The 47,497-nt window shown below is 47.7% G+C and carries 34 protein-coding genes and 3 pseudogenes (1 of these 37 running past the window's edge); 19 read left to right on the top strand and 18 right to left on the bottom strand.

Translation table 11 applies throughout. The annotated features are described in order from the left end of the window. On the bottom strand, positions 1-236 hold a 236-nt coding region (locus CMR00_04555; protein ID PIO48568.1), incomplete at its 3' end, for a hypothetical protein. 53 nt (positions 237-289) lie between these two features. Between CMR00_04555 and CMR00_04550 the strand changes: the two genes are divergently transcribed. The 3 genes from CMR00_04550 to sprA all read left to right on the top strand — a co-directional run bounded on the left by CMR00_04550 (position 290) and on the right by sprA (position 8,871). Beyond that, positions 290-592 carry a hypothetical protein gene (locus CMR00_04550; GenBank protein PIO48567.1) on the top strand — a complete coding sequence of 101 codons (303 nt, stop codon included), beginning with the start codon at positions 290-292 and terminating at the stop codon, positions 590-592. Next, the gene (locus CMR00_04545; protein ID PIO48566.1) at positions 568-1,308 is read left to right on the top strand and encodes a hypothetical protein; all 741 of its coding nucleotides are present in this window, start codon (positions 568-570) and stop codon (positions 1,306-1,308) included. Before CMR00_04550 ends, CMR00_04545 begins: the two co-directional genes overlap by 25 nt. Before the next feature lie 246 nt (positions 1,309-1,554). Beyond that, a complete protein-coding gene (gene sprA, locus CMR00_04540; protein PIO48565.1) occupies positions 1,555-8,871 on the top strand; it encodes a cell surface protein SprA in 7,317 nt (2,438 codons plus the stop codon). Positions 8,872-8,893: 22 nt separating this feature from the next. Here sprA and CMR00_04535 read toward each other — a convergent pair whose 3' ends face one another. From CMR00_04535 to CMR00_04515, 5 genes and pseudogenes are all read right to left on the bottom strand, one after another. Then, positions 8,894-9,922 carry an ABC transporter permease gene (locus tag CMR00_04535; protein PIO48564.1) on the bottom strand — a complete coding sequence of 343 codons (1,029 nt, stop codon included), beginning with the start codon at positions 9,920-9,922 and terminating at the stop codon, positions 8,894-8,896. 17 nt (positions 9,923-9,939) lie between these two features. Then, positions 9,940-11,773 (bottom strand): annotated as a pseudogene (gene glmS / locus CMR00_04530) (glutamine--fructose-6-phosphate transaminase (isomerizing)). 137 nt (positions 11,774-11,910) lie between these two features. Then, positions 11,911-12,906 carry a site-specific DNA-methyltransferase gene (locus CMR00_04525; protein ID PIO48563.1) on the bottom strand — a complete coding sequence of 332 codons (996 nt, stop codon included), beginning with the start codon at positions 12,904-12,906 and terminating at the stop codon, positions 11,911-11,913. Between the two features lie 7 nt (positions 12,907-12,913). Further along, the gene (locus CMR00_04520) at positions 12,914-13,996 is read right to left on the bottom strand and encodes a type 2 isopentenyl-diphosphate Delta-isomerase (protein PIO48562.1); all 1,083 of its coding nucleotides are present in this window, start codon (positions 13,994-13,996) and stop codon (positions 12,914-12,916) included. A gap of 69 nt (positions 13,997-14,065) precedes the next feature. Then, positions 14,066-15,122 (bottom strand): annotated as a pseudogene (locus CMR00_04515) (NADH-quinone oxidoreductase subunit NuoH). A 241-nt stretch (positions 15,123-15,363) separates the two neighbouring features. On the opposite strand from CMR00_04515, the gene CMR00_04510 reads away from it, so the two are divergent. Genes CMR00_04510 through CMR00_04490 form a run of 5 tightly spaced genes read left to right on the top strand, consistent with a single transcriptional unit; the run spans position 15,364 to position 18,857 of the window. Further along, complete coding sequence (locus tag CMR00_04510; protein PIO48561.1) at positions 15,364-15,969, top strand: hypothetical protein; 606 nt, start codon at positions 15,364-15,366, stop codon at positions 15,967-15,969. A 43-nt stretch (positions 15,970-16,012) separates the two neighbouring features. Beyond that, entirely contained in the window at positions 16,013-16,732 is a 720-nt protein-coding gene (locus CMR00_04505; protein PIO48573.1) for a pyridoxine 5'-phosphate synthase, read from the top strand. 49 nt (positions 16,733-16,781) lie between these two features. Next, positions 16,782-17,249 carry a tRNA-specific adenosine deaminase gene (locus CMR00_04500; protein ID PIO48560.1) on the top strand — a complete coding sequence of 156 codons (468 nt, stop codon included), beginning with the start codon at positions 16,782-16,784 and terminating at the stop codon, positions 17,247-17,249. Then, on the top strand, positions 17,230-17,916 hold the full coding sequence (gene rdgB, locus CMR00_04495) for a non-canonical purine NTP pyrophosphatase, RdgB/HAM1 family (GenBank protein PIO48559.1): 687 nt from the start codon (positions 17,230-17,232) through the stop codon (positions 17,914-17,916). The genes CMR00_04500 and rdgB overlap by 20 nt, the downstream gene beginning before the upstream one ends. A 41-nt stretch (positions 17,917-17,957) precedes the next feature. Further along, entirely contained in the window at positions 17,958-18,857 is a 900-nt protein-coding gene (locus CMR00_04490) for a hypothetical protein (protein PIO48558.1), read from the top strand. A gap of 2 nt (positions 18,858-18,859) precedes the next feature. Here CMR00_04490 and CMR00_04485 read toward each other — a convergent pair. From CMR00_04485 to CMR00_04465, 5 genes and pseudogenes are all read right to left on the bottom strand, one after another. After that, positions 18,860-19,923 (bottom strand): annotated as a pseudogene (locus CMR00_04485) (glucose-1-phosphate thymidylyltransferase). A 51-nt stretch (positions 19,924-19,974) separates the two neighbouring features. Continuing rightward, positions 19,975-20,355: a YraN family protein gene (locus CMR00_04480; GenBank protein ID PIO48557.1), complete on the bottom strand. Its 381-nt coding sequence runs from the start codon at positions 20,353-20,355 to the stop codon at positions 19,975-19,977. Beyond that, entirely contained in the window at positions 20,337-21,434 is a 1,098-nt protein-coding gene (locus tag CMR00_04475; protein ID PIO48556.1) for an LPS export ABC transporter permease LptG, read from the bottom strand. The genes CMR00_04480 and CMR00_04475 overlap by 19 nt, the downstream gene beginning before the upstream one ends. A 153-nt stretch (positions 21,435-21,587) precedes the next feature. Beyond that, positions 21,588-22,496 (bottom strand): band 7 protein, encoded by a 909-nt coding sequence (locus tag CMR00_04470; GenBank protein ID PIO48555.1) that lies wholly within the window; start codon positions 22,494-22,496, stop codon positions 21,588-21,590. A gap of 49 nt (positions 22,497-22,545) precedes the next feature. Further along, positions 22,546-23,085 carry a hypothetical protein gene (locus CMR00_04465; protein ID PIO48554.1) on the bottom strand — a complete coding sequence of 180 codons (540 nt, stop codon included), beginning with the start codon at positions 23,083-23,085 and terminating at the stop codon, positions 22,546-22,548. A gap of 136 nt (positions 23,086-23,221) precedes the next feature. On the opposite strand from CMR00_04465, the gene CMR00_04460 reads away from it, so the two are divergent. Next, on the top strand, positions 23,222-23,665 hold the full coding sequence (locus CMR00_04460; protein PIO48553.1) for a hypothetical protein: 444 nt from the start codon (positions 23,222-23,224) through the stop codon (positions 23,663-23,665). A 56-nt stretch (positions 23,666-23,721) separates the two neighbouring features. Here the strand turns inward: CMR00_04460 and CMR00_04455 are convergent, their stop codons facing one another. From CMR00_04455 to CMR00_04435, 5 genes are all read right to left on the bottom strand, one after another. Then, positions 23,722-24,594 (bottom strand): hypothetical protein, encoded by an 873-nt coding sequence (locus tag CMR00_04455; protein PIO48552.1) that lies wholly within the window; start codon positions 24,592-24,594, stop codon positions 23,722-23,724. A gap of 172 nt (positions 24,595-24,766) precedes the next feature. After that, entirely contained in the window at positions 24,767-26,158 is a 1,392-nt protein-coding gene (locus CMR00_04450) for a hypothetical protein (protein PIO48551.1), read from the bottom strand. 287 nt (positions 26,159-26,445) lie between these two features. Beyond that, the gene (locus CMR00_04445; GenBank protein ID PIO48550.1) at positions 26,446-26,817 is read right to left on the bottom strand and encodes a hypothetical protein; all 372 of its coding nucleotides are present in this window, start codon (positions 26,815-26,817) and stop codon (positions 26,446-26,448) included. A gap of 169 nt (positions 26,818-26,986) precedes the next feature. Then, positions 26,987-28,138: a hypothetical protein gene (locus CMR00_04440; GenBank protein ID PIO48549.1), complete on the bottom strand. Its 1,152-nt coding sequence runs from the start codon at positions 28,136-28,138 to the stop codon at positions 26,987-26,989. Next, positions 28,135-29,154 (bottom strand): lipid A biosynthesis acyltransferase, encoded by a 1,020-nt coding sequence (locus CMR00_04435; protein PIO48548.1) that lies wholly within the window; start codon positions 29,152-29,154, stop codon positions 28,135-28,137. The genes CMR00_04440 and CMR00_04435 overlap by 4 nt, the downstream gene beginning before the upstream one ends. A 131-nt stretch (positions 29,155-29,285) precedes the next feature. On the opposite strand from CMR00_04435, the gene rfaE2 reads away from it, so the two are divergent. From rfaE2 to CMR00_04410, 5 genes are all read left to right on the top strand, one after another. Continuing rightward, a complete protein-coding gene (gene rfaE2 / locus CMR00_04430) occupies positions 29,286-29,783 on the top strand; it encodes a D-glycero-beta-D-manno-heptose 1-phosphate adenylyltransferase (protein PIO48547.1) in 498 nt (165 codons plus the stop codon). 29 nt (positions 29,784-29,812) lie between these two features. After that, positions 29,813-34,819 (top strand): hypothetical protein, encoded by a 5,007-nt coding sequence (locus CMR00_04425; GenBank protein ID PIO48546.1) that lies wholly within the window; start codon positions 29,813-29,815, stop codon positions 34,817-34,819. Between the two features lie 119 nt (positions 34,820-34,938). Then, positions 34,939-36,369: a radical SAM protein gene (locus CMR00_04420; GenBank protein ID PIO48545.1), complete on the top strand. Its 1,431-nt coding sequence runs from the start codon at positions 34,939-34,941 to the stop codon at positions 36,367-36,369. After that, entirely contained in the window at positions 36,366-36,695 is a 330-nt protein-coding gene (locus CMR00_04415) for a hypothetical protein (GenBank protein PIO48544.1), read from the top strand. The genes CMR00_04420 and CMR00_04415 overlap by 4 nt, the downstream gene beginning before the upstream one ends. Positions 36,696-36,795: 100 nt before the next feature. Further along, on the top strand, positions 36,796-37,740 hold the full coding sequence (locus CMR00_04410; GenBank protein ID PIO48543.1) for a 4-hydroxy-3-methylbut-2-enyl diphosphate reductase: 945 nt from the start codon (positions 36,796-36,798) through the stop codon (positions 37,738-37,740). 123 nt (positions 37,741-37,863) lie between these two features. Here the strand turns inward: CMR00_04410 and CMR00_04405 are convergent, their stop codons facing one another. Both CMR00_04405 and CMR00_04400 read right to left on the bottom strand, forming a co-directional pair. Next, positions 37,864-38,805 carry a hypothetical protein gene (locus tag CMR00_04405; protein ID PIO48542.1) on the bottom strand — a complete coding sequence of 314 codons (942 nt, stop codon included), beginning with the start codon at positions 38,803-38,805 and terminating at the stop codon, positions 37,864-37,866. Further along, a complete protein-coding gene (locus tag CMR00_04400; GenBank protein ID PIO48572.1) occupies positions 38,768-40,000 on the bottom strand; it encodes a rod shape-determining protein RodA in 1,233 nt (410 codons plus the stop codon). The genes CMR00_04405 and CMR00_04400 overlap by 38 nt, the downstream gene beginning before the upstream one ends. Before the next feature lie 118 nt (positions 40,001-40,118). Here CMR00_04400 and CMR00_04395 point away from each other — a divergent pair, with 118 nt between their 5' ends. From CMR00_04395 to CMR00_04375, 5 genes are all read left to right on the top strand, one after another. Beyond that, the gene (locus CMR00_04395) at positions 40,119-41,060 is read left to right on the top strand and encodes a GTPase Era (GenBank protein ID PIO48541.1); all 942 of its coding nucleotides are present in this window, start codon (positions 40,119-40,121) and stop codon (positions 41,058-41,060) included. Between the two features lie 174 nt (positions 41,061-41,234). Further along, positions 41,235-43,046: a hypothetical protein gene (locus tag CMR00_04390; protein ID PIO48540.1), complete on the top strand. Its 1,812-nt coding sequence runs from the start codon at positions 41,235-41,237 to the stop codon at positions 43,044-43,046. After that, the gene (locus CMR00_04385; GenBank protein ID PIO48539.1) at positions 43,043-43,816 is read left to right on the top strand and encodes a hypothetical protein; all 774 of its coding nucleotides are present in this window, start codon (positions 43,043-43,045) and stop codon (positions 43,814-43,816) included. The genes CMR00_04390 and CMR00_04385 overlap by 4 nt, the downstream gene beginning before the upstream one ends. Before the next feature lie 384 nt (positions 43,817-44,200). Further along, positions 44,201-47,380, top strand: coding sequence for a hypothetical protein (locus CMR00_04380; GenBank protein PIO48538.1), 3,180 nt, complete (start codon positions 44,201-44,203; stop codon positions 47,378-47,380). Between the two features lie 94 nt (positions 47,381-47,474). Then, on the top strand, positions 47,475-47,497 hold the start of the coding sequence (locus CMR00_04375) for a hypothetical protein (GenBank protein ID PIO48537.1). It continues 1,513 nt past the right edge of the window; the window shows 23 of its 1,536 coding nt (coding positions 1-23); the start codon lies at positions 47,475-47,477; the stop codon falls past the right edge of the window.

The raw sequence follows: 47,497 nt of genomic DNA, 5'->3' as shown, positions 1-47,497 counted from the left end.
CCTTTCAAGCCCGACTTTTTGACTTCATTGACAATATCGTCGGGCTTCATAGCAAAGGCTTTTTTGAGCATTTGATAGCCGCCTTGTGCTTCGTAGTCGGTGATGTCGCGCAGGTGCCCCTTGGGCGAAAGATAGCCCTTCAAAATCATGGGTTTGTAGTCGGTCATACTGCTTACTCCAAATGCAATGCGTTGATAAATCAGTACAGAAACGAAAGAACGAGAGGCTTGGTACATCCTCCGAACAAGCGAAACGCGCTGAAAAATTCAGCTCATAACAAGCACGGCGCTTGTTCAATGGAGATGTTTCTGCATCAGGAAACTTGTCGTGCAATTATACAATATCGCACTTTTTTTGCATTTTCAGTGATGTGCAGGTCGAACAAAATTTACGCTTGATAGCAAAGAATTTTTTTGGGGACAAGGCTCAACCTATCTATTTTTCGGGTTTTCAGGAATCGCTGCCAAACTTACTACTGCTTATCTTCGCCGTTTTAGTGACCATGCAAAGTCATCCGTTAGTTGTGCATGCCAAGATGCATAAAACTCAACAGCAACCCAACATATTATGCGCCTTTGTGCATTTCTTTTAATCACGCATTTTTCAGCCCTGCAATCTATTTCAGTGGGCGATGAAGCCTTTGCCAAGATTGACTATCCGAGCACTATCACGATTTATGAAGCTGCATTAGAAAAATCACCAAACGATGCAGAGTTGCTCTGGCGACTGGCGCGCGTCTATGTCTGTCAAGGTGATGTGGTCGCCTTCTCCGAAAAAGAAAGTTTTTACCGCAAAGCCGAGCATTATGCACGCCGTGCAATCAAAGCTGATCCGAATAAAGGTGAAGCCTATACATGGCTTGCGGCAGCGCTCGGTAATCTTGCTCTGTATTACGGCGGCAGTGCAAAAGTGCAACTTGTCGTAGAAATCCAGCGTGCCTTGAACAAGGCAATTGCGCTAAATGAAAAAGATGATGTGGCGTATTCAATTCTCGGTTCGTTTTATCGCTCACTGGCAAATGTCGGCTGGTTTGAGCGTCAAGTTGCAAATGTCTTTTTAGGCGGCTTGCCTGAAGGAGGCTTTGCCGAAGCCGAGAAAGCACTCAAAAAAGCCATTGAACTTTCACCCAACACGATGCGTCATCATTACGAACTGGGTTTACTTTACATGGATACCAGACAACTTAAGGAAGCGCGTAAGGCCTTCGAAAACGCACAGCGATGCCCCGTGCTAATTGCAAGTGATAGACAGCGCCTGACACAAATCAAAAAAATACTGGCATACATTGATGAACAACTCCACGAATAAGTTCGATTGCATATCTTTCCAAAAAAACAAATCCAACTGGCTGCATGCAACACTGACACAAAATGTTTAGCATCAACTTACACTTGTGAGTCAAGGCAGTAGCCAATACAGACGCTTAGGGACAAATTTGTCTGTTGAGGTCAAATGCCGAGGGTGCTATTTTCAAACACCTCATTTGACATAAGGTGCCCAACAGCAAGGCAAGGCACAGCAATTCAATGATGACAGCCAAGATCCAAATTTCTGATGAAGCATTGTCTTCATGTGTGCAAAGCCATGGCTCGTAGACTCATGCTGTCGCCTAGTGCAAGCATGGTGGCCTTAGCAAGTGTGTTGACAGTTGTACTCAGCTTTGCCGCCACACCTTTTCTGAGTGATTTGTCGATAGCGCAGACAATCGCTGAGCGTTTCACAGTCTGGTTGCCAAGTTTGCTGCATCAGGCAAAAACTAAGCCAGCAACGATGCGCAAGACAACACGACTTGCCACACGCGCTATGCTCACACAGCCTTGGCAAAACGACAATTGGCATGCTATGGGCTCCGATACAACGCAGCCTGAAACTAGATCGGTACCGCCCACAGATTCTACATTGCAGTCGGCGCATAGCCTGGATTTGCTGCAACGTAATCGTATGGCGTTGCCAACGACTTCCGTACAAGCAGACAGCGGCTTTGCAAGTGTAACTGACTCCCTTCTAGCGACACCGTTTGATTCAACGGCGCGCGTGGAGCAATTTCTTTACCGCCGAAAAAGTAAGCCGACCATAGAAATCAATGAACCCTTTCTTTCACCGCTCTTTTTACCTCAAAGCGCACTCAAGCGTGAAGTCTTGCTCGATTCGCTCGGTCAATTCATCACGATTTCAGAGAAAATCGAAGGCTATGCCGTCAGACCGACGCTGCGTGTGCCGTTGGAGATGTACAAAAAACTGCGCTTTGAGGCATCACTACGCCAAAACTTCCGAGAGATTGCAGGGCAGCAGTTTAAGCTGCAATCGCAAGATGCGTTCTCTGATGTGTTGGGGCGCATTACGCGACTGCAAATTCTCGTACCTGGTGGCGAGAGTTCATTCTTTGCCACGCTGTTCGGTCCACCAACCGTAAGTTTGCAAGTGGCAGGCAATATCGATATTCGTGCTGGTGTAGAGCTCGAGGATAGCAAAGACCCACAACGCATCGCGATTGGTGCAGGACGCCGCGCTGACCCACGCTTCGACCAACAAGTTCAATTCAATCTCTCCGGTCTTATTGGCGATAAGCTGAACCTGACAGCAGATTGGAACACGCAGCGACCCTTTGAATTCGAGAACCAACTTAAACTTGCTTATCGTGGCTATGAAGATGACATCGTCCAGTCGATTGAAGCCGGCAATGTGACACTGACCTTGCCGACATCGCTCATTGGCAGTAGCCAAGCGCTCTTTGGCATTAAAGCCAAAGCGCAACTGGCAGGACTTGGGCTTACGGCTGTAGCGTCACAGCAGCGTGGGCGCTCCGATGCGCTGAGCATTTCAGGTGGGTCGCAAGAGACAATCGTCAATTTGCAAGCGTGGGAATACGATATTTTGCGACATTTTTTCATCAGCAACTTCTATGCGACAAACTGGGATAAAGCGTTTTCCACACAATTGCCACAAGTGATTGTGCCACAAGATCAAGAAGGGCGACAACTAGGCAGAGTAGAGGTGTGGCGGTTGCCGGAACAAGGCGCTCAGCAATTCCCAGAACGTCGTGCCGCTGTAGCACTCTTTAACTATGGCGATGAACCCTATGATGCACGCAAGTTGGAAGATGGTGTCGGCTTTGCCTTTCCACGCCCACGCTACTATGATGTGCCCGAAGCGCAAAGCGAAGCAATACTCAATCGATTTCGCAATGCCGATACCTTAGAGACTTTGCCGGTCGGACAAGGCATTGTGGGTGAATTTATTTTGCTCAGAGAAGGGGAAGATTACACCATTGACCGACGCTTAGGCTACATTTCATTTCGAAGCCCTGTCAATGACGGCGATGCCATTGCGGTCTCTTACCAATTTACTCGCCAAGGTCTGCCGCCTGTGCAAATTGGTGATTTTTCAAACGACCCGCCCCGACGCAGACTGGTGCTCAAACTTATCAAACCCCCGCAATTGACCAGTAGCAATCAAGGCGCATGGCTTTTGATGCTCAAAAACATTTATAGCTTACGCGCACAGAACATCTCGCCAGAGAATTTTAGTCTCAAAGTGCTGTACTCTGTGCCGGGCAATGTGCCGCCCGAGCAAGAAAACTTACCGATTCCGGGCAGCGGATTTCTCATCTCGCTCTTGGGCTTAGACCGCTTTAATCCGAACAATGTGCCGCCGCCCGATCAACGCTTTGACTTTATTCCAGGCTTGACCATAGACCCACAGCGCGGTCTCATCATCTTTCCCTATTTGCGCCCGTTCGATAAACAAATTCGTGACGAACTGCGCCGGTTAGGTCGACTGGACGCTGCAGGCAATTTCACGAATCCAGCCGATAGCAATTTTGTCTATCAAGAAATTTATTTCAATCAGCAGCGACCAACAGCCAGCGATGCCGGTACAAAGAATCGCTACATTATCCGTGCAAAGTTTAGTGGTGGCATTCAGAATCCATTGCAAATTGGCTTCAATTTGGCACAAGGCAGCGTGCGCGTCCTAAGCAACGGTCAGCCTCTCACTGAAGGAGTTGATTTCACAGTCGATTATCAACTCGGGCAGGTTCAGATTTTGCGTCCAGAACTGCTGTCGCCGGGCGCAAACTTACGTGTAGAGTATGAACGCAACGACATTGTCTTGCTTGCGGCGCGTACTATTCTGGGCACGCGTGCCGAATATGTCTTCAACGAAAATTTCAAACTTGGCGGCACCTTCTTGCAATATGCTGAACGCCCGCTTGCCGACAAAGTACGCGTGGGCGATGAGCCGATTTTCAACCGCATCTATGGCTTCGATATGCAGTTCAAATCTGACTTGCCCTGGCTAACACGTCTCATTGATGAACTGCCATTGCTAAGCACACGAGAACCGTCGGAACTGACACTGAGCGCAGAGTTTGCGCAAGTCTTGCCCGGCACACCCAGCGAGTTGCAAACACCAATAGACCCCGATGGTGTAAGTTTCATTGACGACTTCGAAGGCTCACGACAAAACCTCACACTCGGCTTAGAGAGCAACCTCTGGACGCTGGCTTCGCCGCCAGCAAACATACCTAGCCCAACACTGTTTCAAGACTCTGTGCGTCAAACCCAGCGCGCTTATCTTTCGTGGTATCGACTGCCGCAAGGCGACCCACGCAACGTGCCTACAAATGTGATTTTTCCAAACCGCCGTGCCGCACGCGAAGAACTGCAACAGCGACCTTTTTTCCTGGAATATTTCCCACGTCGGCGCGGACAGTACAATTTCTCGCTGAACTTTCTACGGCAAGCACAAACGACACGCCCCGATAGTGCATGGGCAGGTGTGATGCGCTGCTTTCCACAGTTTGTGCGCAATATTCAAGACGCGAACGTAGAGTTTATTGAATTTTGGTTCAAGTATGAAGCGCTGGAGTCGGGTGCAGGTAATGACACCGGCAATCTGTATCTAGATTTGGGCATTATCAGCGAGGATGTTATTCCCAACGGGCGCTTGAATACCGAAGACGGGATGCCTATTTCCTCCGACCCTAATGGACAAAACGACAATCCAAACGATATCGGTCGAGATGGATATGGACGATTCCTCATCAACACCAGTCCGGCACGTGTCAATGGGGTAATCAATACAGGTGATGTTGGCACGGAAGATGTAGGACTGGACGGAATCTCGGATGCTTTGGAACGGCAAATCCATAGTGCATTTATCAACGGTGCGCGTGAAATTTTAGGTGCGAATAATCCTGAGTTTCTACGTCTGCAAGAAGACCCTGCGGCAGATAACTTTTCTGGCACAGACATTCGTGTGCTAGATCGTGTAGCGAATCCTGAAGGCAACAGCAGCGCACAAGGCGCACTGGTGGGCACAAAAATTTTGCCTGATACAGAGGACCTCAACGGTAATCAAACTACAGATAGGCAGAATAGTTTTTATCGCTATACGATTCCTATCAATCCGAATGAATTGCGTCAAGGTCGCGGGAAATTCATTGTTGGCGGCGGTGAGCGCAATGGCGGTTGGGTGCAGTTTCGCATTCCACTGCAAGCTTTCACGAATCGTGTGGGTGAGATTGGTGATTTTCGCAACATCGCGTATGCACGGCTGTGGCTGGATGGCTTTCGCCAAGCAGCACGCATCGGCTTTGCAACCTTCGACTTTGTCGGCTCACAATGGCGACGCACCGATTCACTATCTGCAATTGCTTCAATCAATGTCGAAGAAAATAGCGCTGTCTATGCTATTCCGCCCGGGGCACAGCGCGCACGCAATTTGCAGCGCCCCGACCAGAATATTCTTGCCAATGAGCAGTCACTCGTCATTATTGGACGCAATATCACGCCGGGCAGCGTGCGCAGCGGGTTTCGCAACTTCGCGCTGGGCGGACAAGGAACAGGCTTTAACCTTAACCCCTATCGGCGATTGCGTGCCTTTTTGCATGCAGACGCACGTGGCATCATCTATAACCCAAATAATCCACTCGACCCCAATAACACACAAGCCATCATTCGCTTTGGCGACGATATTGAACAAAACTACTATGAGTATCGCATTCCTGTGAAACCATCGCCAAGCGTGGTGGTGCCCGAACTCAATTCCCCAGACTATGAAGCTGTGGCGCGTCTGGTGTGGCCTCGCGAAAATGAAGTGGATATTGATTTGCAAGCCTTATCGGCACTCAAACTGCGCGCACGCGATACACTGCGACAAATCAGAGAGCGGTTGCCAAATGGACATGAAATTATTATTCAGGGCAATCCGACGCTCGGCAATGTTCGATTTTTCTTAGTTGGAATTCGCAATCCTGCGCCTGTAACGATTGACACTGCTGTAATTTGGATTAATGAACTGCGTGTCTCTGGCTACAATCAGGAGGCAGGCTGGGCAGTGCGTACAAATGCGACACTCAAATTAGCAGACTTCGCCTCGCTAAGCGCTACATTTTCAAGACGCACAGCTGACTTTCACGCTATTGATGTGCGACTCAATCAACTTGCTGCTCAAAATAATTCGTTAGACTGGGCACTTAGCGGCAACGTCAATTTGCATAAGTTTCTACCAGCTGAAGCAGGTTGGTCTATTCCGATGACTTTTGCACGCGCAGAGCAATTTGCTGAGCCAAAGTTTCAGCCAGGACAGTTCGATATTCAACTACAGGCAGCCATTGACCGCATCGTTGCCGATACACTCGAGCGCGGTGCAACACAAGAACAAGCACGAGCCTTCGGTGAAGAAATCCGCAGACAAGCACAGACCTTTTCAACAACGATGCAGTTTGGTATTCCGCGTGTGCAGAAAAATCAACCCTCAGATTTTTGGCTTGCGCGTCTGACCATCGATCGCATCGCTCTGGGCTACAATTTCACACAAACCAATTCGCGCTCTGCCGTACAAGCGTTTAACGACTCGTGGTCATGGTCGGCAAGCGCAGAATACAGTTTGCCAATCGCTTCAGAAGGCAGTTTCTTCATCGAGCCCCTACGCTTTTTGGAAAAAGTCCCAATTCTCAATGTCTATAAAGACTGGAAGTTTTACTACCTGCCACAGAGCGTAGGCACATCGCTGGCACTGCAACGCTCACGCGCACAGTTTCAAAATCGTGGTCAGCCGCCATCAACGCCAAATGCACTCTTCAACGCAACGCGCACACTGAACATTGACTACGGCAAAATCACCGAGACATTCGGCATGCGATATTCCTCAGTGATTGGGTCAAACCTTTTTTCAGCGGTATTTAATGTTGCTGATACAACAGAACGTAGCGAATCAGAGGTGTGGAGCAGCGTGCTGCAAGATCTTTCGCGCTTTACACTCGGACGCGATCAGACCTACAATCAAAATATCACCTTTGACTGGCGACCTAAACTCATTGAAATTTTAGATTGGCTAAATTTGAATTTCAACTACGCAGCGCAATATACATGGCAAAATCCGCAGCCAGATGCTATCCAACCACTAGGTAATGTGACATCAAGCACAGGAAATTTCAACGTCAATATATCACTCAACATACGCAGCTTGATTAACAAATTCAGTGGGACGCGCTCTGGGGGCGGCTACTACCAAAATCCGTTTGGGCAACCTGCCTTGGGTGCGGTCGCCGTCGATTCCTTGCAGCAAGATTCTGCTGCGGTCTCGCTGGGCACCTTGCTCTCAGGGCTTGGCAGCATTCTCAAAGTCTTTACCAACTTCGATCAAATTAGCCTTCGCTATTCGCAAACGAATACGTATCGCAATGTGGGTGTGGCAGGCGGAGCTGGATTTTTTAACTTCTTTCCGTTTAATCTTGGGCAGCGCGCCGATCTGCCAGCGCCACCTTCGCTTGCCTATCAACTCGGACTAAGCAACGACCCCGGCGAACGCTTGCGCTTAGAGCCTATCGGGAATACCGTGCTAACCTTCCCTGATGCGTTCACAAAATCAACAAACATCGCAGCGCAGACAACATGGAACATTGCCGAGAATTTTCGGGTCGATATCAACTTTCAATCAAACTGGACAGATAATCAAAACCGCATTATCAACAGCGCCACAGGCATAATCACACAAGATGATTTTTCTGGTTCACAAACCCTGTCGTTTGTGGCACTCTTCAAAGGCATTGAAAGTTTTGCTGAGCAAATTCCGCGTGATTCCGTCGGTGGATTTTTAAGCGATAATGCGCGACTGGCGAAAGCCTTTCAGCGCGGGTTTGAAATGTTCTCGTTAGGTCAAACTCTGGGCAGACTCTTCGGGATGGATGACTTGTCTATCTCACGCTTTCCCTTACCTAATTGGAGAATTAGTTGGACTGGTCTTGAAAACTTCTTTTTCTTTCGAGATCTCTTTGCTTCGGCAACACTCGAGCATGCCTACAGCGCAACCTTTACGACAAACTACACGGAGCCAACAGGCAATGAGCGACAGGTCTTAAACTCGACCGTTACAGAGCAACTCTCGCCACTGGTCGGGCTAAGTGTGCAGTGGAAATTTGGTATGACAACGGCAATTTCTTACGGCACGTCACGCTCCTTGAGTTTGCTTTTAGCTAATAACACACTCGATCAGACCACGAGCGCATCGCTTTCAATTACGATGAGTTTCCAGAAGCAGGGGTTGAAAATTCCGTTGGAGTTTTGGCCCTTTAACGGCGCCGTGTTGGAGAATACCTTAGACTTGAGTTTCAATCTTACGCTAGCAGATGAAGAGCGCCAGCAAATTACGTTTCCTGCAGGTGCACGTGAGCCACGTCTGAATCAAGGCATAGGCACCGTACGCTTTAATTTTGAGCCACGCATCGGTTATGCCCTTAGCTCACGCGTCAATGCAAGTTTCTTTTGGCGATACTCGCGTATCACACCAAAAGCCAGTGGGGGACAAATCTTTGAGTCGGTGCGCCAAGACATCGGCTTTAACTTCCGTATCGGTATCGGCAATTAGAACACGATGCACGCTAACAGCCCTACGACTTCGTTGAAGATGGCTGCACGGCAATCACAAAAAGAATAACGATAGCTTGCACAATGAGGAAAATTTCTTTTGGTACATCCGCATTGATGGTGAGCCCGCCGTAGTCGAGCAGTCCAAAGAGCAAGGCTGAGAGCAAAATGCCCAGAGGGTCGGCGTTGGCAAGCATGGCAACAGCGATACCAAGAAACCCAATGCCGCTGACGCCATTGGCTTCGTAGTAGTACCGGTAGCCCAGCACATAGTTTGCAGCAACAAGTCCTGCACAGGCGCCTCCAATGCACATGGAAGCAAAGAGATGAAAGCCGGTGTTGATGCCAGCATACCTTGCTGCTTCAGCGTTGAGTCCAACTGCACGCAATTCATATCCGAAACGCGTACGAGAGAGCCATAAGCTACTGAGTACAGCAAGCAGGAGCGAGAGGAAAATGGCGGCATTCAGGGGCGACTTTGCGGTAAATTCAAGGAATTCCAAGCGAGGTAAGCATGCATTAGGAATAATTTTAGCGGTGCGCACTGTGCCGCTGACGGCCACTTGTGCAAGCCAATAACTCACAATGGCAAGTGCAATGAAGTTGAGCATAATGGTTGAAATCACTTCGTTGATGCCAAAGCGAACGCGCAGCAAACCTGCAGCGCCAGCCCAAAGCGCGCCCACGCCTGCAGCGACAATCAAGCAGGTTGGAATGGCAAGCCAAGCAGGAAGTGAGGCGGGAAGCGCTGTGCCGACCAGCGCACAAAAAAACGTGCCCATCAGAGCCTGCCCTTCACCGCCGATATTGAAAAGTCCAGCTTTGTATGGAAGCGCAACGGCAAGTCCTGTCAGGATAAGCGGTGTAGCGCGAAAGAGCACTTGCCCCAAGCCATAGCCTGTGCCAAATGTGCGCGTGAGCATCTTCTCATAAATCTCAAGCGGATTTTGTCCAATCAGTGCAATAAAAATCGCTCCAATCGCAAAGGCTGCAGCCACGGCACCAAGTGGTCGCGCAAATTGCAAGAGCCGAAACTGAAGTGTGTCTGTCATCGCCTTCCAGCAAAGTGTTATTCGACAGTGACAGACTTTGCCAAATTGCGAGGCTGATCGACATTGCAGCCGCGCATCACAGCAATGTGATAGGCTAAGAGTTGCAGCGGCACAACGGTGAGAATAGGCAGAAGTGCATCGAGTGTTTCAGGCACACGAATAACAAACTCAGCTAAATCATTGATGGCATCATCGCCTTCGGTGGCAATTGCAATGACGCGACCTTTCCGGCTACGCACTTCTTCAACGTTGCTGATAACTTTGTGGTAGATGGCATCTTTGGTTGCAATAAAGACCACAGGCATGTTTTCATCAATGAGCGCAATTGGACCGTGCTTCATTTCAGCGGCAGGGTAGCCTTCGGCGTGAATGTAGGAGATTTCTTTAAGTTTGAGTGCACCTTCAAGTGCAACAGGGAAATTGTAGCCGCGCCCCAAGTAAAGAAAATTGCGTGCGTCTTTGAAGGTCTCAGCAATGCGCACAATAGTCTCATTTTGCAGAAGCACCTGTCGAACTTTCTCGGGCAGAAGATAAAGTTCGTTGATAAAGTTCTTTACTTCAGCGTCGGACAGTGTTCGGCGGTAGCCCAGCGAAAGGGCAATGAGCGCCAGCACTGTAACTTGTGCCGTGAAAGCTTTCGTGGAGGCAACACCAATTTCAGGTCCAGCATGTGTGTAGACACCGCAGTGTGTTTCGCGCGCAATGGTTGAGCCGACAACATTGCAGATGCCCATGACCAGTGCACCGCGTGATTTGGCTTCGCGCAGCGCCGCCAGCGTATCAGCCGTTTCCCCTGATTGTGAAATCACAATGACCACATCACCTTCGCCAACGATGGGATTACGGTAGCGAAATTCTGAGGCATACTCAACCTCGACAGGAATGCGTGCAAGATCTTCAATCAAGCGCTCGCCAACAAGTCCTGCATGCCAACTTGTACCACAGGCGCAAATGATCACGCGCTTTGCTCGACGCAGGGTCTCAAGGTGCTCACGAATGCCACCTAGCCGCACCATATTTTCTTTGCGCAGGGCACGACCTCGTAAGCAGTTCAAAATCGAATCCGGCTGCTCATAAATTTCTTTGAGCATAAAATGCTCATAGCCGCCCTTTTCAATTTCCGAAATGCTAAAGGTGAGTTCTTCGATGGACTTAGGCATCTCGATGTTTTCAATGGTCTTAACGCTGTAGCCATTGCGCGTCAGCGTTGCAATTTCACCATCGGAGAGATAGACAACTTTGCGTGTGTGTCCGACAATCGGTGAGGCATCGGAGCCGACAAAATACTCGCCTTCACCTATGCCAATAAGCAGCGGGCTACCATTGCGCGCAACGATAATCTTATCTGGCTCACGCGATGAAATCACACACAAGCCGTACGTCCCGACCACTTCTTTGAGCGCAAGGCGCACGGCACTTTCTAAATCGCACTCAACTTCAGAGGTAACTTCTTCAATGAGATGCGCAAGCACTTCTGTATCAGTTTCACCCTTGAAATGATGCCCTTTACGGAGTAATTGTGTGCGAATGGCGGCGTAGTTCTCAATAATGCCGTTGTGAATGATAGCAATAGTGCCATCGCCACTAATGTGCGGATGCGCATTGACATCATTCGGCACACCATGTGTTGCCCAGCGTGTATGACCAATGCCAATTGTGGCATGAAGCAAGTCTTCAGGCAGACTTTGCTCAAGGTCAGCGACTTTGCCTTTGCGTTTGTGCACTTCAAGATGACCGTTCAGCAGTGCAATGCCCGCTGAATCGTAACCACGATATTCCAAGCGTTTTTAAGCCTTCAATCAAAATTGGAGCAGCATTTTTATTGCCGATGTATCCGACAATTCCGCACATAGCATTCTAAGTTTAAGTTGTATGGTTGCAAGCGTTGAAACAACTGCTGCTTTGGTTTGGGCAACAAAGAGAAACGCAAAGATAGAAAATTCTCTCTGCTAAACATCGTAGTGCAGCAAAGCACAGTGCAGAATTTTCTATCTTTGCAGAAAATCTATCGGACATGTGTGTGCTAAGGATTTGAAGGATCGACGCTTAGCTATCGCATGTAGTGAATTTCTTTCCCAGAATACCCCGTCGTGATAGCCTTGAATGGTTTTATCTTGCTCTGCCAAGTCAAGTCGCTTTGCTGCTAAACAAGCGTAGTATTCTTCTTTCTCAATACCTACAAATCGACGGTTCAATTTTTTAGCTACAACTGCCGTTGTGCCCGACCCTAAGAATGGATCAAAAATAAGGTCGCCTTCGTTAGAGCTTGCAAGAATAAGCTTGGCAATAAGTTTTTCAGGCTTTTGCGTAGGATGTTCAGTGTTTTCAGGCATAGACCAGAACGGCACGGTGATGTCAGTCCAAAGGTTGGAAGGTGCGGTCAGGCGGAAGTTGCCCTCTGCGGTTTCCTCCCAATCTTTTGGCAGACCGTTTTCACGATAGGGCGCAAGCACTTTGCGCTTGAGTTTGACTGCCTCAGCGTTGAAGACATAATCATCCGAGAGCGTGCAAAACCAGATGTCTTCAGAGCAATTTTTCCAATTGCGTCTGGCTGCCCGACCCTTTTCACGCTCCCAAGTGATACGGTTTCGAACAATAAGATACTTCTCCAAGACAAGTTGCAACGCTGCTGACATGCGCCATTCGCCACATAGATAAAGGCTTGCCGTCGGTTTCAAGGTCTTCAGCAGCTTGGGTAGCCACGACTCAAGATAGGCAATGTATTCGGCAGTCGTTCGTGCTTTGAAGGTCTTGCCGTTAAAGGATTTGGTAAGGTTGTAAGGCGGATCTAAAATGAGCAGATCGACACAGACTTCAGGCAGAAAGTCAAGGACTTCAAAGAGGTCGTTGTGCAAAATGCTGTTTTCAATATCGTGCTGTGAGGCTTTAGCTTGAAGCTGTTTGAGGCGTTTGGAGTAAGCGACAAGTTCGCTCTGTGTGAGCGTGAGGGTGCGGTTTCGTTCGGCACGCTGGTTTTGAGGCATGTGCGATTTACGCTTTCTTTTCCAAAGGGATTTGTTTGAGCAATTTGATGCTTTTTGTACCCAAAAGAAACATTGTTGCGCGCAGGTCGTGCATCAGGCGCAGGGCAAATTTTTTTACGGCTTCTACACCGGCAGGCTCAAAGGCAGCTTTGAGAAAAGGCTTGGCTAATGCGGCAAGGTCGGCACCGAGTGCAAGGGCTTTTGCGATTTCTACGCCGTTTGAAATGCCACCTGACGCAATCACCTGTGCGTGTCGATAGTCTTTTCTGCGTCGTAAGGCACGCAACTCTTCCAAACACTCTGCTGTGGGAATGCCCCAGTTCATCAGTTCTGCAAATCCACTCTCTGTAAAACGCTCATCATGAGTGAATTTCTCAGCGTAGCGCAAGGCTTCAACCTTTTGCCAATTCGTACCCCCAGCTCCTGCGACATCAATAGCTTGGACGCCTGCCTCAATCAACCGAGCAGCGACTTCACCAGAGATACCATTCCCGACTTCCTTTGCAATGATGGGCACAGGCAGATGCTTACAGAGTTTGCACAGTTGCGACAGAAATCCTTTGAAGTTCGTATTGCCTTCAGGCTGAAAGAGTTCTTGTGCCGCATTCAGATGCACGATAAGTCCATCAGCGCGCACAAGCTCAAGTAGTAACTTTAGCTCGCCTTTGGTGAGCCCTTTGGCAACTTCAGGAGCGCCGATATTGGCAAAAATTGGAATGCTCGGCGCAACCCTGCGCACCACAGCAAAACTTTCACGATGTGCCTCAGACTCCAAGGCTTGGCGCATGCTGCCCACACCGAGTGGGATATTCAAGTGCTCACAGGCTTGAGCAAGCACGGCATTAACTTGCGTAGCGCCATTGTATCCGCCTGTCATAGAGGAAATCATCAGCGGATAGCTGACTTTCCTACCAAGAAAGGTGGTGCTAAGGTCAATCTCTGCAAGGTTCAGCTCAGGCGTAGCATTGTGGCGAAAGTCGTAGCGCTCAAAGCCATTGCGTTTGACAAAATCCACATTTTCGTTCAGGCAAAGTTCAACATGGCGCTGCTTGCGACGCATGGTGAGCGTAGCGTCTGATGAAGTTGCCATAGTTACAACAGGTCTTGATTTAGCAAAGTCTGTTCAAGGCGAAAACAAAGTCGCAAGCAATTTGCAATTTTATTTACTGCCAAACATCAAAGCGCCAGCGGCGATAAGAAGTAGATTAAAGAGCGAGAGCGGTAAAAGCTTACGCCAGCCCAAATCCATAAGTTGGTTGTATTTGAAGCGCGGCACAGTCCAGCGTACCCAAATAAAGACAAAAATCATAAAAACAGTTTTAACTACAAACGCCCCAACTTGCAGCGTTACAAATAGCCAAATCGGTAGCCCTGTGGTCTCATCAATGAAAGGCACTTGATAGCCACCAAGAAAAAGTGTCGCAATGACCGCAGAAGCGACAATCATATTGGCATATTCGGCAAGAAAGAAGGTGGCAAATTTCATTGAGCCAAACTCGGTATTGTAGCCACCGACGAGTTCTTGTTCAGCTTCGGGTAAATCGAACGGCGAGCGGTTGCACTCCGCAAATGCGGCGATAGTGAAACAAATAAACCCGATGAAATTTCGAAAGCAGTTCCAATATAGCGGATTAGAAGTTTGCGATTCGACAATATCAGTCATGCGCAGTGAATTAGCCAGCACAACCACGCTCACAACAGAAAGCCCCATGGCAATTTCATAACTAATCATCTGCGCCGAGGAACGCAAGCCACCCAAGAGCGAATACTTATTGTTTGATGCCCAGCCTGCAATCGTCAAACCATAGACACCGATGGAGGTAATTGCAAGAATGTAAAGAATGCCAACACTCACATCTGCAATTGCAACACCTTTAGCAAAAGGCACAACTGCAATCGTGGTCAGTGCGGCAAAGAGCGAAATCATGGGCGCAAGCAGATGATAGAAACGATTTGCAGCAGCAGGCGTGACATCTTCTTTGAAGAGCAGTTTCATCACATCGGCAAAAGGTTGCAAAAGTCCAAAAAGGACCAACACGGTTAGGTCCAATGCGATGCTGAATCGCTGCGGCAATGCGACGCTCCGACCAGACCGTAAGCACCACGCTCAAAATAATTGTAGCAATCAGTGTGATGCCAAGTAAGATGCGTTGAGTAAGATCGAGCGTAACCGTAGCGAAAGGTAAAAGTGCAAGAAATTGAGTTGGATACAGCATAGCGTGAGATTGCATTGCAGGTTTCAAAATCGTAGAGACAAATAACGCATAATTTCAGCGAAAGCACAAAGACTGATAAAGGCACAAAGACATTGAGCCGATGATAAAGGTGCCTTGCACATGTGACGAATCGCATCAGCGACAACCATGATTCGAAATTAGCACTGTCGTTTGTCTGGTTTCTTGCAAAGTATGCGTAAATTACGTATCTAATTTTTTTGACGATAATAGCAAATAGCAAATGTACAGCGAACAAAAGTGGGAAGCCTCTGAAGCGAAAACGCGCTTTGCAAAATCTTTTCCCGGCTTAGAGACCGATGCAGACCTTGCAAGAAGCAAAACACCACAAGCCACTTTCACGCTGCCCTCTAACGGCGTTAAACTGATACTCTACACCGACAACACGTTCTGCTTCGAGCCGCTCAATCTTAATGACGTGCCGCTGCTGCTGACGGCACTGCGTGAATCGCGTCCTTATCTTTCTGCACTCTACTCTGATGCCTTTCAAAGACTCGATGAACTGACCGCACACGACGCAGAACTGTCGAGACTCTCAAAAATGGAAAAATTGCTCGGCGCTATCGTCAACAATAGCCTCGAGATTCCAGCGCTCTACCATCTTGTGCAAAAACAGTTAGAAGATGTCTCAACTTTGCCGCAACACACACTTACGGGTGAAGACAAAATCAAGGCTGAGCGCGTGCTCAACGCCATCCGCTCGCTCATTGCAACAACCCCCGAACTCTATGAGGAAATACCCAAAGTACTCAGCGGCACAAGCACATTGATTCAATGCGATATGATGAAATCTCTGCAACGCAATCTTGCCGATACTTCGCAAAGATGAGAGCCGAAATGCCTCTTTTTATCCCAACTTAATGTCTCTTCCTATGCGTTTGGCTGTCAATGTCGATCATATTGCGACGCTGCGTAATGCGCGCCGTGAAAGTGAGCCTGATCCAGTGCACGCTGCCGTATTGGCAGAACTTGCAGGCGCATCAGGTATTGTCTGTCACTTGCGTGAAGATCGCCGACACATTCAAGACCACGATCTGCGGCGACTGCGTGAAACCATCAAAACAAAGCTCGACCTTGAGATGGCAGCAACAGAAGAAATGAAACGCATTGCCATTGAGATAAAGCCTGAGCTGGTAACGCTGGTCCCTGAAAAGCGCGAAGAGCTAACCACAGAAGGAGGCTTGGATGTCAAACGCCATTTTTCAGCCTTAGCGCCATTCATTGAAGAACTGGCGTCGCATCAAATTCCAACTTCACTGTTCATTGAACCAGAAGATGTTGAACTCTCGGCGAAACTGGGTGCAACGTTTGTTGAACTTCACACAGGAAAATTTTCATGCTTGAAAGATGAGCGCGAAATCTGCCAAGAACTCTCACGCTTGCGAAAGGCAGCAGAACAAGCTCGAAGTCTCGGCTTACGTGTGGTCGCTGGACACGGATTGAATTACCGAAACATTACAGCCTTTGCTTCACTTGCCGATGTGATTGAAGAAGTGAGTATTGGACATGCTATCATTGCACGTGCAGCACTGGTGGGCATGACAGAAGCTGTGCGAGAGATGTTGAACTTGATTCGAAGTGCAACGTCGTAAGAGATGGGCTGGAGAGCTGGCGTGAAACCCAAAATTAAATGCAGCAGAAATGAACCTTGAGTTTATGCAAGAAGCCATTGCCCTCTCACTCGAAAATGTACATGCAGGCAGAGGTGGACCGTTTGCCGCTGTGATTGTCAAAGATGGAAAAATAATTGGGCGTGGCACAAATCTCGTTACTTCGTCCAACGACCCAACTGCGCATGCAGAAATTGTCGCAATTCGTCAAGCCTGCCAGCACATTCGACACTTTCACCTAACAGATTGCGAGATTTACACAACATGCGAGCCTTGTCCAATGTGCCTTGCTGCCATTTACTGGGCACGCTTGCGCAAAATTTACTACGCCAATACGCGTGATGATGCCGCCGCTATCGGCTTCGATGATGCCTTTCTTTACCGTGAAATCACCTTGCCACACGCGCAGCGTGCTGTGCACATTGAACAAATATTGCGCAGCGAAGCCCTCGAGGCATTCAAACTCTGGAAAGAAAAAGATGATAAAATCCAATACTGACTCTGTAATACTTGCACTTGCCACGCGCAATATGGATAAAGCCCGTGAAATCAAACTTAAACTTCATGACCTTACGACTGTGCTGCGCATCAAAAGTGTAGATGAACTTGAAGCCATGGGGTTGCGTCTGCCTGAAGTGGAAGAAACACAATCCACATTGGAAGGCAATGCACTCAAAAAAGCTAGAGAAATTTATGCGGCATTAACGGCGCAGGGACTGTCTAATGTGCTTGCGCTGTCCGATGACACAGGATTAGAAGTGATGGCGTTAGGCGGTGCGCCGGGTGTTCATTCAGCACGCTACGCTGAAAGGGAACTGGGGCGTAAGCCAAGCTACTCGGAAAACGTGGCGAAACTCTTGCGCGAGCTCAAAGGCGTAACACACCGTGAGGCAAAGTTTCGCACGGTGATAGCGCTGGTGGGCGCATTTCATCTTGCAAATCATACTGACTCGCCCTATTTTGAATCTACCTTTGAAGGCGAAGTGCAAGGTATCATTGCTACGGCACCACGCGGTGAAGCAGGATTTGGCTACGACCCCATCTTTGAAGTGCAAACTCTGTCAAAGACCTTTGCAGAGCTAAGCATGGATGAAAAAAACAAAGTAAGCCATCGTGCACTCGCGCTGGAGCGCCTGCAACGCTATCTTCAACGGCTATTTTCATAAGTGTATTCGTTCAAAACCGTTCATTCGATTGCGACCTTTATATGAGCCAATTCACGACTGCTCAACTCGATGCCCTCAATGCCGTCAAGCAAAAATTGCTTGCAGCTGTCGCTGATGAACAAGTCTATAATGCGATTCTACAAAAACTCAGCGCAAAAGAACTCAAACATTTGCAAGAATTTTTTTGGGATTTTCTTATCACGGAATCGCAACAGGCACCTACAAAACGTAGCCGCGCTGATATTCTTGCGGTGCTAGAGCCTACAAGCAAGTATCAACAACGAGCACGCTGCCAAGAGCCGCTGGGCTATTGTACCATTTCGATGTGCGTACGCATCAATCCTGCATGTGCCGTCAATCGCATTTCAGGCATTCTGACAGCGATTCGTCCAATGTTGCAGACTTTGGTTACAGAACGCCCAGAACTGCTCACAAAGTCTGCAGAGACGCCAGTCAGTGCTGCTGAACTGCAAGTCATTGAGCGAAAAAAAGCAGTGAAGGAGGGATTGCCTAAGCGTGTCGCTGAGCCTGAAACACTGCCAGAGGACTTTCGCAGCAAATTTACACGCTACAAAGAAACACTGTGGTCTATGATTGAATCCGATGGCTTGGATCATGCACTCATTATGACCGAACAAGGCACAATTCTACAAGTAGCAACCACGAAAAAATGTGATTTGAACCGCATAACCGACATCATCGCCGATGAAATTTTCTGGGTTAAGGAGCAAGGCTATGCAGCGCAGTTCAACGCATTGCTGACCGTAACCAAAGAGTTCGAAAACGGCGTGCTTGCAATTCGCTCACTGGGCAATAAACTCTATCTTGTGGGAGCCTCGCAAACGGTCTTGCCCGGCAAAATCCATAGCCTGATTTGGCGACTTGGCAACGAACTACAACGCGACATTCAAGACGATATGGCGGCAACAGCGCCAAAATAGTACTAAACAACCTCTACACGCGATTGATCGCCGAGCATAAACCGATTTGTCTTAGGTTTCTTGGTTGCACTGACAATTTGCACATCATTGCCTAAGAGACTTTCTTCGATGCGAATGCCAACATCTTCAATGCGGCAGTTGCGCAGCACGATGCTGAACTCAATCTCAGACTTCTTGATGATGCAGTCGTCATAAATAGAAGTAAAAGGTCCAATATAACTGTCCTTGATGAGGCAGTTCTTACCGATGATGCACGGTCCGCGCAGCACACTGTTCTGGACTTTTGTTCCCTTGCCAATCACGACTTTCCCTGTAACGCTGGAGTCATCATCAACATCGCCTTCAATCGCGGACTCCTGATTTTCTAACACCAGACGGTTTGCTTCAAGCAAATCAAACGGCTTGCCTGTATCTTTCCACCAGCCTGTAATTTCCGAGTAAGTGACACGATACTGCTTTTCAATCAGATATTGATGCGCATCAGAAATTTCAAGCTCACCACGTGCACTGGGTTGAATTGCATTAACCGCTTCAAAAATGCAGGAATCATAAAGATAAATGCCTGCCACGGCATAGTTCGACTTCGGCTTCTGCGGCTTTTCTTCAATGGAGACAATGCGATTATCTTTTAGTTCAGGCACCCCAAAACGCTCAGGGTCCTTAACTTTCGCAAGGGTCAAATGACAATTCGAGCGCTGCGATTGAAACTCCTCAATGAAGCGCTGAACGCCGCCGACTAGCATATTATCACCCAAATAAAAATAAATGGCTCATCTTTGATAAAATCCTGTGAGATTTTAACCACATGTGCAAGCCCTAACGGCGCTTCTTGCGGAATGTAGGTAATCTTTACCCCGAAGCTTTTGCCAGAGCCAATCGCTTGCTCGACATCTTTATTTTTAGCATTGGTGACAATTCCCACTTCCTTAATGCCCGCTGCAGCAACGGCTTCAATAGCATAGTACAGCATCGGCTTGTTAGCAATAGGAATAAGATGTTTGTTTTGTGTGTGTGTGATAGGACGCAAGCGCGTGCCGTGTCCACCTGATGTAATAAGTGCTTTCATGGAATTAAAGTGAGCAAATTGGAAAAATAAATGGCTCTAAAATCTATGGTGCTAAAAGATTCTGAAGGCATCTTCAATAAATTCAATCATGGGGATACCGTTAGCAAAAGAAATAGCAACAACATCAAAACGATACAAGGCATCAGGATGATGCGCGGCGTGGATATAACACTCTGCCGCTTTAGCGATTTCACGCTGCTTAGACGTTGTGATGGCTGCAGTGGGATGACCAAACGCAGCAGTGCGTCGAGTCTTGACTTCAACAAATGAGATGATATTCCCACGCTTGGCAATCAAATCAATTTCATTTCTGCCACAGCGATAGTTTCGCGCAAGAATCTCAAAGCCACGCTCCGCAAGAAATTCAACTGCGTAATCCTCGCCGGCGCGACCTAGAACTTGATTGTAACGATTTACTTTTGTGCGCGCCATAGCATCACCAGTCCAACAGCAAAAAAGAGAAGGTTGGGAAACCACGCTGCTAACCAAGGCGGAATTTCACCTTTATAGCCCAAGGTAGCAAACGTTTGTTGCAAGCCAAGATAGATAAAGCCCACGAGAATGCTAATGCCTGCTTCAAGTGCAAGACCGCTGCGCTTTTTGGCTGCAGAGAGAGGCACACCAATCAGTACGACAATCATGCACGCTACTGGAAAGGCAATTTTGCTGTGATATTTCACCAGTGCCTCGTCAAGTGCTTCAAAACCACCTCTTTTACGCTTCTCAATAAAGGCACGGTGGTCTGGAAGTGTCAGCAGATCAAGTGCGGAAGTGTTTTCTTGCAAATCACGTAACGTAAATGAAAAACTGAATGAGTCGACAGCAGCCACAAAACTGTATTCTTCAGGCGAAAGCGTGAAACGACGACAAATGGCTTCTTGCAAAACCCAGCGGTTGCGCGTGGTGTCAAATATCATCTGCTTAGCATCAATGCGCCACTGCATTGATGAACCCTCAAATTCCTGCACACTGACATTGTAGCAGATATTCTGTACATCATCAAAATACCCAATGGTAACCAAGCGATGGGGTTGGTCAAGAACATTGAAGTTGCTGCGACTGCCGCCCGTCCAAAAAGTTTTGCCAAGTTGCACCGATTCAAACTTTTGCTTTTCGCGCGTTGTACTGGGCACAAGCCAGCCCGAAAAAAAGAAGTCTACGAGCGTAATGACCGCAGCAACTGCAAAGAAAGGCATCAGAATGCGGTAAAGACTAATCCCGCCGGCTTTCATGGCAGTTAGTTCCGTTTGTTTGGAGAGATTGCCTGTAACAAAAAGCGCAGCAAGCAGTGCACTAATAGGCGCAGTCAGTTTGATGTTTTCAGGCAGAAGGTAAAGATAGTATCCAGCAACGGCAAGAAAAGTGGCTTTGCGATCAATGTAGTAGTCAATTTTCTCAATAACATCAATTAAGATAAACAGCGCAATGAAAGCAAGCGTACCAAAAAGAAAGGCTTGCGCATACTGCACAAGAATGTATCGATCAAGGATTTTCACAGTGTCGGAAAAGATGCGTGATGAAGTAGGAGTGAGCGTAGAGGAGGAGACTTAGCAAGCCTAGCGCCTAAACTGTAAGCTATGTTAATCCACACCTCGAAGACATGCGTAGCGCAGCCTAAGTGCAGTTTCATAGTGCGTATTTTTTCAGAGAATCTCAGAAAGATTTTATTTATCACCAATCAAGACAGAAGCGCCTGCGCCTTTGCCCATAAAAATCACCTTGGAGTTGGGTGATTTGACCAGCTCTTGCATGGCTTTGATTTGCTCGTATTGCAATTGCTTATCGGTCAGCGTGCTGTTGATGATTTTCTGATAGTCTGAAATACCCTGTGCCTCGACACGCTTGCGTTCGGCTTCTTGCTGCTCTTTGAGCAAAATGAACTGCATCTTTTGCGCTTCTTGCTCAGCATTGATTTTTGCTTCAATAGCCGCTTTCACAGAAGGCGGCAAGGCAATGTTGCGCACCAAAACTTGCTCCAAAAAAAGCCCGCGCGATTCAAAATCTTTGCGAATTTTCTCTACAATGCGAATTTGAAATTCATCCCGCTTTGAGGAGTAAAGGTCGACCGCATTGTAGTAGACCGCGTTATCGCGCATGGCTGTACGAATAATCGGGCGCACAATTTTTTCTCGATAATCCACGCCAACTTCGCGCAGCAAACGCGGGGCTTCGCTGGCAACCACGCGATACAGCACCGTAACATCGAGCACAACTTCCAACCCATCAGCACTCAGCACGCGCATTGCATCGTCAGTTGTCCGCCCAGCCTCATCGTTAGCACCCGACATCGTGTAGTTTTGTGTTTTGATGTCGAAGCGCACGACCTCTACCAGCGGATTGATAAAACGTAGCCCTTCGGTGAGTACATCGGGTTGAATCTCACCGAAAAGACGTTTTACACCAACTGTACCACCCTCAATCTGCACAATACACTTTGACAAAATCCCGATAGCGATAACACCTATACCGCCAAGCCGAAATAAGGTAGAGAAACGTTGAAAATTTGGATTTGTGCCTGCCGCAACAAATCCCACAATGAGTAAAATAATCCCAAGAACAATAAGTGATGACATTTAGAACAACTTGTTAAGGTTTGGTGCGCAAAGATACAATGATGGCAAGTTACGGTACAACTTCGCCAGCTGGAAACTTGCCTGCAAGTTTAAGTCCTAAAAAGACCAACCCTGTAAGCAGCGAGCCCAAGAGACCTGCAAGCATGTTAACAAGCGAGCCGATAAGTATGGCGCCAAGCGACATCTCAAACGCAATGCCAAAGGTAAAATGTGCAGCCCAGAAGGCTAATGCGGTCATTAAGCAGAATCCAAAACTTGTCGCAAGGCTACCCAGAAATGATACAAAGACTTTCTCTTTGACCCCTGCTGTAACACTGCTGATACGCTCTTGACGCTTCGCCCCCGTAGGATCATAAAGCCGATTGACCCCATAGCCCCCCAGTGCAACAGCAATAATCAATGGAGCATAAAAAAGGTAAGACTTGAGACTATCCAAAAACTCAGGATGAAAATTACCACCAAGTTGCTCACTGGTTAGGCGCAACACAAAAATAGAGGAAATGTAAAAAGTAGTACCCCAGAGAAAACTCACACTGATCCACAGTCCCACACGATTTTCTCGTGCACTTGTCGTGAAATTGTTCGTCATAATTTGCCTTGCTGATTAAAAGTTGATGTTCTGATGCCGTCTGATAAACTGCCCAAACATCTCATTACAAAGATAGGGAACGCCGCGCGTTCTACATAGAGTTTCAAAACCTAAAATGTAATGCCTTTTAATCCAAATGTCTCTGCCAACAAGTGCATTATTGCTCAATTTCATGGCGACGCTGTTCATGACTGGCGTCATCTGGTACGTACAAATCGTGCATTATCCGCTCTTCAGTCGTGTTGGCAGCGTGTCATTCCGCGACTATGAACTCTTACATTCCAATCTTACCACAGCAGTCGTAATCCTTCCAATGCTGGTAGAACTGGTAACGGCGCTTTATCTCTGTTGGGAACGACCAAATGAAGTTTCAGCAAGCGAGGCGGTTTTGGGAGCAGCATTGCTCGGTATAATCTGGTTTTCGACAATGTTTATCCAAGTCCCAAAACATGCACAGCTAAGTGCAGGATTCGATGAAAGAATCCATCAGGCACTGGTAGCCACAAATTGGATTCGCACGGTGCTCTGGAGTGCACGCAGCATATTGATGAGCTGGCTTATCTTGAAAATGTTGAAGTAGTCAGCAAGACAGGGCACAGATGTAAAGCTAAGGCAAGCCCCAAGCGACATGATGCATCAGTTCTGGTCAGCAATATCTTTAAGCGAGAACCGCAGATTAGAAACAACACCTGCTCGCTTGGGCAGTTCAACGGACTTACCGTTGAGCCACACTTCTGCAACTTCAGCCTTACCGAGTGTAAGTTTGACAAGGCTATCGGCATCAAAGTGAGAACTTTCATTAGCACGCAGATAAGCTTCCTGAACTTTGCTCTCATCTGTGACAACACCGACCCAGCAATCTGACTTGGCGCGCACGACCAAAGAGAGCTTTTTCTTTGAAGTGTGCTCAGTGGCAAAAGTAGGAATCGGACTCGATGCTGCAGCAGGTGTGGCAGAAACAGCGTCAAGTGTCGGTGGCGGAAGGAGAGTTTTCGATGTTGGTTCAGTCGAAGAAGATGAAACTTGCCGATCAGAAGAGCTCGCCATAACCGATGGCGTAGCCGATGAACCGATTTTGCGAATGACTTCAGGCTCAGACGAGCGTGAAGAAAAGTAAAATGCGCCTGCAGCAAGAGCCAAGATAGACAGACCAAAGATAGCCAGCCGCATGGGGGAGAAAAGCAAAGCCAGACGCTCCAACCACTCGTCTGAGGATGGCGACGAAGGCGGCGACACTTGCTGTGCCTGAAGTGCATTGGACTGAGCTGAAAAATGCTCATCGAGCGCTGCAAGATAAGCGCGAAGCGTCTCAGCAGGAAGGTTAAGTGCTTCTGCGTATTTGCGCACAATTTGGCGTATGTAGAAAGGTGGAAGAAAGTCGTAGCAACCGCTCTCAAGCCGCTGCAACGATTCAAGTTGGATGTTGGTTCGATGACTGATTTCGAGGAGTGTGATGCCCAGTGCTTGACGCGCAGCCGCTAGTTCTGACGCAAGATCATAGTGTTGCATTGGTGATGTCTCTCCCTTCCGCAGCGAACGCTGTATTTGGTTTTGTTCGTTTTGAATATGAGCGGTAATAGAAAACAAAACTTAGAACGGCGTAACGAAATATAAAAGCTAGAGCAGCGCTTGTCAAGTGTTTAACAAAAATTTAACATTAGAAAATACATAGGTAGGAAATTCAGAACTGCAAGCGCAAGGAGACGCGTGGCTCAAGGCGCAGCAGTGGTTCATAGCGTAAAATGGTGTTGTTTTCCCCGCGCACAGGCAAGAATGTCCATTGATAGACAACAGAAAGTGAAAGATAGGGATAAGGCAGGTAGCCAAACTCCACTTGCGCAAACGTCTGCTCATCAAGAGTGAAAAGCTTCTCAAGGCTAAAATCGCGCTTAAAATAATCGGCGCGAAAGACAAGCGCAGGAATAAGCTCCTCGAAACGTGCAGAGATCTGCAAAAGTGCGCCGCGTGTGCTGCGGTAAAGCCGCTGATAAGAGCCAAATAAGTGAAATTTGCCCAAGATGGAACCCCCCAATTCTCCATAAATGCCCAGATCACCTCGAGCGCTATGACGAAGATCATCTGACCGTGCGGCAATAGCGGTATCAGACTGACGGTAACGCCCTTGCTCATAGAGCGCATCAAAGTAGGCAAATTGGAAACGATCGGTAAGCAATCGCTGCTCGAGTTTGGCTGAGACAACCGCAATGCCAAAGAGATTTTTCAGCGAGCCTGATATGCCCGCTGCAATGCCGGCACCATAACCTACAATGCCAGCCACATCAAAGTGAAGGTCGGCATCAAACATAGGCAGGCGCACAATCGGTACGCCCGCATCAACGCCAAGCGCAATAAGCGCACGCTCTCGTCCGATTATCCCAGATTGAGCAAGCCTATTCGTTGTATCAGCGCCATGACTCAGTTGTATGTTGGCATTCTCGTTGAAGTCAGACACAACCGTCGCCCCAAACTCTAACCCTGAACCGAAAGCGTGCAAAGGACGCCAAAATGGACGAACCCCAACGACATAAAACGTGCTCACATCACTGACAACGGACTCGAAACCGAAATGCCCAAAGTCGGCATCAAACTCAATGCCAAGACGGCGCGCATCGTAGCTGGCATTATTGCGGTATAAAAACATAATAGAGCCATGCCCGAGCCGCGCAGCATCGAGCTGACCAAGGCGAAAGTAGAGGCTATCGCGCTTGAAGCCGTATCGCACATAGCGAAGGAGACGCAGGTAACTGGAAATGCCATCGCGCCAATCTTCCTGACGCAGCTGCCCTTGCTGACTAATGCGCAAGTTGATGTCTAACCCAACACCCCACCGCTCTAATTCTAACTCTGGCGAGAGACCAACCACATAAAACGTTTGGTTATCGAAGATGCTGATGCCTAAACTTCCGCCGAAAGCATTGCCTAATTCACGGCTAAAAAAGATCGAGTAGGCATCAAAACGGGGCAAGGCACGAACAGCCTGACCCGAAGACGGTGAAGCGGCAGGCTGCTGTCCAAAAGCAAATGATGCAAAACTTGAAAAGAGAACAAGAGCAAAGTAGCACTTCAAAGACATTTGTATGTTTAACCTAAATTTTAATCACAAAGATAGGGGCTACTGAAGTGATATAAACATCCAACTGCAAGCTGGCTGCAGATCATGGGAAAGTAGGTGCAGTGTTGCAAAAGAAGAAAAAACGAAGGGACCCGCAATTCTGCGCATGTGCGACTGACTCGCATAGTGGATTGCTCTACGCTTAAATAGCAAGTCCACAAAGATTTGTGCACAATTGCAAGATGCAAAAGTCTAATCTAGACTACCTCAAGGGCATATGCTAACAACACTTCACGCGGTGATGACCATCATTTGACATAGCGCTGAAAATAGCGCATTTGCTGCTCGACAAGCATGGCTTCAAGTTCAGCACGGCGCTCTGGTGTTTGCTGTGCCAGAAAGATTTGCCACTGTTCCTCAAGGTGAATGGGACAGTCGTCAACGAAATCGCAGATGCGGCAGTAACGACGTTGATACATCTGCTCCATCCAACAGCCCGTCTCACTTTTCTTGACTTCATCAACATAATTCGGATTTTCTTCAATCAGACGGTCGCCAGTCTCAATAAGGTCTTTAAGGTAGCCATGCTGTTTTTCTTCCTCAATCATTTTGATCATTTCATTGTGCTCTTCGGAATAGCGATTGAGGATGTTCTGAATAAGGTCGCGCAAGATTGACATGGTTATTCTCCTTTCCCGATATGCCCCACACAAGGGCGCGTTAATGTACTACCTGAAATTACACAATCTCTGGGGTAAAGTCTAAGACTTTTAGGATGCAGCGAATGCTGCAAGAAGACAATGCGAGGAATGCTGTTACACAATCAGAAAAGCCTGCATAATGTGAGTGTTAGACAATCGTGCCGTTGCCTTTCTTCGATTCTGAAAAAAGCATCTGCAAAAATTCATCGCTGGCAGCAAGCACGTCTTGCAAGGGAATTGAAGCGACTCGACCATCGCGTCCGTGCAAAACCCTGAACACTGTGAAAGAGGGATACCATGCGGTTTCGCCTTCGGGCAAATGTGTGAGAATGAGTGAAGGGACACGAAAGATATCGGCAAAATGCACAGCAGCAGAGTCAGGGGTAATCAAAGCATCGAGCATGGAGATTAGTGCAGCAAAATCGGAAAGCGTTGGTGTGGCTTCAGAGAGTACCGCTCCGCTTTGCTGTGCAATCTCTTTTGCAAAACTGGCATAATCTTTTGCGTAAAGAATCAGCAGAATAGCATCAGGCAGTCGAGCTTTGATGTGTTTAGCAAGTGCAACAAAATTCTCGGTGCCCCAGAATTTGAAGGTCAGTGAACTTGCCGAAATGTTAAGCCCAATCACGAGGCGCTCTGCTTTATCGCGCCATGTCGAGATTACGTTTTCAGCAAAGGTGCGTGAGGCGTCTGAAATGAAAAAATATGGTTCAAGCGGTTCTGTGTCGGGGTCAATGTTGAAAAGGCATAGGATTTCAGCCAGTTGGCGCATCATACGTTTGCCTGCTGGCAATTTTACTTTGGCGTCGTAGACGAAATCGTTTTGTCGCTCAAAGCCGCATATTACGCTTGCGCCTGAAAAGAGGCAAATGAGCGTGGAGGTTGTAGAAGCAGAGTGAATCAAATCAACGACGATATCATATTGTGCTTTACGAATGGCGCGGAGCACATCAAGAAGGTCAAATTTTGTTTGCTTAATTACATAGTGCGTGTGTAGATGCGGATTGCCAGCAAGTGCGGTAGCGTTGCGTCTATCGAGCAGCACATCAAGCTGGATAGTGGGATAGTGGCGTTTTAGCGCAGTGAAAATCGGTGTTGAAATCAGTGCATCACCAATTTGGTTTTGTCGCAAAAAAAGTACTTTTGCCTTGTGAAATTCAATCTGGCTGAGCAAGCCACGGCGGCGTGGCAAGAGCAGACGCAGGAGATAAATCAGCCCGCGCTGCATGCCGTATTCTGTCCATTTAATGGCTTCATGCAGAAGATATTTCGGGGTGTACTTGAACGGCAAGCGGCTCATAGCGTCTCATTCTGCATTTGATGGCTTGAAACTTCAGCCGTCTCAAGCGAGGGTTGATGTTTCCAGCGATTGTGCAGCCAAAACCACTGCTCGGGGTAGCGGCGAATGTAGGCTTCAATAGCTTGGGTATATCGCGTGGCAAGTCTATGCACGTTCTCTTGGCTATAGGTGAGGTCGTCGGTTGGAATGTGTGTAATCTCCAAGCGATACTTGCCAGATGCAGTGCGAATTGGCATGGCAAGCAACATCGGCAGATTTGTGCGAAGGGCGAAGACCGCAGCGCCAAGAAAAACCGAGGCGGGGCGTCCTAAAAATGGCATAAAATAGCCATCGCTGTGTCCTGATTGGTCACTAAGAAGCGCAAGCAGTTTCCCCTCGCGCAATCGGCGCAAGCCCAAACGCGGTGCGTCGCTCATGGTGATAAGTTCGTTCCCGCACTGTGTGCGCCACTGATTGAGCAAGGTGTTAAGGTATGGATTGGAGAGCGGTTTGTAGACAATTGCAATCGGTTGCGTAGCAAGTGCCCAACAGACTGCCATCAATTCCCAATTGCCAAAATGCGCAGAGACAATAACACCGCCACGTCCTTTTGAAAAACAATGCAAGTCTATGACACTAGGGTCAATCTCAAAGAGGGCTTGGGCATCATGCTTGGTGCGCACAAGGGGCAGTCGCAGCACTTCCAGCAGGTTGAGGGCTTGACCGTGATACATTTTTCGGGCAATAGTGGCGCGCTCTTCTGTGCTCTTTTCAGGAAAAGCCACAAGTAGATTTTGTTCGACTAACTTACGGCGCAGTTTCAAGCCATCGTAGAGCCAATTGCCAAGTCGCTCTGCAAGGGTGCGTAAGCGCTCTTTAGAGAGGCGCTGCACAATGGCAGCACATGCTCGAATGAGTTGATAGAGCAGCCAATCTCTCACTTGCTTTATGGGTTGTTTCATCACTTTTGCTTTGAAGCTCTCAACTGCGTTTGCAATCGTGAGACATTTGTACGAGCCAGTCAAAGGTTTTGCCAAGCTATGTCAGAATTGTGAAGATTCCCCTGTATCAGAAAGAACCACAAGGGTTTGTATTTTCAAGCAAAGGCGGCATTTGTGCCACTTGCCCTGAGCCCATGTAATTTCGTTAAATCTTTTCGCAAAATCATATGCAACAGATGCAAGAGTTAGAGCGCGCAAATGTCCCGCTCGACGAAGCACAAAGGAGAGTTCGGTATGCGCAGCAACTTGGCAAAACCGTTGTGTTTACCAATGGCTGTTTTGATATTCTGCATGCAGGGCACGTGCAGTATCTCGAGAAAGCAAAAGCGCTGGGTGATATGCTGGTCGTGGCAATCAACAGCGATGCCTCTGTGCGCCGACTCAAAGGGGAAAGACGACCCATAAACTCTGAGCAAGACCGTGCGTATATCTTGAGTCGTCTGAAGCCAGTTGATCTGGTCGTACTGTTTGATGACGATACACCCCTACGCGTCATTGAGGCACTGCTGCCAGATGTGTTGGTCAAAGGCAACGATTGGGCAATAGAAAATATTGTGGGCAAAGATGTGGTTGAAGCAGCAGGCGGCGAAGTGCGCACAATCGAGTTCTTAGACGGACGCTCTACGACGGGTACAATCGAGAAAATTTTGAAAGCATACCGATAACTACTACTAAACTTTGAGCGCGCATCGTGATGAAATGGAGCGATAAAATATGGCTATTGCTTGCATTAATTGCAAAGTGGCTATATCGCCTCGCAGGCTTTGTGTTCCGCAATGTCGCCTATCTTGCTTTTTTGCTTTTTGTGATTGGCGCTGCGCTCTTTGGGTATGCACAAACCGAGCACGGCAAAGCCTTTTTGAAACAAAAGGCAACTGAGCTGTTTGCCACAAATTTCAATGGCAGGCTGGTCTTTAATGAAGTTTCGCTCATCTTCCCAAATCAATTGACAATCGACAGCGTTAAGATCTATGTCGGGCAGGATAGCCTGCCAAGTGTATCTGTGCATCGGCTTGCAATTGACCTCGACAGCGATGTGCTCTATGATGGCGTACTAAACGGTTTCGTAGACCGCATTCACTTTCGCCGCATCTATTTGCGCAATCTACTGCTGCACCTTGCTGAAGATACAACTGGCGAACTGTCGCTTCTCAAACTGTTGAAATCCAGTCCCGACGCACAAGCAGACACCACAGAAACTCTCCTACCAAAACTCATCTTTGATGAAATCGCCGTTGAGAACGCACACATTCTTTGGCAGCGCGTGCTGGCTAAACCCCCAGAGCGAGACTCTGTCATCTACGACACGTGGAAGTTGTCGAACTTTAACTTGCTTTGTTTTTGCGAGTATAGCAACGATATGCTCACGCTTATTTTGAGAGAGTTGCAGTTTGAAGAGCCAGATAAGAGTCTTGCATTGCGCCGACTGTCGGGCTTTTTTGCAATTACAAGAGAGCGTGTGGAGATTTTAGGACTGAGAATGGAAACGAACGCTTCTCGCTTAGCGTGCAATGCTTCACTGACAGGCATTGATGTGTTTTCCCCTATCACGCGAGAGGTAATTGAAAAGACGCGCTTCATGATTGATTTAGATGTATCGCAGATTGTGCCAGAAGAGTTTCAAACGGTGGTACCTGATGTGCAATTGCCCAAAGGTGAATTTGCAGCGTTGATTGAAGCGCGCGGCTGGTTAAACAACTTTACGCTCTCGCCAAGTTATGTGCGCACGCCAGAAAGTGAGCTCAATGTGTCGGGTGAAGTGGTGGGCATCACATCGCTGGAATCGCTGTGGGTAAATTTAGTGGTGCGTGAGTCGCGTTTGTCGATACCTGAAGTAGCAAAATTGCTTGCCATAGAAAGTCTTGAACCCTATCGTGGCTTAGGTGTGGTAGAGTTTGATGGACGCTACCGCGGCACAGCCGAAAACTTTAAGGCTGAACTCAATGCGGCATCAGGTGCGGGGATCATCAACGCAAATTTGGAGATGAGTTTTAAGCCGAGCTATCCTGTGCGCTACATTGGTGACCTGAGTCTGCAGAATCTAAACCTAGCAACGGTACTGGGCGATTCCTCGCTGCGCACGGACATCAATTTCAGTGGAGAGATAGTCGGCAGTGGTACAGATTTTCTGCGCCTACGCGATGTCGATACACGCCTCAAAGGCAGGTTAGAACAGTCATCATTTGGCACGCGCAAAATCTCTTCTGCGACATTAAACCTAAGCGCGGCAAGGCAGAAAGCAATTGGGGAACTTCTCATTACTGCAGATAAACAAACCTTTCGCTTTGATGGCGAACTTGACCTAAGACAAAAGGAACCGCGCTACAGAGGTAAAGCCCTACTAGAACAGGTCGATTTAAGCCAGTGGATTGATGACGACAGTCTCACCACGCATCTTACCATGAGCTGTGAATTAGACGGCGAGAGTTTCGATTTGGCTAAGGTCAGCGGCAATTTCAAAATCACCTTTGATTCATCGCGCATTGGCAAGTTGTATGTGCTTGCAGGCACAGAAGCCTCAGTGCGCCTCTCTCAAAGCGATAGTCTTTCCTATGTCAAGTTGGAGAGCGATGTGGCGAATTTTGAAGCTGAAGGGCAATTTAATCTTGAGGCTCTGTTGAAACTGCTGTCGTTGCAAAGCGCGGTCATCAATGAAGAGATTTTGAAAGACAACATCTTTCGAAGTCCTGCAGAGCAAAAGCGCTATGAGCGCCTGATGGCACGCTCCGACAAATTGCTGAAAGATTTGCAGCGCAAGTCGCCCCGCAGCGGAGCCAAAGCAACACAAGAAGAAGCGAGCATTAGCGATTCTTTGCTGACGCTGCCCACGCTCAATGTGCGCTATAAACTTGGATTCAAGAGTCTGTCAAAAATTGCGTTGGTGTTGCAGTCGGGCGACTTTAACGCAATCGGTGAGCTCTCTGGTGAATTAAGCAGTCAGCCTGAGGCGTGCAGTTTTAAGGCAACTTTGAGCGTTGATTCCTTACGCTATGGAACTATTCTGGCGGCACGCACGCTAACAGCGTCGCTAAGCTATACTGACGAGTTGCGATCTGATCTGACACAAGCGCGTACCTTTCACGAACTTAAGAGCACGCTCAACGCAAGCGTCTTTCGAATGAAGGTCGGCGATCAGCGTTTTGTTAGAACGTCGCTGCAGGCTAAATACACACCGAGCAACCTTGAGCTGAATTTGCGCACCACTAACCAAAATACACGTGGGCTGTTCGACCTCGATGCAGCAGTGCGCGTTGCGGATGATCTCTACACCATTTCCTTGCGAGATGCCACATTTGCGACACAAAATTACTTCTGGCAAAACGATGAAAATGCTCAAATCGTCATTAGCCGCGAACTGATCAAGTTCGAAAAACTAAGTTTTCACAACAATGAACAAGAGATTTTGCTGCTTGGAGAGTTTAAACTTTCAGGTAAGAGCGACCTTGCACTGAAGGTCAAGGATTTTTCACTTGCCGATATTCGTCAATTTCTATTTGATTCGCCAAACACGCAACTGGGCGGAATTCTCAATCTCTCACTTGATCTGACAGGAAACTTTACTTCGCCTGAAGTTACACTGACAGCGACGCTTGATAATCTCCTTTACGAAACCATTGATGTTGGGCATCTTGATTTTGCAGGAAAGTATCTTGATACTGAAAAAGCCTTCACGTTTAAGCTAAGTGCAAATAGCGACACAGCGCGCTACGCTTTGCTGAAATTGCCACTCAAGCCTTACACGCATCTGAAAGGCACAGGACGCATTCCGATCGATCTTTCCATTGATGCCAAAGAACGCTTGCCAAAGAAAGATCGTGTGTTTGTCGAGATTACTTGCCCCGATATTAGCCCGACGGTTTTAGAATTTGCGGCGCCACTGCGAAATACATCTGGAGCAATCAGCTTGCGCCTAACCTTTGCGGGCTATTTCCCAAGCCCAGCTTTAGAAATGTCGCTGTGGGTGAAAAACTTGCGTACTACGGCTATTGCTTCAGATGTGGAATATATCGTCAATGGCAGCGCAGAAATTACGCCAGACCGTGTAAGTTGGCGCGCCGTAGATGTGCGCGATAGACAAGGTGGCACGCTGCGCACAAGTGGCTCGGTGCAAATGTCCAATTTTGAGGTGCAGCGATTCAACATTGAACTGAACTTTTCTAAGCTTTTGCTCTACGATAAACAGGCAGGGAGAACTGATGACCTGATTGGACAACTCATAGCAAGTTCAGATGAGCTGCGCTTTTCAGGCACACTCGATGAACCTATGCTCTCTGGTTCGCTGCGCTTGGATAGGGGACGGCTCTTGCAGTACCGTTCAGGCTCAAGCAAGGGCTCGCAAATTGTCGAAGCCTCTCGCTTCATTACAACCATCGTCGAAGAAGATACATCGCTTGAAGCACGCTTGCGGCGTAATCCGAAACTGAACCTGACGCTCGATGAAGAATTTGAACTTTCGGAAACGGCACGTGCTATTCGCTCGGCTTACAAAAGCTCTTTTGTCGACGATATGTCAATGTCGTTGCGCGTCTCTACAGTGCAACCGCTCGTCTATACGCTGGTCTTCGATAGGTTTTTAGGTGAGCAATTGGAAAATGCAACGATTGAAGACCTTGCACTGACTATCAATAAGCGGCGTTTGAGCTATCGTGTGTTCGGCACAGCAAGTATTACTTCAGGACGCTACAACTTCTATGGTGTGCCTTTTGAAATTGAGCCGGGGGCAACGATGAAGTGGTTTGGTGGTGGACTGACCGATGCGACGCTCGATATTTTTGCGCGCTATCAAGTGCGAGTGATGGCGCAAACGCGCAATGAATTGGAAAACGTGGTGCTGCGTCCGCACATTGCAGGCACAGTTGAAGATCCACGCATTGAAATTGGCTACATTTTGAATGAGCGCGCTTACAAAGACCCTAGCACACGCCTCCCTGGTGAAGATGATCCAAATGCTCTCTTGAATTTCGTAACGCTGCTCACCGCACGCCAGTGGGTAGTGCGCCCAGGCAGTGTGGGCAGTACGCTCTCGAGCGGACTTTTAGCAAGCGCAGGACTTTCAGCAGGAGCTGGCTTGCTTTCGACACAGGTTACTCGCCTTGCCTCAGCTATTCAAGGCGTACAGACGATCAATATCGATTTTGCGCGCGATCGAAGTGGGCAAGTTGCAGGTGTGGATTTTTCGCTTGAGTACGTGGTGCCGGGTACCGATGGAAAGCTGGTGATTACAGGCTCTGGCTCGACAGCCGCGGTGGATTCACTTGGCAGAAGCAACAACGCTATCAGCAACTCACAGCGCTTGGAATATCGACTCAGCCGTAATTTCGTGCTCGAAGCCTTCCGAAACTTTGGACCGAATAACTTCAACTTATTCAATAATACTATCGCAGAAGTTTGGGGTATCGGTATTTCCTACCGTGAAAGCTTTCACACCTGGTCCGAACTGGGCGCGCGTTGGAACATTTATTTTGATGCTTTCAGTCGCTGGCTATCGGGCAGTAAAGCGCAAGAGACAGACAAAACCCCACGCGTGGATACGACTGCACCGAAGAATGCCGTCTCAGGTGTCACGTTGCCATCGCTCAATCCAGCGCCGCCCGATTCCAGCACAGCAAAAACGCCATTCTCAGGTGCAGATACAACTGGGCACAGCGCACTGCCGCCTCGCACAGACTCGAGTGCTGTGTTGCGTCGACGACCAAAGTAATACAACACTGTTGGTATTATTGGGATGTTTCGTAGATTACTCAGAAACAACGCACGATTTGGGCCCCTGAATGTCGCATCAAGTTCAGATGAAGCCTCTCACGAAAACCTTGCATGACAATGGCAGATCGACCCTACATTTTCTTCGAGCTAACAAGTAGCCTTTGTTCGCAGTGCCTACGCAAAGTTGAAGCAAAAATCATTTTCCAAGATGGGCAGGTGTATCTCGTCAAGCGTTGCCCTGAGCATGGCTACGAAAAGGTGCTGATTTCGACCGATGTCGAGTACTACAAAATGCAGCGCGCGTTCTTGAAGCCCGGTCAACTCGTTAAAAAATTTAACACATCCGTTCAATATGGGTGTCCGTACGACTGCGGGATATGCACAGATCATGAACAACACGGCTGCCTAACGCTAGTGGAAATTACAGACTATTGCAACCTCACATGTCCAGTGTGTTATGCAGAATCATCACCGCAACGCCTCAAACACCGTTCATTTGAGCAAGTAGAGTTCATGCTGGACTGCATTGTGCATAACGAGTGTGAACCTGATGTGGTGCAGATTTCAGGGGGTGAGCCGACTTTGCACCCCGACTTTTTCAGAATACTCGATGCCGCTAAGGCTCGCCCAATTAAACACTTGATGGTGAACACCAATGGCATTCGCATTGCTGAAGATGCCGCCTTTGCAAGGCGTCTTAGAGACTATATGCCTGACTTTGAGATTTACCTGCAGTTCGATTCATTTGAAGAGCATGTCTTGAGAGAACTGCGCGGTGCAGATTTGCGACGCATTCGTCTGAAAGCCTTAGAGCGATTAAACGACCTTGAGATTTCGACGACGCTAGTTGTAACACTCAAAAAAGGCTTAAACGACCACGAAATTGGTCGCATCATTGAGTTTGCCTTAGAGCAGCCGTGCGTGCGTGGCGTAACCTTTCAGCCAATTCAAGTCGCAGGGCGCACCGAAGACGTCAATCCAGAAACAGACAGACTCACACTTGCTGAAGTGCGCCAAGAAATTTTGCGCCAGACGAGCCTCTTCAAGCCTGAAGACCTTATCCCCGTGCCATGCCATCCCGATAACATTGCAATGGGCTATGCACTGAAACTTGGCGGCAAAGTGATTCCGCTGACAGGAATGATCGACCCACAAGTCTTACTCAATACAACCAGCAGCACGATTATCTATGAGCAACATCAGGATGTGCAAGCGCATCTTATCAAACTGTTTTCAACTTCACCGTCGCCAACTTCGTGCGCGCTTTCACTAAAGAAACTCTTATGCTGCTTGCCAATGGTACTGGCGCCAAAGGAACTCTCTTACAAGAATGTCTTTCGCCTGATCATCATGCAGTTTATGGACGCCTACAATTTTGATGTACGCTCGGTCAAACGCACCTGTGTGCATATCGTGCATCCCGATGGGCGCCTCATTCCATTTGATACTTTTAACCTCTTTTACCGTGATAATAAAGAGGCCTATCTAAAAAAGCTCCAAACTGAATATGCCCCAAAACAAATCGTTGAAAGCCAGGAACTCAGATGAGCAACTCATCAGAACAAGAAAACATCGGTGCAACTTTGCTGCTGGTTATTGTCGGTATCTTCCTTGGAATAGGGGCATCAGTACTCTTCGCGATTTCTTCGGTTATGCTCTTTGGGATAGTCATAACTATACTAGAAGGGGTAGGAGCGGAAGTGGGAAAGTTAGCGGACATGATCATACTCATAGTGCCATTTGCTGCAATGTTAGCTATAGTATACTACGTGCTTTCCCACAAGCCCAAAGGTATAATTTTAGGTCTAACGATTGGAGGTGCGCTTGGCTTGCTACTTAACGGTATGTGCAACGCAGTATTTCTCAATCTATGATGGGCAAGTGAAAAGTAGAGATGATTGCACTACTATCAGGTAGGTAAATATCGAGCACATTTTCGTAAATTCAATCTAAACATTCAAAAAAAGTTTGACTATGAAAGTAAATGTTGATGCTCAATCGGGATTTTGTTTTGGCGTGCAGTTTGCCATTGAGATGGCAGAAAGTGAACTGCAAGATACTGGACACCTTTATTCGCTTGGCGATATCGTGCATAATACCGTAGAAGTGCAGCGCCTAAACCAGATGGGGCTGCAAACCATTAGTCGAGAGGAGTTCTTCAAACTCAAAGATACTCGCGTGCTCATCAGAGCGCACGGTGAACCGCCTGAGACCTACAAGTTTGCACAAGAGCACAACATTGAACTCATTGATGCCTCTTGCCCTGTCGTGTTAAAACTTCAACGCCGCGCCCGCGATTTTTACCAGAAAGGCTACCAAATCTTGATTTACGGCAAAAAAGAACATGCAGAAGTTATCGGCGTCAATGGTCAATGCAATAATGAAGCGATTGTTATTAAGCATGCAGATTTGAGTGATGAATCTGAAATAGCTGCGATTGATTTTAAGAAAAAGACAGTTTTGCTCTCTCAAACTACGCAAGACACCAAAGGCTTCTACGAGCTGCGTGATAACCTGCTCAAACGCTTCGCTGCAAGTGGCAACGCTGATAAGTTTGACCTTGCCTCAACGGATGCAGAAGCTGCAGAGTTTCTTGCAAAGGATACCATCTGCCGTCAAGTCTCAAACCGTGATGAAAAGCTAACCAAGTTTGCACAACAGCATGAAGTTGTGGTCTTTGTGGCAGGTAAAAAGAGCTCGAATGGCAAAGTGCTCTTTGGAGTGTGTAAGGCAGCAAATCCACGCACTTATTTTGCTGAACACGAAGGCGAGTTGCAGGCTGAATGGTTCCAGCGCAGCGATGGCTTACCCGTTGAAAGTGTAGGCGTATGCGGGGCAACCTCTACGCCCATGTGGCAAATGCAACTGATTGCTGACATCATTCGCAAAAAATTTGCTCCTGAGCCTATTGCATCATAAAAAAGTCGCTTTGCTGGGTGCACTATATCATCAAATGCCTGGAGCAAAAAATGTTCAGCAAGCAAATCTCGCCTGAACGTGATGGCAAGAGCGATGTGAGCAAAAGTCTGAAGAGAAGTGCACCTATCGCCCTGATTGCGCGCGCTGCATCGTGTAGATGCCTGCAATAGTGAGCACGCCGCCAACGATAACATTCCATGTAAGGCTTTCTTCGAAGAACAAGACACCAAAAAGCGCTGCCCCGACAGGCTGCCCATTCATAAAAATCGAGACCAGTGAAGATTCAATTTTGCTCAGGGCATAAGTAAGAAGCACATACATCACAACAGACATAAAGAGCGTAACGTACCCAAAGGCAATCCATGCTTTAAGCGAGATTTTGCTTGGCTCAAATTCGCTAAGATTCCAGATGCCAACAGGTGAGTAGATAACTGTGCCAAGCATCATAATCAGTGCGGTTGCTTGAATAGGGTCGTAGCCTTGTAGCCATTTTTTGCTAAGCGCAATATAGAGCGACCAGCTCAGGACGCCTAGCAGCATAATTAGGTTGCCGCGCATGAGTTCATCGTTGAGTGAAACTCCCCGTGCAAAAAGAACGATACTAACGCCAACAAGCGCGACGGCAATGCCTGAGATTTTGCCAAATGTAAATGCTTCGGTGCGCAGAAACCAGGCAGAAAAAAGCAGCACGACAAGCGGAGTCATGGCATAGAGTACGGCGCCATTAGCAGAAGTTGTGTATTTCAAGCCAATCATGTAGGAGGCTTGGTTGATGCTGATACCGAGCAGCCCCAGCAGAGAAAATTTGAGCCAATCAGTCAGCGTGTGGCTTTTACCTTGCAAGCCGCCGCGAGAAAAAAAGATAATAGCAAAAATGAGCCCCGCCCCACACATGCGCAGAAAGGGCAAAACAAAGGGATTGAATTCAGCAGCAGCCGTGCGCGTAAAGCCATAAGCTAAGCTAGCAATGGTGGTCTGCCCAATCATAGCGATGATACCTAAGCGCTGATTGCGCGCCCGTATCGCATCAAGAGAAAGAGAGGTCTCTGCGGTTACGATAGACATTGAGTGCAAGTCCTATTGCAATAAAATTGGCGAAAAAGTGATGAGCGCCGTAGGAAAGAAAAGGCAAGGGAATACCAATGACCGGCATAAGCCCGACCGTCATGCCAACATTGACGACAATATGCCCCAGAAAAAGCGAAGCAATGCCAGCAAGCATCAGCAGCGTAAACTTGTTTTTTATACTGTTGGCAAGCATAAGCAGGCGTAAAATCAAAATGAAAAATGCCAGCAACACAATTGCGCAGCCAATAAAGCCAAATTCTTCACCGATGACACAAAAAATAAAGTCGGTCCACTGCGCTGGAATAAAGCGCAGTTGCGTTTGCGTGCCTTGCAGAAATCCTTTGCCAAAGAGACCACCAGAGCCAATGGCGACTTTGGCTTGCAGGGCGTTGTAGCCTGCACCTTGCGGATCTAACATCGGGTCTAAAAAAGTTTGAATGCGCTTGAGTTGATGCGGCTTTAAGACTTTTTCTGCATAGACGTTGGTCATAATACCCGCTGTGATTCCAGCGCCAATCGAGGCAATCGAAAGCCAGGGCTTCTGACGCATAGAAAGCAAGATGAACAGCACAACGCCTGCAAGCGCAGTTAAAATGTAGAGGTTGATAAACCCAACAAGTGCAAAGGCAACAGGCACAGCAAGCACGAGGACATAGTAAAACTCAAATCCAGCGAGCACAAACATCGGCACAATGAAAGTAAGGTAAGTGAGCGCCGTGCCTGTATCAGGCTGCAACATAATGAGTGCCACGGGCAATAGCACAATGCCAAGTGCAGTAAGAAAGCCTCTAAGCGAGCGGATATTCGTCTCACGGTGCGAAAGGTATCGTGCCAGTGCGATAATGGTTGTAAACTTTGTGACCTCTGACGGCTGAAAACTTGCACCTGCTATCTGAATCCAGCTCAGCGAGCCTGAGACTTTGCGTCCCAGAATCAGTACAACAATTAAGGCAAGAATGGAAAGCGCATACAGCAGGTATGCCCAATCTTGGAAAAAGCGGTAAGGCAGAAACATCACAACCGTCATGGCAACAAGACTGATACTCAGCCAGAGCAGTTGCTTGTGAAAGTTTGTCATCACACCAACGCCATGGCTAGTGCTGTAGATTGCAGCAAGACCGAAAGCAACCAGAGTCAGCGTGCTAAACAAGATGACAAAGTCAATCGGGAATTGTCCTGTACGCTCACGCATCATAATAAGAAGCGGCACTCGAGTTATATTTGTTTCTGTGTAAAAATGCGTCTGATACTTTCAATCTGATACTTTCAAATAAGTAGCCATAATTTACATCAAATCAACTTTGGCTCTAATGCAAAGTTCACAAAGCGAACCAGCAAAGACGCCTGAAAATTTCCGAGCAGGATTTGCTGCAATTATTGGGGAACCAAATGTGGGCAAATCCACACTGCTCAATGCAGTGCTTGGTGAAAAACTCTCTATCGTTACGCGAAAGCCACAAACCACACGAAAAAAAATCTTAGGAATTTATTCAAGCGATGATTGCCAAATAGTTTTTATTGACACGCCGGGCATTATGCAGCCAAAGTATAAACTGCATAGTGCGATGCTAAGTGCAGCAGAGAGCGCAAGACATGATGCTGATGTCGTACTCTTCATCATCGATGCGGCACATTACGTGGCAAAAAATCGCATGCTCAAAGATGATCTTGCTTTTCAGCGCATTCTAAATGCAACCCAGCCTATCATTTTAGTGGTTAATAAAATCGATTTGCTGCACAAAGATGATCTAGTGGTCTTGCTCGATAGACTCTCAAAAGAATTTGACTTCAAGGAAATCGTGCCGCTCTCAGCATTGAACGCTGTGAATGTGGGCGAACTCATACATGCCATTCGACCCTACTTGCCCAACACCGAGCCACTCTACCCAACCGATATTTTGAGTACAGCATCAGAGCGTTTTTTTGTGAGCGAACTTATCCGAGAGAAAATTTTTGAGCAATTTTCCGAAGAAGTGCCTTACTCAACTGAAGTCGAAGTCGAAGAGTTCAAAGAACAGTATGAGCAGTCGGGGAGAAAGGATGTGGTGCGCTGCGCAATTGTGGTAGAGCGTGAATCGCAAAAAGCTATATTGATTGGCAAAGGCGGCGCAGCAATCAAAAAACTCGGTGAAGCAGCGCGCAAAGAGATAGAAGCATTTTTGCAGCGACCGATTTATCTTGAACTTTTCGTAAAAGTGCGTCCGGGCTGGCGAGAAAAAGATAGCCAATTGCGCCAGTTTGGTTACCAGTGAAGCGCTACAAGAGTCAAGACGAGGCATTGAACAAATCGAGCACTGAACTGATACAGAGCAACACGTGTTGTATGTAGGCAGTGCAGGTTTTAACAACATGCCAACGCCAAGCGCAGGGGGTGGCATCGCAAAGCAAAGGTTACATTGTATAAATCAAACACAGTCCGAAAAGTTATGCGCATTCTATGCAGCATAATGTCAGTTGTCTTTTTCATAGCGCTCTCTTTCAGCGCTGTTGCCCAAGAGATCTCAGTACGCGCTTCAGTTACAGAGGCGACGGTACCTGTAGGCGAACCATTTGAATACATCATAGAAGTACAAGGCAGTGTAGGCGTTGAGAGCATTCAACTAGGCAGACTCTCTGGTGTAGAAAAACGCGGCGAGTCGCAATCGACCAGCGTCAGCATTGTCAATGGCAAAATTTCACAGTCTCGTGTCATTGCCTACACACTTGTGGCAAGCACTGAAGGCAAGCTCACTATCCCAGCTGCAACCGTTAAAGTCGATGGCAAGACGTATCAAACGAATGCCGTAGAAATTACTGTCACGAAGGCAGCAGCGCGCGCACAAAATAATGGTAGCCCAGGCTCCAACACTTATCCTGACCTTGTCTTTATCAAGCCTGTGGTCAGCAAGACAAAATTGTATGTCGGCGAAGCTACGACAGTGATCTACAAACTCTATGAGCGTGCCGATGTGACAAACGTGGTCGTCGAAAAAGATGCTAAACCTGAGGGCTTTTGGGTAGAAGAAATTGATTTGCAGCAAGGACGAAGCAGTGTGCCGCATACGACTGAGTTTCTTAACGGTGTGCTATACAGAGTCTATACCGTCAAAAAGATGATTCTCTTCCCGACACGTGCAGGTACGCTGACCAATGGTGCCTACAAACTGAACTGCGATGCGCTGCTTACGAAAATTAAACAACAGCGTGGCAGAACACTCTTAGAAGACTTTGATTCGTTCTTTGGCTCACTGGGCAAGAAAGTCAAGATTGATGTGGTGGCACCAGAAATCAAATTCGAGGTGATGCCGCTGCCGGAGCCTAAACCAGAGGGGTTCACGGGAGCAGTTGGTAAATTTGCTCTGAATGCCACACTCGATAAGACAAAAGTCAAAGCAGGTCAGCCGATTGCCTTTACTTTTACGATAACAGGCGAAGGAAACATTCGCTCAATTACGCCCATTCCACTGACCCTGCCCAGTGAATTTGAAACATACGAGCCCAAAGTGCAAGAGAACATTAGTCGGCAGGGCGGTATCATCAGTGGCACGAAGACGATAGAGTATGTTGCCATTCCACGCGCTGGCGGAAAGTTTGATGTGGGCAGCGTGAGTTTTTCATTCTTCGATCCAGAAAAAGGCGAATACAAGACGCTCTCATCACCACGTTTTGAGATTGAAGTCGAAGGCGAGGCTGGTCTGACCGCAGCGGTGCCAATGGCAGAGCGACAAGCAGTCACAAAGATGGGGAGCGATATTCGCTTTATCAAAACCAACGCTGATTTGAAATATCGCCCGACACCAGTCTATCAGTCTATATGGTTTTACTCCTCCTTCCTCGTGCCATTGTTAGCCTTGCTCTTTGTGTGGATGCGCAAGCAACGCCAAGAGAAAATGGAACACGATGTTGCATTTGCGCGCGCCTATCGCGCCTCCCCTGAAGCCAAAAAGCAACTGAAAACAGCAAGCGACTTGCTCAAACAAAACAAGCAAAAAGAATTCTTTGCCGAAATTGAGCACGCAATTCTAAAGTTCATCGGCAATAAGTTCAATACCGACGACCTTGCGCTAACGAAAGATGAATTGCGCAGCTTGCTCCAAGAAAAAGGTGTTGCCCCAACGATAACAGAAAAGTGCCTACGCATCTTAGAAAAATCAGAATACTACCGCTACGCACCAGCCAGCGAGACCAAAGACGACCTTAACGCCATCTTCAGCGATGCAGAAATGATAATTTCTGAACTCTCCAAGCCAAAGAAGTGATGCAAAGTGTAGTCAAGCATGTAAAATGCGCAAGCGTTCTATGGCTGCTGCCGCTCGCCGTGTGGGCAACTGAAATCGACGCTGAGCGCCTGTTCAAAGATGGCAATCAATTCTATCAAGAAGGACAGTTTGCTCAAGCCTTAGAATGTTATGCAAAACTTGACTCGCTCGGCTATCAGAGCGGTGCGCTGTACTACAACATGGGCAATACCTACTACAGGTTAGGTGCCATTGGCTACGCAATCCTTTATTACGAGAAAGCGGCAAAACTCATCGGCGAGGATGAAGACCTGCGCACCAATCTGGAACTGGCACGCCTGCGCACGAAAGATAGAATTCAGCCCGTCCCGCGATTTTCCCTTGATGCTTTTGTGGAATCTCTCCTGCAAACTTTTTCAATGGGCGCTGCTGCAGTAGGCACAGTGCTGTCGTTTTATCTCCTCATTGGCATTGTGATTATGCAAATTCAAAAGTATGCTGTCAATCAAGTGCTTTTGAAAGTCGGGTTTTATGTCACGCTTGTTGCAACTGTATTCTTCATCTTGATATTCAGCGCAAAATCTGCGCGTGATACAGCACGCACTGAGGCGATTGTCATCGCAGCAACGCTCAACTTGAAGAGTGAGCCAAATCATGATAGCAAGACGCTTGTAACGGTGCACGAAGGGCTGAAAGTAGAAATCGTGCGAGAAGTAAGCGAGTGGGTAGAAATTCGGTTGCCAAATGGCGAGAAAGGCTGGACAAAAGCAGGGAATGTTGCGCTCATCTAATTGAATCTAATTGAACTTTCCAACACGCAAAACCGCTTGCACCGGCAGATCAGCAAGCGCAGCTTCCGTAAGACATAACCTTAGTTAAACGCAGACAGGCAAAGAAAGTTGCATTTGTCTGTAGTTTATGCTATAATAACACGCGATATAGAAAAATCGCCTGAAAGACATTTTTACTCTTAACAAAACAAGACACAACAAAGGAGTGGTAACATCAGCTACTTTCCTGAGATAGCCTAAACCGCGACGCTTGCCAGTTTATGCAGTGTGCATCAGTGCGCTTCCAAAGCACAAGCGCACAAGCATTTTTGAGCAGCGTCCGTGTACTCTGCGCGATTTTTCTCTATCACTGCATTTTCAAGAGAACAACAAAACATACTGGAAATGAAAAAAGCAATACTTCTCTTCACGACGTTGCTGTTTGCAAGTGGGCTTTATGCCCAAGAAAAGACCGTGTCAGGAACGGTAAAAGCGGCGGAAGATGGCAGTCCGCTGATTGGCGCCTCTGTTCAAGTAAAAGGGACACGCGTTGGCGTCAAAACTAACGTCAATGGTCAATATACGATTCAAGTGCCACCTGAAGGCACAACACTTGTGTTCAGTTACATTGGCTACCGTACCATTGAAGTGGTCATTGGCGAGAGAACAGTAGTGGATGTGAGCCTCGAGATCGATGCGAAATTGGCAGCTGAGATTGTGGTAACGGGCGTTTCAGAAGGCACTTCAGCAAAAAAACTTGGCTTTGCTATCGGCAAGGTCGATGAGCAAACACTCAAAGAAGTGCCAGCTGTCGACCCGGCGAATGCACTGCGTGGCAAAGTCTCTGGCGTTACGATTGTGCAGCCAACAGGTATTCCGGGTACAGCACCAACCATACGCCTCAGAGGATCTACCAATATTCAAGGTCAGTCCAATCCCCTGATTATTATTGATGGGATTATCACGCCACCGGGCACCACCTTAGCTGACATTGATATTAACAGTGTAGAATCTATTGAGGTCATCAAGGGTGCGGCAGGTGCCTCGCTCTATGGCTCACAGGCAGCAAACGGTGTGATTCAAATTATCACCAAGCGCGGTGCAGATAATCCGAATGCGACCGACTTTACAGCTCGAACAGAGTGGGGGTTTACGAACTTACAGCGCTTCTATCCACTGAATAATAGCCACCGTTGGAAAATTGACCCTAACACAGGGGATTTTCAGCAGGCTCTCGATAACCAACAGCGTCCAACTACCAATCGTGTGTTTGAGGAAGATCAACTCATGGATAACCCCTACCCCGGACAAGTGCGTAATCATCAAGAAGAACTCTTCAAGAACCGCAATTTTAATCAAAACTATTTTGCAATTGGCGCAACAGGCAAGAACACAAACTTCTTTGCGTCAGGTGCGAGATTGTTCAATCAAGGTATCTTAGAACTTACCCCTGCCTTTGATCGCTACAACATCAATCTTAATGCAGATCATAAAATAGGGGACTTCAAACTCTCTGGTTCAGTAAGATATACAAACTCAGTTGGACCCGATGCGATTGAGCGTGGTCAAGGCGGTCCATTCTATGGTGTGCTGCTCTTAGAGCCTGATTTTGATATTTATGCTGCAAATCCAGATGGTTCTCCCTACTGGGCATACCCTGGGCAAGTCCCGATACCCGGTGGGCGAAGAACCGTGTCAGGTAACAATGCAATAAACCCGCTCTATTCACTGGCTACAACGACATTTGACCTCAGAAGAAGTCGCATTTTAACCAACGCATCACTGAGTTATCAAATCCTTGATTGGTGGCGTGTCGAAGCGCAAGGATCATATGACCGTAGCGAAGAATTCTTCCAGCAAACAACTCGCCGTGATACCTACAACAGCAATATGAGTGCTTATACAAACGGCGGACTCACACGCTATGAAAGCATCGATGATGGACTTGTGCTTACCGCAAACTCTTACTTCAAACAGTCGTTCGGTGATTTCAATACATCACTGACACTGCGCTACCAATTTGAGCGATATACAGGAAACTTCGTACAAGTGTCAGGCTCACAGTTTGTAGTAAGCGAAGTGCCTCAACCACAGGCGCTTACCACCACTACGCTCTCAAATACGGGGCTTAACACGGATGTGCGCGCTGAGAATATCTTTGCAAATGCTATCATTGACTACAAAGAAAAGTATATCTTTGAAGCGTTGATACGCCGAGATGCCTCATCGCTCTTTGGAGCAGAAGAACGCGCGCAGATTTTCTTCCGTCTCTCAGGTGCATGGCGAATCACAGAAGATGTGGAACTCCCAGGCATTCAAGAGTGGAAAATCCGTGCATCATACGGTACATCAGGTCAGCGTCCACCATTCATCGCACAATATGAGACGTTCAATATTGTCAATGGTGTGCCTGTAAAAAACCTTTTGGGTAATAACAGGCTGCGTCCATCGCGCGTAGCAGAAATTGAAGTGGGAACAAACCTGTTTTTCCTCAACCGCTTCAACTTTGAATTCAACTACGCGACAGCAACCGCTGATGACCAGGTGCTGATTGTACCACTGCTAGCCTATGCAGGCTTTACGCAGCAGTTCCAAAACGCAGGGCAGATGCGTACCAACACCATTGAGTTTTCACTTGGTGCAGAAGTCCTAAGAGAAGAAGATTGGAAATTCAATCTTAATATTGTTGGAAGTCGCACCATTCAAGAAGTGACGCAACTGGGTCGACCACCGTTCCCAACAAATGGAAATTTCGGTGTGGCAAGCGGTGGTGGTGTAGCAGGAACGATGTTCCGCATTGAAGCTGGACTGCCGTTCGGTATCATGTATGGCAACCGCCATGCCCGCTCGCTCGATGAATTACAAGTTGATGCAAATGGCTTCGTGACTAATCTGGTAGGCTTGCCGAGAGGCACTCTGAAAAGAGAAGACTTTACTATTAACTCCGACGGCTATGTTATCCGTCGCTCTGTAGGAGGTAGTCCTGTAGAAGGTACGATTAATGAACGAGTGTGGCTTTTAGCAGCAGAGGACGGCTCGCCACTCGTGACAAAAATTGGTGACTCAAACCCCGACCTGATCCTTTCCGTAGGAGGCACGCTCTCATGGAAAAAACTGTCACTTTACTTCCTTTTGGATACACAGCTAGGTGGTAACATCTATAATGCAACGCGTCAATTGCTCTACTTCAATGAGCGCCACGCTGACCTTGATCAAGCAGGAAAGCCAGATGATAAGAAGAAAGTGGTCAACTACTACATTGGCGGTCTAACACCCGGACTCGGTATTGGTCTCTACAACAACAATAACCCGACAGAACACTTCGTAGAGTCTGGTACCTTCCTAACAGTGCGTGAAATCAACCTGAGTTACACATTTGATGCAGATATTCTGAATACGATTGGCATTAACTTCATTCGTGATGTCCGCTTGTCGCTGGTAGGACGCAATCTGCTCACTTTCACTAGCTACACAGGCTACAATCCTGAAGTTGCGCTGGCAGGCAATGCAACAAGCTTCCGGGTAGATCAATTCACTTATCCTGTGTTCAGAACATTTACATTAGCACTACAGGCACGGTTCTAAGTCTAAGATTGGGGCGCGCAATGCGTGCCCCGCTACGACTTAAAAAAGTGCTAAATTTTGAGCTGTGAAATTTCATCAAATAAATTCACGAACAATGAAAAGACTTTTTATTCCACT

The organism is [Chlorobium] sp. 445 (genome assembly GCA_002763895.1).
Taxonomy (GTDB): Bacteria; Bacteroidota; Chlorobiia; order Chlorobiales; family Thermochlorobacteraceae; genus Thermochlorobacter.
This window is presented reverse-complemented; position numbering and strand designations above follow the sequence as displayed.

What these genes read in the sequence shown, in the direction of transcription:
- CMR00_04410 (PIO48543.1), top strand. Translation starts at nt 36,796, where the DNA reads ATGAAAGTAAATGTTGATGCTCAATCGGGATTTTGTTTTGGCGTGCAG.
- rdgB (PIO48559.1), top strand. Translation starts at nt 17,230, where the DNA reads ATGATAAAATCCAATACTGACTCTGTAATACTTGCACTTGCCACGCGC.
- CMR00_04420 (PIO48545.1), top strand. Translation starts at nt 34,939, where the DNA reads ATGGCAGATCGACCCTACATTTTCTTCGAGCTAACAAGTAGCCTTTGT.
- CMR00_04415 (PIO48544.1), top strand. Translation starts at nt 36,366, where the DNA reads ATGAGCAACTCATCAGAACAAGAAAACATCGGTGCAACTTTGCTGCTG.
- CMR00_04505 (PIO48573.1), top strand. Translation starts at nt 16,013, where the DNA reads ATGCGTTTGGCTGTCAATGTCGATCATATTGCGACGCTGCGTAATGCG.
- CMR00_04470 (PIO48555.1), bottom strand. Translation starts at nt 22,496, where the DNA reads ATGTCATCACTTATTGTTCTTGGGATTATTTTACTCATTGTGGGATTT.
- CMR00_04500 (PIO48560.1), top strand. Translation starts at nt 16,782, where the DNA reads ATGAACCTTGAGTTTATGCAAGAAGCCATTGCCCTCTCACTCGAAAAT.
- CMR00_04535 (PIO48564.1), bottom strand. Translation starts at nt 9,922, where the DNA reads ATGACAGACACACTTCAGTTTCGGCTCTTGCAATTTGCGCGACCACTT.
- CMR00_04400 (PIO48572.1), bottom strand. Translation starts at nt 40,000, where the DNA reads ATGCGTGAGCGTACAGGACAATTCCCGATTGACTTTGTCATCTTGTTT.
- CMR00_04405 (PIO48542.1), bottom strand. Translation starts at nt 38,805, where the DNA reads ATGTCTATCGTAACCGCAGAGACCTCTCTTTCTCTTGATGCGATACGG.
- CMR00_04490 (PIO48558.1), top strand. Translation starts at nt 17,958, where the DNA reads ATGAGCCAATTCACGACTGCTCAACTCGATGCCCTCAATGCCGTCAAG.
- CMR00_04445 (PIO48550.1), bottom strand. Translation starts at nt 26,817, where the DNA reads ATGTCAATCTTGCGCGACCTTATTCAGAACATCCTCAATCGCTATTCC.
- CMR00_04455 (PIO48552.1), bottom strand. Translation starts at nt 24,594, where the DNA reads ATGCAACACTATGATCTTGCGTCAGAACTAGCGGCTGCGCGTCAAGCA.
- sprA (PIO48565.1), top strand. Translation starts at nt 1,555, where the DNA reads ATGAAGCATTGTCTTCATGTGTGCAAAGCCATGGCTCGTAGACTCATG.
- CMR00_04545 (PIO48566.1), top strand. Translation starts at nt 568, where the DNA reads ATGCGCCTTTGTGCATTTCTTTTAATCACGCATTTTTCAGCCCTGCAA.
- CMR00_04525 (PIO48563.1), bottom strand. Translation starts at nt 12,906, where the DNA reads ATGCCTCAAAACCAGCGTGCCGAACGAAACCGCACCCTCACGCTCACA.
- CMR00_04390 (PIO48540.1), top strand. Translation starts at nt 41,235, where the DNA reads ATGCGCATTCTATGCAGCATAATGTCAGTTGTCTTTTTCATAGCGCTC.
- CMR00_04465 (PIO48554.1), bottom strand. Translation starts at nt 23,085, where the DNA reads ATGACGAACAATTTCACGACAAGTGCACGAGAAAATCGTGTGGGACTG.
- CMR00_04450 (PIO48551.1), bottom strand. Translation starts at nt 26,158, where the DNA reads ATGTCTTTGAAGTGCTACTTTGCTCTTGTTCTCTTTTCAAGTTTTGCA.
- CMR00_04440 (PIO48549.1), bottom strand. Translation starts at nt 28,138, where the DNA reads ATGAGCCGCTTGCCGTTCAAGTACACCCCGAAATATCTTCTGCATGAA.
- CMR00_04425 (PIO48546.1), top strand. Translation starts at nt 29,813, where the DNA reads ATGAAATGGAGCGATAAAATATGGCTATTGCTTGCATTAATTGCAAAG.
- CMR00_04480 (PIO48557.1), bottom strand. Translation starts at nt 20,355, where the DNA reads ATGGCGCGCACAAAAGTAAATCGTTACAATCAAGTTCTAGGTCGCGCC.
- CMR00_04460 (PIO48553.1), top strand. Translation starts at nt 23,222, where the DNA reads ATGTCTCTGCCAACAAGTGCATTATTGCTCAATTTCATGGCGACGCTG.
- rfaE2 (PIO48547.1), top strand. Translation starts at nt 29,286, where the DNA reads ATGCAACAGATGCAAGAGTTAGAGCGCGCAAATGTCCCGCTCGACGAA.
- CMR00_04380 (PIO48538.1), top strand. Translation starts at nt 44,201, where the DNA reads ATGAAAAAAGCAATACTTCTCTTCACGACGTTGCTGTTTGCAAGTGGG.
- CMR00_04510 (PIO48561.1), top strand. Translation starts at nt 15,364, where the DNA reads ATGTACAGCGAACAAAAGTGGGAAGCCTCTGAAGCGAAAACGCGCTTT.
- CMR00_04520 (PIO48562.1), bottom strand. Translation starts at nt 13,996, where the DNA reads ATGGCAACTTCATCAGACGCTACGCTCACCATGCGTCGCAAGCAGCGC.
- CMR00_04395 (PIO48541.1), top strand. Translation starts at nt 40,119, where the DNA reads ATGCAAAGTTCACAAAGCGAACCAGCAAAGACGCCTGAAAATTTCCGA.